Origin of the sequence: Pseudomonas sp. 22085 (assembly GCF_052045815.1) — a bacterium.
In the GTDB taxonomy this organism is placed as follows: Bacteria; Pseudomonadota; Gammaproteobacteria; order Pseudomonadales; family Pseudomonadaceae; genus Aquipseudomonas; species Aquipseudomonas glycinae.
In genome coordinates, this window is the sequence record NZ_JBQEQA010000015.1 from 64,732 (window position 1) to 122,402 (window position 57,671).

50 protein-coding genes (1 of these 50 running past the window's edge) are annotated in these 57,671 nt (G+C 61.6%); 26 read left to right on the forward strand and 24 right to left on the reverse strand.

Annotated elements, in window-relative coordinates; all coding sequences use genetic code 11:
* Positions 1–39 precede the first annotated feature (39 nt).
* The 4 genes from dxs to ACTJK7_RS19250 form a co-directional block, all read right to left on the reverse strand.
* Entirely contained in the window at positions 40–1,938 is a 1,899-nt protein-coding gene (gene dxs, locus ACTJK7_RS19235; RefSeq protein ID WP_064382210.1) for a 1-deoxy-D-xylulose-5-phosphate synthase, read from the reverse strand.
* Positions 1,939–2,029: 91 nt separating this feature from the next.
* Positions 2,030–2,917: a (2E,6E)-farnesyl diphosphate synthase gene (gene ispA / locus ACTJK7_RS19240; RefSeq protein WP_064382209.1), complete on the reverse strand. Its 888-nt coding sequence runs from the start codon at positions 2,915–2,917 to the stop codon at positions 2,030–2,032.
* Positions 2,914–3,156 (reverse strand): exodeoxyribonuclease VII small subunit, encoded by a 243-nt coding sequence (locus ACTJK7_RS19245; protein ID WP_323150525.1) that lies wholly within the window; start codon positions 3,154–3,156, stop codon positions 2,914–2,916. Before ACTJK7_RS19245 ends, ispA begins: the two co-directional genes overlap by 4 nt.
* An 88-nt stretch (positions 3,157–3,244) precedes the next feature.
* Positions 3,245–4,390 (reverse strand): Fic family protein, encoded by a 1,146-nt coding sequence (locus tag ACTJK7_RS19250; RefSeq protein ID WP_108563354.1) that lies wholly within the window; start codon positions 4,388–4,390, stop codon positions 3,245–3,247.
* A 277-nt stretch (positions 4,391–4,667) separates the two neighbouring features.
* Here ACTJK7_RS19250 and ACTJK7_RS19255 point away from each other — a divergent pair, with 277 nt between their 5' ends.
* From ACTJK7_RS19255 to ACTJK7_RS19280, 6 genes are read left to right on the forward strand one after another with little or no spacing between them, the layout of a single operon-like run.
* Complete coding sequence (locus ACTJK7_RS19255) at positions 4,668–5,459, forward strand: YfaP family protein (protein WP_102716662.1); 792 nt, start codon at positions 4,668–4,670, stop codon at positions 5,457–5,459.
* Between the two features lie 35 nt (positions 5,460–5,494).
* On the forward strand, positions 5,495–7,207 hold the full coding sequence (locus tag ACTJK7_RS19260; protein WP_440780316.1) for a DUF2138 domain-containing protein: 1,713 nt from the start codon (positions 5,495–5,497) through the stop codon (positions 7,205–7,207).
* Positions 7,177–7,842 (forward strand): DUF1175 domain-containing protein, encoded by a 666-nt coding sequence (locus ACTJK7_RS19265; protein WP_108563352.1) that lies wholly within the window; start codon positions 7,177–7,179, stop codon positions 7,840–7,842. Before ACTJK7_RS19260 ends, ACTJK7_RS19265 begins: the two co-directional genes overlap by 31 nt.
* On the forward strand, positions 7,839–12,404 hold the full coding sequence (locus ACTJK7_RS19270; RefSeq protein WP_323150527.1) for an alpha-2-macroglobulin family protein: 4,566 nt from the start codon (positions 7,839–7,841) through the stop codon (positions 12,402–12,404). Before ACTJK7_RS19265 ends, ACTJK7_RS19270 begins: the two co-directional genes overlap by 4 nt.
* Position 12,405: 1 nt before the next feature.
* The gene (locus ACTJK7_RS19275) at positions 12,406–14,025 is read left to right on the forward strand and encodes a DUF2300 domain-containing protein (RefSeq protein ID WP_108563350.1); all 1,620 of its coding nucleotides are present in this window, start codon (positions 12,406–12,408) and stop codon (positions 14,023–14,025) included.
* Positions 14,026–14,028: 3 nt separating this feature from the next.
* A complete protein-coding gene (locus tag ACTJK7_RS19280; protein ID WP_108563349.1) occupies positions 14,029–14,841 on the forward strand; it encodes a YfaP family protein in 813 nt (270 codons plus the stop codon).
* A 9-nt stretch (positions 14,842–14,850) separates the two neighbouring features.
* Here the strand turns inward: ACTJK7_RS19280 and ACTJK7_RS19285 are convergent, their stop codons facing one another.
* The 10 genes from ACTJK7_RS19285 to exaC all read right to left on the reverse strand — a co-directional run bounded on the left by ACTJK7_RS19285 (position 14,851) and on the right by exaC (position 25,103).
* Positions 14,851–15,387, reverse strand: coding sequence for a hypothetical protein (locus tag ACTJK7_RS19285; RefSeq protein ID WP_323150528.1), 537 nt, complete (start codon positions 15,385–15,387; stop codon positions 14,851–14,853).
* 346 nt (positions 15,388–15,733) lie between these two features.
* The gene (locus tag ACTJK7_RS19290; RefSeq protein WP_064382198.1) at positions 15,734–16,471 is read right to left on the reverse strand and encodes a S24 family peptidase; all 738 of its coding nucleotides are present in this window, start codon (positions 16,469–16,471) and stop codon (positions 15,734–15,736) included.
* A 214-nt stretch (positions 16,472–16,685) separates the two neighbouring features.
* Positions 16,686–17,213 (reverse strand): inorganic diphosphatase, encoded by a 528-nt coding sequence (gene ppa / locus ACTJK7_RS19295; RefSeq protein WP_007933577.1) that lies wholly within the window; start codon positions 17,211–17,213, stop codon positions 16,686–16,688.
* Between the two features lie 114 nt (positions 17,214–17,327).
* Positions 17,328–18,140, reverse strand: coding sequence for a zinc-dependent peptidase (locus ACTJK7_RS19300; RefSeq protein WP_064382197.1), 813 nt, complete (start codon positions 18,138–18,140; stop codon positions 17,328–17,330).
* A 4-nt stretch (positions 18,141–18,144) separates the two neighbouring features.
* Complete coding sequence (locus tag ACTJK7_RS19305) at positions 18,145–18,795, reverse strand: DedA family protein (RefSeq protein ID WP_064382196.1); 651 nt, start codon at positions 18,793–18,795, stop codon at positions 18,145–18,147.
* Between the two features lie 227 nt (positions 18,796–19,022).
* A complete protein-coding gene (locus tag ACTJK7_RS19310) occupies positions 19,023–19,484 on the reverse strand; it encodes a GNAT family N-acetyltransferase (protein ID WP_042610602.1) in 462 nt (153 codons plus the stop codon).
* Between the two features lie 116 nt (positions 19,485–19,600).
* A complete protein-coding gene (eutC, locus tag ACTJK7_RS19315; protein ID WP_419791430.1) occupies positions 19,601–20,434 on the reverse strand; it encodes an ethanolamine ammonia-lyase subunit EutC in 834 nt (277 codons plus the stop codon).
* Entirely contained in the window at positions 20,431–21,825 is a 1,395-nt protein-coding gene (locus ACTJK7_RS19320) for an ethanolamine ammonia-lyase subunit EutB (RefSeq protein ID WP_108563346.1), read from the reverse strand. Before ACTJK7_RS19320 ends, eutC begins: the two co-directional genes overlap by 4 nt.
* Positions 21,826–21,905: 80 nt before the next feature.
* Complete coding sequence (gene eat, locus ACTJK7_RS19325; RefSeq protein WP_011336115.1) at positions 21,906–23,276, reverse strand: ethanolamine permease; 1,371 nt, start codon at positions 23,274–23,276, stop codon at positions 21,906–21,908.
* Between the two features lie 306 nt (positions 23,277–23,582).
* Positions 23,583–25,103: an acetaldehyde dehydrogenase ExaC gene (exaC, locus tag ACTJK7_RS19330; RefSeq protein ID WP_108563345.1), complete on the reverse strand. Its 1,521-nt coding sequence runs from the start codon at positions 25,101–25,103 to the stop codon at positions 23,583–23,585.
* Between the two features lie 299 nt (positions 25,104–25,402).
* Here exaC and ACTJK7_RS19335 point away from each other — a divergent pair, with 299 nt between their 5' ends.
* The 4 genes from ACTJK7_RS19335 (at position 25,403) to ACTJK7_RS19350 (ending at position 29,795) form a co-directional block, all read left to right on the forward strand.
* On the forward strand, positions 25,403–27,319 hold the full coding sequence (locus ACTJK7_RS19335) for a sigma-54-dependent Fis family transcriptional regulator (protein WP_440780318.1): 1,917 nt from the start codon (positions 25,403–25,405) through the stop codon (positions 27,317–27,319).
* 193 nt (positions 27,320–27,512) lie between these two features.
* Entirely contained in the window at positions 27,513–28,862 is a 1,350-nt protein-coding gene (mpl, locus tag ACTJK7_RS19340) for a UDP-N-acetylmuramate:L-alanyl-gamma-D-glutamyl-meso-diaminopimelate ligase (protein WP_285357839.1), read from the forward strand.
* A complete protein-coding gene (gene ubiX, locus ACTJK7_RS19345) occupies positions 28,859–29,506 on the forward strand; it encodes a flavin prenyltransferase UbiX (protein WP_440780320.1) in 648 nt (215 codons plus the stop codon). The genes mpl and ubiX overlap by 4 nt, the downstream gene beginning before the upstream one ends.
* Positions 29,499–29,795 carry a YceK/YidQ family lipoprotein gene (locus tag ACTJK7_RS19350; RefSeq protein ID WP_011336111.1) on the forward strand — a complete coding sequence of 99 codons (297 nt, stop codon included), beginning with the start codon at positions 29,499–29,501 and terminating at the stop codon, positions 29,793–29,795. Before ubiX ends, ACTJK7_RS19350 begins: the two co-directional genes overlap by 8 nt.
* A 34-nt stretch (positions 29,796–29,829) precedes the next feature.
* Here the strand turns inward: ACTJK7_RS19350 and ACTJK7_RS19355 are convergent, their stop codons facing one another.
* The 3 genes from ACTJK7_RS19355 to ACTJK7_RS19365 all read right to left on the reverse strand — a co-directional run bounded on the left by ACTJK7_RS19355 (position 29,830) and on the right by ACTJK7_RS19365 (position 32,792).
* On the reverse strand, positions 29,830–30,471 hold the full coding sequence (locus tag ACTJK7_RS19355; protein ID WP_011336110.1) for an oxidoreductase: 642 nt from the start codon (positions 30,469–30,471) through the stop codon (positions 29,830–29,832).
* 27 nt (positions 30,472–30,498) lie between these two features.
* A complete protein-coding gene (locus ACTJK7_RS19360) occupies positions 30,499–32,226 on the reverse strand; it encodes a C13 family peptidase (RefSeq protein WP_440780321.1) in 1,728 nt (575 codons plus the stop codon).
* A 110-nt stretch (positions 32,227–32,336) separates the two neighbouring features.
* Entirely contained in the window at positions 32,337–32,792 is a 456-nt protein-coding gene (locus tag ACTJK7_RS19365) for a MaoC family dehydratase (RefSeq protein ID WP_034153755.1), read from the reverse strand.
* 193 nt (positions 32,793–32,985) lie between these two features.
* On the opposite strand from ACTJK7_RS19365, the gene ACTJK7_RS19370 reads away from it, so the two are divergent.
* Genes ACTJK7_RS19370 through ACTJK7_RS19380 form a run of 3 tightly spaced genes read left to right on the forward strand, consistent with a single transcriptional unit; the run spans position 32,986 to position 34,665 of the window.
* Entirely contained in the window at positions 32,986–33,348 is a 363-nt protein-coding gene (locus tag ACTJK7_RS19370) for a CidA/LrgA family protein (RefSeq protein ID WP_323150532.1), read from the forward strand.
* A complete protein-coding gene (locus tag ACTJK7_RS19375; protein WP_007958637.1) occupies positions 33,348–34,064 on the forward strand; it encodes an LrgB family protein in 717 nt (238 codons plus the stop codon). The genes ACTJK7_RS19370 and ACTJK7_RS19375 overlap by 1 nt, the downstream gene beginning before the upstream one ends.
* 10 nt (positions 34,065–34,074) lie before the next feature.
* Positions 34,075–34,665 (forward strand): LON peptidase substrate-binding domain-containing protein, encoded by a 591-nt coding sequence (locus tag ACTJK7_RS19380; RefSeq protein WP_323150533.1) that lies wholly within the window; start codon positions 34,075–34,077, stop codon positions 34,663–34,665.
* Positions 34,666–34,676: 11 nt separating this feature from the next.
* Here ACTJK7_RS19380 and ACTJK7_RS19385 read toward each other — a convergent pair whose 3' ends face one another.
* The 4 genes from ACTJK7_RS19385 to ACTJK7_RS19400 all read right to left on the reverse strand — a co-directional run bounded on the left by ACTJK7_RS19385 (position 34,677) and on the right by ACTJK7_RS19400 (position 42,049).
* Positions 34,677–36,140 (reverse strand): hypothetical protein, encoded by a 1,464-nt coding sequence (locus tag ACTJK7_RS19385; RefSeq protein WP_323150534.1) that lies wholly within the window; start codon positions 36,138–36,140, stop codon positions 34,677–34,679.
* Between the two features lie 247 nt (positions 36,141–36,387).
* Positions 36,388–39,834, reverse strand: a complete 3,447-nt coding sequence (locus ACTJK7_RS19390; protein ID WP_323150535.1) for a calcium-binding protein — start codon at positions 39,832–39,834, stop codon at positions 36,388–36,390.
* 148 nt (positions 39,835–39,982) lie between these two features.
* Positions 39,983–41,299, reverse strand: a complete 1,317-nt coding sequence (locus ACTJK7_RS19395) for a bifunctional DedA family/phosphatase PAP2 family protein (protein WP_108563338.1) — start codon at positions 41,297–41,299, stop codon at positions 39,983–39,985.
* Between the two features lie 54 nt (positions 41,300–41,353).
* The gene (locus ACTJK7_RS19400) at positions 41,354–42,049 is read right to left on the reverse strand and encodes a DNA-3-methyladenine glycosylase (RefSeq protein ID WP_108563337.1); all 696 of its coding nucleotides are present in this window, start codon (positions 42,047–42,049) and stop codon (positions 41,354–41,356) included.
* A 177-nt stretch (positions 42,050–42,226) separates the two neighbouring features.
* On the opposite strand from ACTJK7_RS19400, the gene ACTJK7_RS19405 reads away from it, so the two are divergent.
* The 13 genes from ACTJK7_RS19405 to ACTJK7_RS19465 all read left to right on the forward strand — a co-directional run bounded on the left by ACTJK7_RS19405 (position 42,227) and on the right by ACTJK7_RS19465 (position 54,947).
* Positions 42,227–43,498, forward strand: a complete 1,272-nt coding sequence (locus tag ACTJK7_RS19405; RefSeq protein WP_064382182.1) for a glutamate-5-semialdehyde dehydrogenase — start codon at positions 42,227–42,229, stop codon at positions 43,496–43,498.
* Complete coding sequence (gene nadD, locus ACTJK7_RS19410; protein WP_064382181.1) at positions 43,467–44,189, forward strand: nicotinate-nucleotide adenylyltransferase; 723 nt, start codon at positions 43,467–43,469, stop codon at positions 44,187–44,189. Before ACTJK7_RS19405 ends, nadD begins: the two co-directional genes overlap by 32 nt.
* A gap of 72 nt (positions 44,190–44,261) precedes the next feature.
* Positions 44,262–44,756 carry a ribosome silencing factor gene (gene rsfS / locus ACTJK7_RS19415; protein ID WP_064382180.1) on the forward strand — a complete coding sequence of 165 codons (495 nt, stop codon included), beginning with the start codon at positions 44,262–44,264 and terminating at the stop codon, positions 44,754–44,756.
* 9 nt (positions 44,757–44,765) lie between these two features.
* The gene (gene rlmH, locus ACTJK7_RS19420) at positions 44,766–45,233 is read left to right on the forward strand and encodes a 23S rRNA (pseudouridine(1915)-N(3))-methyltransferase RlmH (RefSeq protein WP_009051038.1); all 468 of its coding nucleotides are present in this window, start codon (positions 44,766–44,768) and stop codon (positions 45,231–45,233) included.
* Positions 45,234–45,242: 9 nt separating this feature from the next.
* Complete coding sequence (gene mrdA, locus ACTJK7_RS19425) at positions 45,243–47,138, forward strand: penicillin-binding protein 2 (protein WP_011336099.1); 1,896 nt, start codon at positions 45,243–45,245, stop codon at positions 47,136–47,138.
* Between the two features lie 31 nt (positions 47,139–47,169).
* Positions 47,170–48,273 carry a rod shape-determining protein RodA gene (gene rodA / locus ACTJK7_RS19430; RefSeq protein ID WP_050761190.1) on the forward strand — a complete coding sequence of 368 codons (1,104 nt, stop codon included), beginning with the start codon at positions 47,170–47,172 and terminating at the stop codon, positions 48,271–48,273.
* Between the two features lie 17 nt (positions 48,274–48,290).
* On the forward strand, positions 48,291–49,301 hold the full coding sequence (mltB, locus tag ACTJK7_RS19435) for a lytic murein transglycosylase B (protein WP_007958658.1): 1,011 nt from the start codon (positions 48,291–48,293) through the stop codon (positions 49,299–49,301).
* A complete protein-coding gene (locus tag ACTJK7_RS19440; RefSeq protein WP_064382179.1) occupies positions 49,301–50,308 on the forward strand; it encodes a septal ring lytic transglycosylase RlpA family protein in 1,008 nt (335 codons plus the stop codon). Before mltB ends, ACTJK7_RS19440 begins: the two co-directional genes overlap by 1 nt.
* A 325-nt stretch (positions 50,309–50,633) precedes the next feature.
* Entirely contained in the window at positions 50,634–51,791 is a 1,158-nt protein-coding gene (locus ACTJK7_RS19445; protein ID WP_011336095.1) for a D-alanyl-D-alanine carboxypeptidase family protein, read from the forward strand.
* 84 nt (positions 51,792–51,875) lie between these two features.
* Positions 51,876–52,151, forward strand: coding sequence for a DUF493 domain-containing protein (locus tag ACTJK7_RS19450; RefSeq protein WP_064382178.1), 276 nt, complete (start codon positions 51,876–51,878; stop codon positions 52,149–52,151).
* Complete coding sequence (gene lipB / locus ACTJK7_RS19455) at positions 52,151–52,798, forward strand: lipoyl(octanoyl) transferase LipB (protein WP_108563334.1); 648 nt, start codon at positions 52,151–52,153, stop codon at positions 52,796–52,798. Before ACTJK7_RS19450 ends, lipB begins: the two co-directional genes overlap by 1 nt.
* 25 nt (positions 52,799–52,823) lie before the next feature.
* A complete protein-coding gene (lipA, locus tag ACTJK7_RS19460) occupies positions 52,824–53,822 on the forward strand; it encodes a lipoyl synthase (RefSeq protein WP_162130488.1) in 999 nt (332 codons plus the stop codon).
* 174 nt (positions 53,823–53,996) lie between these two features.
* A complete protein-coding gene (locus tag ACTJK7_RS19465) occupies positions 53,997–54,947 on the forward strand; it encodes a S66 peptidase family protein (protein ID WP_108563333.1) in 951 nt (316 codons plus the stop codon).
* Positions 54,948–55,063: 116 nt separating this feature from the next.
* Here ACTJK7_RS19465 and ACTJK7_RS19470 read toward each other — a convergent pair whose 3' ends face one another.
* The 3 genes from ACTJK7_RS19470 to holA form a co-directional block, all read right to left on the reverse strand.
* Positions 55,064–56,386 (reverse strand): lytic murein transglycosylase, encoded by a 1,323-nt coding sequence (locus tag ACTJK7_RS19470; RefSeq protein WP_108563332.1) that lies wholly within the window; start codon positions 56,384–56,386, stop codon positions 55,064–55,066.
* 61 nt (positions 56,387–56,447) lie between these two features.
* Positions 56,448–56,612, reverse strand: coding sequence for an alternative ribosome rescue factor ArfA (arfA, locus tag ACTJK7_RS19475; RefSeq protein ID WP_007958672.1), 165 nt, complete (start codon positions 56,610–56,612; stop codon positions 56,448–56,450).
* A 141-nt stretch (positions 56,613–56,753) separates the two neighbouring features.
* On the reverse strand, positions 56,754–57,671 hold the 3' portion of the coding sequence (gene holA, locus ACTJK7_RS19480; RefSeq protein ID WP_085655002.1) for a DNA polymerase III subunit delta. It continues 120 nt past the right edge of the window; only the last 918 of its 1,038 coding nucleotides appear in the window; its start codon lies beyond the right edge, outside the window — the gene reads right to left on this strand; the stop codon is at positions 56,754–56,756.

The following is a 57,671-nucleotide window of genomic DNA, read 5'->3' on the forward strand; positions in this document are numbered from 1 at the left end:
ACCTCATCGCGGGCAAGCCCGCTCCCACAGGGATGGTGATTACTTGTTAAGCAGCTCCAGGCGCTCCCGCACCGCCGCTTCGATCCCCACTTCATCCAGCCCGCACTCGGCCAGCATCTGCGCCGGCTTGGCGTGCTCGACGTAAACGTCCGGCAAGCCCAGGTGCAGCACCGACTTGAGGATGTTCTCGCGGGCGAGGAACTCGCTGACCGCGCCACCGGCACCGCCCATGATCGCGTTCTCTTCGATGGTCACCAGCAGGTCGTGGCTGTTGGCGATCTCGCGCACCAGCGCTTCGTCCATCGGCTTGACGAAACGCATGTCGACTACGGTCGCATCCAGCGTTTCGGCGACTTTCAGGGCTTCAGCCATTTGCACGCCGAACACCAGCAGGGCGACCTTGCTACCCTGACGACGCACCACACCCTTGCCGATCTCGATCGGTTCGAGGTCTTTCTCGATGGTTGCGTTCGGGCCGGTACCGCGCGGGTAACGCACCGCCGCCGGGCCGTTATACAGGTGGCCGGTGGTGAGCATCTTGCGCAGTTCGTTTTCATCGCTCGGGGTCATGATGACCATGCCCGGGATGCAGCGCAGGAACGACAGGTCGAAGCTGCCGGCGTGGGTCGGGCCGTCTTCGCCCACCAGACCGGCGCGGTCGATGGCGAACAGCACGTCGAGGTTCTGCACCGCGACGTCATGCACCAACTGGTCGTAACCGCGTTGCAGGAACGTCGAATAGATCGCCACCACCGGTTTCGCGCCTTCGCAGGCCATGCCGGCGGCGAGGGTCACGGCGTGTTGCTCGGCAATTGCCACGTCGAAGTAGCGCAGCGGGAAGCGTTCGCTGAACGCCACCAGGTCCGAGCCTTCCTTCATCGCCGGGGTAATGCCCACCAGACGCGGGTCGGCAGCGGCCATGTCGCACAGCCACTCACCGAACACGCCGGAATACTTCGGCCCGCCGGCCTTTTTCGGCGCAGCGGCCGGGGCGTCCAGCGGTTCGAGTTTGGTAATGGCGTGGTAACCGATCGGGTCGACTTCCGCCGGGGCGAAGCCTTTGCCCTTCTTGGTGACAATGTGCAGGAACTGCGGGCCTTTCAGATCGCGCATGTTGCGCAGGGTGGCGATCAGGGTCGGCAGGTCGTGGCCATCGATCGGGCCGATGTAGTTCCAGCCCAGTTCTTCGAACAGGGTGCCGGGGACCAGCATGCCTTTGGCGTATTCTTCGGTACGACGGGCGATTTCCCAGGCGCCGGGCAGGCGCGACAGCACTTTCTTGCTGCCTTCACGCATGCTTGCGTAGGTGCGGCTGGAAAGGATCTTCGCCAGATAGTTCGACAGCCCGCCGACATTGCGCGAGATCGACATGTCGTTGTCGTTGAGGATCACCAGCATGTTGGCGTCGACTTCAGGCGCGTGGTTCAGCGCCTCGAACGCCATGCCGGCGGTCAGCGCGCCGTCGCCGATCACCGCAATCGCCTTGCGATCGCTGTTCTGCAGGCGGGCGGCGATGGCCATGCCCAGCGCGGCACTGATCGAGGTGCTGGAGTGGCCGACGCCGAAGGTGTCGTACTCGCTCTCGGAGCGGCGCGGGAAGGCAGCGATGCCGTCCTTCTGGCGCAGGGTTTCCATGCGCTCGCGACGACCGGTGAGGATCTTGTGCGGATAGGCCTGATGACCGACGTCCCACACCAACCGGTCGTCCGGGGTGTCGAAGACGTAATGCAACGCGATGGTCAGCTCGATGACGCCCAGGCCGGCACCGAAGTGCCCACCGGTCTGGCCGACCGTGTAGAGCAATTCCAGGCGCAACTCATCAGCCAGGGTTTCCAGCTCGGCTTCGCCTAACCGGCGCAGGCCGTCCGGCGTGTTAGCGCGGTCGAGCAGGGGCGTGGTCGGGCGCTTGCGGGGAATCTCATGAAACGTCGTGGGCATCAGGCGAATCGTTATAGGTATAAAAGATGCGGCAGTTTACCTGATGCATCGCCCCCTGCCCACGCGTTGGTCTTTTTTGGCTGATTAGCCGTCAGTTACGCCGATCGACGATATACCGGGCCAGATCGCGCAACGGCTCGGCAGCCGCGTCAAACGGTCGCAGCGCATGCAGGGCCTGATCGCGCAGTTCCAGCGCATAGGCCTTGGCGGCGTCGAGGCCGAGCAGGGCCGGGTAAGTTGGCTTGTCACGGGCAATGTCGGCGCCCTGGCGTTTGCCGAGGGTTTCGGTATCGCTTTCGACGTCGAGGATGTCGTCCTGGACCTGGAATGCCAGGCCGATGGCCTGTGCATAAGTCTGCAGGGACTTGAGTTCATCCTTCTCGGCACGGCCGCTGGCCAAGGCGCCGATCTTGACGCTGACTTCGATCAGCGCGCCGGTCTTGTGCCGATGCATCTGTTCCAGCGCTTTCTGGTCGAGCTTGAGGCCGACCGAACCGAGGTCGATGGCCTGACCGCCGACCATGCCCGCCGGGCCCGCCGCGTGCGCCAGCGCCGTGACCTGTTGCAGGCGGATGTCCGCGCTCAGATCGCTCAGACGCGGATCGAGCAGGGCGCTGAACGCCAGACTCTGCAAGCCGTCACCGGCGAGGATTGCGCAGGCTTCGTCGAATTTCTTGTGCGTGGTTGGCTGGCCGCGACGCAGATCGTCGTCGTCCATCGCCGGCAAATCGTCGTGCACCAGCGAATACGCGTGGATCAGCTCAACCGCACACGCCGCGCCGTTGGCCTGTTCGGCCTTGCCGCCAAGGGCTTCGCATGCGGCGTAGGCCAGCAGCGGACGCACGCGTTTGCCGCCGTTCATCACGCTGTAGCGCATGGCTTCATAAAGGCGCGCCAGTTCTGGCAGCGGGGCGTTGAACAGGGTTTCCAGTGCCGCATTGACCCGTGCCTGGCTGGTGGCCGAATACGCTGCAATCATTCTGGCTGATCCGCGTCGAAGGGTTCCTCGGCGAGTTCGCCATCGCGCTCCAGCAACACCTGGACCTTCTGCTCGGCCTGGGCCAGCGCCGCCTGGCAGTCACGGGTCAGGCCGATGCCCTGCTCGAAAGCGGTCAGCGAGTCTTCCAGCGACAAATCACCGTTCTCCAGACGCTCCACCAGCGTTTGCAGGTCGGCGAGGGACTGTTCGAAATCCAGTGCAGCTTTTTTGCGGGCCATGGCGGCTAATTCCGGTTGACGTTAAACCGGCGCGACACTAGCAGATAGGGGGGGTATGGGCAAATGAGCGGGTCGACGGACAAGGGTGTCAGTCGGTCAATTCGCCAGGATATTGAATCTGATACCGAGTGCTGCGTCCGCCGCCCGGAAGACGTTGCAGGCAGCCCTTTTCCAGCAGTTCCGCCAGATGTCGGGTGGCCGTGGCTTTGGAGACCTTGGCCACACTCTGGTATTGCGCTGCGCTGATACCGTGCTCGAAACCGCGCTCACCACCGTCGAGCAGACGATTGAGCACTTTGATCTGCTCCGCCGACAGCCCGGATTCCCGGTGCGCCTGCCAGAAGCGTGATTTTCCCAACACACTTTCAATCCGCGCGATGGCCTGTTGCAGACTGCGCAGCAGGGTTTGCAGGAACCATGCGAGCCAGTCTGTGATGTCCAGCGTGGCTTTCTGGCTCGATTCGAGAATCCGGTAATAGCCCGCGCGGTCGTCGAGAATGCTGGCGGACATCGCATAAAAACGAATCGCCTGCGCTTCGCCTTGAGCCAATGCCAGATCGGTGAGGGTGCGAGTCAGGCGCCCGTTGCCGTCATCGAACGGGTGCAAGGTAACGAACCAGAAATGCGCGATGCCTGCTCGCAGCAAAGGATCGAGGCCTGCCTGATGCTGACTGGCGTCGAACCATTTGAGAAAACTGTCGAGTTGTCGCTCAAGCCCTTGTCGCGGTGGCGCCTCGAAGTGCACGGTCGGGCGGTCGATTCGCCCGGAAACCACCTGCATCGGCTCATCGCCGCGTAAAGCGCCGACATTGATCGCGCGCGCGAAGAATCCGTTTTCCTGTTCTGGAAACAGCCACGAATGCCATTCCAGCAGACGCTCCAGCGTCAGCGGTTCGGCGAAGCGCCGGGTCGCATCAAGCATGAGCTGCGCCAGCCCCTCGCTGCGTTGACTGACTTTGTCGCCATCGGGTAATTCCAACCCCAGGCGCCGTGCCAGCGAAGATCGCACGGATCCGACATTCAACTGCTCACCCTCGATGGCCGAGGAGGTCACGATGTTTTGCAGCAAAGCGTCCAGCTCTGTCTGCGCGCTCAGTGAATGGCTCACCGATCCCGCCATGCCCATCAATTGACCTTGTGCCTGAACACATTGGCGCAACAACGGTGTCAGGCGTTCCGCCTGCCAGTTGAAGTCGGGCCAATCGGGTTGCTGCCAGATCCAGTGAGTTGCCATGAAATGCCGTTCCTGAGTGCGTGAGCCGAATAGAAGTGCTATTCGGCTCATTTCGTGAGCCGAATATGACGCCTATTCGGCTCATCGTCCACTGGTTGCCGTGATTACTACCGCATTTCAAGATGTATCCGATTGTTAAAAAACTGCCGAATCGCTAACCTTCGCGCCTTCTACGACCCGACAGTCACGGGTCTTTCAGACGAAACGCAGTTTTCACCGCTGTGAAGTACCGAGGATCGGGTGCAAGGTTTCGTTCAGGCATGGCAGGAGGCATCACATGCGTTCACTTCTTTTGCTGCTGATCGGGTTGGCCTGCGCGCCCGCGCTGCTGGCGGCGCCGAGTGCGGAGCTGTCGGAGCCGGTGGGCGGCTGGCGCTATCACGGGCTGCTCGATCGCACGGAAAACCCGCAAGTCGCCTATCCCACGCCGCCCATCGATCGCGGCATCCAGCGCAATCGCACGATGATCGAAGGCCAGCTCAAGGCCATCGGGCATCTGCGTCCGCCCCACAGCCTGGCGGTGAATGGCAATCCCCTGAATCTGTACACCGACGACCAGGGCCGTTTCGCCCGGCCGTATGCGTTTGGCGCCGGTTCCAACAGCGTCGAAGTGATCAGCGCCGACGGCCAGTCGCTCAAGCGCGTTCAATTCTACGAAGCCAACAACCTGCGCACGCCGGCGCGGATCCGCGTGGTGCTCGGTTGGGACGACCCTAAAGCCGAACTCGACCTGCACGTCATTACGCCTGACGGCCAGCACGCCTTCTGGGCGCGGCCGGCGATGAGCAACGGCGGCGGCCTCGATCCGGACGGTGTCGACGGCCCCGGCCCGGAAATGTTCACCATGACCGCGCCGCTGCACGGCACCTATCTGGTTTACGTCAACTATTGGGGCAACTTCGGTAACGGCGGCTATAACTTCGAGGAGACCAGCAACCAGAACGAGGTGATCACCTCGCAGATCACGCTGGTGCTCAACGAAAACACCGTCGACGAAAAACGCGAAACGTTCATCGTGCCCCTGCGGGCCATCGGTGATCTGCTGCTGGTCAAGACTTTCAACTATTAAGCATCCCGCCACGGATGAACTCGGGTTCTGGAAAGATGAGCGATAACACTGCTGCACCGGCCGCCGTAACACCTGCCGGCAAACCTTCCCGGCGCTGGCCGTTACTGGCGGTCGGGCTGTGCCTTGTCGCCGGCGTGGCGGGCGGGCTCGGTTGGCTGATGCAGAAGCCGAAAGCGCCGCCGGCGGAATTGGCCAGTGACAAACTTGGCCTGAGCCGCCCGGACGCGCTGCTGGAAACCCGCTCCCTGAGCCAGTTGCCCAAGGACCTGCTGACAGTGCCGTTCCTCAAGGCCACGCTGACCGAGGATTTCGTCTTCTATTACGAAACCCACGCCGACCGCCTCGGGCTGATCGGCAGTCTGCGGCGGATCATCTACGAGCATGACCTGAAGCTGCAGGACAGCCTGATCGAGCAGCTCTTCGATCAACCGGCAGACGTAGCGTTGTGGCGCGGCGCCGATGGTCGGCTGAAAGATTTCCTGCTGGTGATGGATCGCGGCGGCCTGGCCAAGGTGCTGGAGCCGCTGGCGAAAGTCGCCCTGGATGATTCGCAACTGAGCGTGCTCAGCACCCTGAAAGTCGGCGGCGATGAAGTGCCGCTGTATCAGCTGACCTACAACGCCGGCAAATCCCTGCTGTTCGCCTCCCGTGGCGACAAACTGGTGGTGCTGTCCAATCCGGCCAAATTCTACGACCCGGAAAGTGGTGCTTCCGAGGAATACGGCCATGTTTCGCCGCAGGCGCTGGCGGCGTTGCTCAATGGCGAAAAACTGTTCCCCGAAGCGTTCGGGTTGCCGGCCAAGACGCCGGAAACCAAGCAGCGGCTGTCGGTCAATTCCAGCGTCCTGGCCATGGGTTACCAGCGCTTCATCCCGAACTTCGCCGGCCTGCGTTTCGACATGGACGACAAGGGCTGGCACAGCTATCTCGCCATGGATGAGCTGGAGAACCAGCCGGACTTCGATTTCAAACCGGTCTGGCAAGCCATGCCGCTGGGCGCCAGTGCCTGCGTGACGCTGCCGGTCGCTGCCGAGCCGCAAAAACCGCTGCTGGTGAAACTCGGCGCCGAAGAAGCGGTGGCGCAGAAACTCACCGAGCACGTGGCCGGCGCGGCGGGCCTGTGCTGGTACGCTGATTCGCGGCTGTACACGCCCTTGCTGGTGGCCAGTCTGAACGACGAAGACAACGGCAAGCTCGACGCGGATATCGGCACGCTGTTCGATTCGATGGTCGGCGCCTATGAAGGCAAGGTCGACGAGCACGCGTTCCCGGTGGTGGAAAAACAGGAAGGCCAGAGCCATCTCTGGCAACGTCAAGTCAGTTCCAACTTCGGCCCGTACGCGGCCAAGGATGCCGAGAACCCGGACGCGATCACCGGCCGTGCGTTCATGAAAGTCAGCCTGGCGCGCCACGGTTCGACGCTGCTGTTTTCCCTCGACGACAAACTGGTCGACAAGGCCCTCGGCACCCTCGACAAACGCTTCCCGCCGATGGCCGACGTGCTGCCCAAAGACGTGCTGATGCCGATCTACTTCGGCCCGGACTCAATGGCGCAACTGATCCAGCAGGAAACCCTCGACAGCCTGCCGCAGGACATGGAGCCGGTGTTCTACAACGCCGCGCAAACCTACCTGATCCCGAAACTGCGCACCCTCGGCGGCATGGGCAAATACGCCCTGACATTGCCGGAAGGCAGCGAGCCTGACGGGCACTGGCAATGGCTGCCGCTGGAGTGGAAAGCGCTGTGACTGGTTTGATTCGCAGCCTTGGCCTTCTGGCGCTGTTGCTCAGCGCCGGTGCCCGAGCCGCTGAGGCGCCGGCCCTCGATCCGCAGCAGTCCCAGGTCTTTCGCGCCTGGTTCGTGCGCATCGCCCAGGAACAATTGAGCAAAGGCCCGAGCCCGCGTTGGTATCAGCAGGATTGCGCCGGCCTGGTGCGGTTTGCCGCCAACGAAGCGCTGAAAGTCCACGACGACAAATGGCTGCGCAGCAATGGCGTGTCCAACCGCTACCTGCCGCCGGAGCTGGACCTGAGCGCCGATCAGCGCAAGCTCGCCCAGCAATGGCAGCAGGGTGGCGGCAAGGTCGGGCCCTACGTCAACGCGATCAAACTGATTCAGTTCAACAGCCATCTGATCGGCCGCGACGTGTCCCAGGCACGCCCCGGCGATCTGATGTTTTTCGATCAGGGCGACGACCAGCACCTGATGATCTGGATGGGCCGCTACATCGCCTATCACACCGGCACGACCACCCCAACCGACAACGGCATGCGTTCGGCAAGCCTGCAGCAACTCATGACATGGAAGGACACCCGATGGATACCCGACGCAGCCAACCCCAACTTCATCGGCGTCTATCGACTGAACTTTCTCTCCCAATGACCGGTGCCCGCATGCTGCGTTTACTGCCTTTTCTGTTGCTGTCAGTCCTGCCGTTTTCGGCTGTGAATGCTGAAGATACCGTGGAGCCGAGCGGCTATACGCCGGTCTCCGGTGAGAGCTTTTTCCTGCTGGCCGACAGCAGTTTCGCCGCCGACGAACAGGCAGTGGTGCGCCTCGAAGCGCCGGGTCGCGACTACCGTCGATTCCGCATGGAACCCTACGGCGGCGCCGACATCCGCGTGTACAAGATCGACAAGCCGCTGGACTTCCTCAAGCGCCAGAAAAACCTGCACCGTGTGGTCAGTGACGGCCAGTTCAAGGGCGAAGGCCTGTCTAACACTCTCGCGTACCTGTGGGACAACTGGTACCGCAAGTCCCGTCGGGTGATGCAGCGTGCGTTCTCCTACGAGTCGCGTCAGCAAGTCACCGAGGAAGTGCCGGAGCTGAAGATGGGCAATGCCATCGCCGCGCCTACGCCTTATGACGCGCAACCGCAATTCGCCCTGATTCCGGGCCTGCCGGTGGTCAGCCAGTTCCGTTATCCGCTGTGGCAGGCCAAACCGATCCAGCCGCCGACCGGCGTCAATCTGGCCGGGTCTTCCAGCGAGTTCGTCAGCGTCGCGCCGGGCAACGTCTACATCCCGTTGGGCAATCTGAAACCGGGTCTTTATCTGGTCGAAGCGCTGATCGGCAAGTACCGCGCGACCACCATGGTTTTCGTTTCCAACACCGTGGCGGTGAGCAAGATTGCCGGTGATGAATTGCTGGTGTGGGCCGCGCGCAAACACGAAGGCAACTCGGTGCCGAAGGTCAATGTGCTGTGGACCGACGGCCTCGGCGTGATGAGCAGCGGCGCCACCGACACCGATGGTCTGCTGCGCCTGAAACACGTCAGTCCCGAGCGTTCGTTCGTGATCGGCGAGGACGAAGAAGGCGGCGTATTCGTCTCGGAAAACTTCTATTACGACAGCGAAATCTACGACACCAAACTTTACGCGTTCACCGACCGGCCGTTGTATCGCCCGGGCGATTGGGTGTCGCTGAAAATCGTCGGCCGCGAATTCAAGAATGCGCGGGACTCGGTATTGCCGGGGGCGGCGGACGTCAATGTCAGCGTGCTCGATGCCACCGGTACCGAGTTGCAGCGCCTCGATCTGAAACTCGATTCCAAGGCCGGCACCCAGGGCCGTTTCCAGTTGCCGGACAACGCCGTGGCCGGTGGTTACGAGCTGCGTTTCAACTACAAGGATCAGGCCTACAGCAGCGCGTTCCGTGTAGCCGAGTACATCAAACCGCATTTCGAAATCTCGCTGAACCTGGCCAAGCAGGATTACCGCACCGGCGAACCGGTGAAAGGCAGCCTGGTGCTGCTCTATCCGGACGGCAAACCGGTGGCCAACGCCAAACTGACCCTGAGCCTGCGCGCTCAGCAACTGTCGATGGTCGACAACGAGCTGCAATACCTCGGTCAATTCCCGGTGGAGCTGACCAGCACCGAACTGACCACCGACAGCAAGGGCAATGCAACCCTTGACCTGCCGGCCGCCGACAAGCCGAGCCGCTACATGCTCACCGTGTTCGCCAGCGATGGCGCGGCGTACCGGGTCAAGACCACCAAAGAAATCCTCATCGACCGCGGCGCTGCCAGCTTCCGCCTGACTGCGCCGCAGCGTTTCAGCGCGGTCGGTGACAAGGTCGCGTTCAGCTTCGCCAACGAGGGCGGTAGCCAACAGGCTCAGGCCGTTGTGCCAAGCAGCTACAGCTGGGTGCGCCTGGAAGACCAGACCACCGGCGAAGGCAAACTGGCAGCGAAAGACAAAGGCTTCAGCGTGGCGTTTGATCGCCCGGGCACCTACAACCTGTCGCTGAAAGATCAGCACGGCCGAGTGCTTGGCGCGACCGGTCATTCGGTCACCGGCGATGGCGTCAAGGCTGTGCCGGGCACCGTGGAAATCGTCCTCGACAAACCCGAGTACAAGGCTGGCGACGAAGCGCTGGCGCTGATCACCTTCCCCGAACCAGTCAGTGATGCACTGCTGTCGCTGGAGCGCGACAAGGTCGAAGCCACCGCGCTGCTGGCCAAGGGCGGCGACTGGCTGAAACTGGAAAAACTCAGCGACACCCAATACCGCGCACGCATCCCGGTGAAGGACAACTTCGCGCCGAACCTGACGTTCTCGGTGCTCTACACCAAGGGCGGTCAGTACAGCTTCCAGAATGCCGGGATCAAGGTTGTTGCGCCGCAGATCGACGTGGCGATCAAGACCGACAAAGACACCTATCAGCCGGGCGATACCGTGACGGTCGATCTGACCACGCAGTTCACCGGCAAGGCAGTGCCGGCGCACCTGACGGTCAGCGTGGTTGATGAAATGGTCTATGCGTTGCAACCGGAAGTCGCACCGACCATCGACCAGTTCTTCTACCACCCGCGCCGCAACAACGTGCGCACCAGCGCCAGCCTGTCGTTCATCAGCTACGACGTGGCGTTGCCGGGCAGCCCCGGCGCACCGGGCAAAGCCAACCGCAGCGAGCGTGGGGTGAAAGTGCTGGAGCGGCCGCGTCGCGAAGATGTCGACACCGCTGCATGGCAACCGGAGCTGTTGACCGACGCCGACGGCAAGACTCGCTTCACCTTCAAGATGCCGGACTCGCTGACCCGCTGGCGCATCACTGCGCGGGCGATTGCCGACGACGGTCAGGTCGGGCAGAAGAAGCAATTCGTCCGTTCGGAAAAACCGCTGTACCTGAAGTGGAGCGGGCCGAGCAAATTCCGCAAGGGCGATCAGCCGCAACTCGGTGTGTTCGCCTTTAGCCAGGCCGAGAAACCGGTCAGGGCTGAACTGGTAACGCATTACGCCGGCGCCGAACAGCGTCTGCCGGTGACCCTCAGCAACGGCATCAACTACCTGCCGCTGCCGGCCTTCGCATTGGCCACCGGCGAATGGACCGCCGAACTGGTGCAGGACGGCAAAACCGCCGATGCCCTCGCGGTACGCCTGACCGCCACCGGCGAAGGCTGGCAAGTGACGCAGACCCAGAGTCTCGACGTGGCCAGCGGCGACACGCCGTTGAGCCTGCCGGCAGACGCCACCGACATTCGCCTGCGTCTGGATGACAGCCCGCAAGCGCTGTTCCGTTCGGCCCTCGACGATCTGCTCAGCTATCCGTACGGCGGCGTCGAACAGACCGCCAGCCGTTTGCTGCCGCTGAGCATCGCTTATCCGTCGCTGGCGTCGAGCCCGCAGATCCGCGACCGCTTGCGCCTGATCATGCAGAACAGCCGTCTGCGCCTGGTGCAAATGGCCGGGCCGTCGGCGAGCTTCACCTGGTGGGGCTTCGACGGCGAGCCGGATGCGTTCCTCACCGCTTACGCCTATTACGCCGACTGGAACGCCAGTCAGGTGCTGGATCTGAACTTGCCGCCGGAGCACTGGCAGCGGGTGCTGGAGGTCTACGCCAAGCAAGTGCCAAACACGCCGTTGCTGCAACGGGCGCTGATTCTGTCGTTTGCCAAGCAGATGCATCTGCCGGTCAACACGCTGCTCAGCGGTTTGATGGAGGATCTGGCCAAGGCCGGAGAAGGCAATGCCGAAACCCTGATGGACGACGGCGAAGACAGCCTGGTGATGGGCGATCCGGATTCGGCGCTGGGTCTGGCGGCGGCGCGGGTCTTGACCGCATCGCTGGCGACCCAGTCGAAAGTCGCTTTGCCGGAAGCGTTCAATCGTCAGTTGGGCGCAGCGCAACAGCGCTTGTCCGTCAGCTCGCAGCCGTTTGCCGAAGCGCTGAACCTGTCGCTGCAACCGTTCGATCAGGCTCGTGCGAACGCGCTGCTGCAACGCCTGTTGCCGCAGCAATCGACCCTCGAACGTGCGCTGGCGCTGACCTGGCTGCAACGCAGCATCGCCCAGGCATCGCCGACCATCGCGCTGGCACCGGGCGAAGGCTGGAAGAAAAACTACGGCGCGACCGGCGAGATGTATTGGACGTGGCAGGGTGCTGCGCCGGTGCCGAGCGTGTTGTCGGTGTCGGGCACTCAGGAGCGTCCGTTGCGTGCCGCGCTGAGCTTCCAGACTCAGCAACCGACGGTCGATCCGATGGCGGTGACCATCACTCGTCGCCTGTCGCGTCTGGTACCGGGTGACGAAGCCTTCACCTTCAAACTGGAGCCGGTCGGCACTAAACCGCTGTCCAGCGACAGCCTGTACCTGGACGAAGTGATCCTCACCAGCAAGGCACCGAAACCGTTGCGCTACGGCATGCTCGAAGTGCCGTTGCCGCCGGGCGCCGATGTCGAGCGCACCACGTGGGGCATCAAGTTGCAGGGCAAGGACGGCACCGAACCGACCGCGCTGGAAAAAGCACGGTTCGAACCGGGCCAACTGGCCTACGCGGTGCCGGTGGATGCGTTGAGCGGTGAATTGCGTCTGCGCCATCTGGTGCGCTTCTCGCAGAAGGGCCAGTTCAACCTGCCGCCGGTGCGTTTCACTCAGGTCTACGCGCCGCAGCATCAGGCCCGGGAAGCGAAAGCGGCCCTCGGTCAGGTCACGGTCAATTGACATGACCCGGCCGCTGGTCTGGCTGCTGATGTGTGTGATTCCTGCGCTGGCGACGGCGCAGGATGAGCCGTTGCGCGTGGTCTACAAGGGCGACCTGCTGTCGCTGAATACCTCGCAATTGACGGCGCGCGAGCCAATGCCTTCGTCGCTGGATACGCCGCTGGGCAGTCTGTGGAAGGTGTTCGTTTATGCGTGGCTGGTGGATACCGGTGCGCGGGAGCCTGCATATGAATGTCGCGGGCAGTCGAAGGAAGAAGTCTATTGCTGCACCGCTGGCGGCAAGATCGAGCGTGATCAGGCGCTGGTGAAATCCTGCGGGCTGTATTTCGAGCCTGCGCGGCTGGGCATCACCGCTGGCGATTGGAGAACCTATTGGCAGGCGCGACAGGCGCCGTCGTGGTTGCTGGACCTGCCATCGGTGCAGCCGGCTACTCGGGTGTCCGTGGCTGACTTGCTGAAGGTTTTGTCTTGGTTGCCGGCTCAGGATCAGATGCGCCGGGTGCTGCTCGACGTGGTGCTGAACGCGGCGGACGGCAATGTGGTTGGTGAACTCGGCGGGCGTTTGCGGGTGAAAACCTGGAGCTGGCTTGGCGATCAGGACCCGCAATCACGCCAAGGCGGATTCGCCGGCTGGACGGCGGACGGCTCGCCGATCTGGGCGGGTGGCCGGGGCACCAGTCAGATGGTTTTGCGGCGTTACGGTTCGGCGTTGGCGACGGTGTTGCCCACGTCATGGCCGGCGGAAGCAGGGCGTTGTGTCGAAGTCGGACTGTTCTCGCGATATCCGGTTTCGCGGGTTTTGGCCGGTAATCGAGCGGTGACCTCAGGCCCGTTGCAGGGTGATTACCGCGTCGAATTCGCCAACGGCAATGCGCTGGATATCCACAGCGACGGCGAACTGTTTCTGCTCAACGACAAGCTTGTGGCACGACTGGATCGCGAAGAATACGTCGCCCGTGTGCTGGAGCGTGAAGCCAAACCCGAACCCGCCGAAGCCGCCAAAGCCTTGGCCGTGGCAATCCGCACGTATCTGCTGCAGAACGCCACACGTAACGGCGAATGTTTGAGCATCGACGACAGCAGTACACGCCAACGTGTCGCCCCGCGTCCTGCTTCCGTCGAATCCCGTAACATCGCCGCATGGACGGCGGATCTGGTGTTGGCCGGCAGCACCGTCACCTATCACTCCGATCAACCCGGCCCGGACAAACTGGCCTGGCAACAAGCCGTCGAGCAAGCCAATGCCGGCCAGCGTTACGACGCGATTCTGCTGCACGCCTATCCGCGCGCCAGCCTCAGCCGCTGGGACAACCCGGTGGCGTCCTGCGAAGCACTGCCCGCCGCGCAGGACTGGCTGCAAAAACAGCGGCGTGGCTGGCGTCCCAGGCTGGAAAGCGAAACCGGCTACAACGAAGTCAGCACGTTCGCCGTCTGCAAACTCGCCTTCGGCCGCCCCTTCGTCGACCGCGAACGCCAGCGCATCTATGTGCGCGGCGTGTTGTCCTTGCAGGACCGCCTCGACCTGACTCACGAATACCTGCACCTGGCCTTTGAAGCACACCCCAACGGCCAGGATGAAACCTATATCGAAGGGCTCGCCCGTCACCTTTTGCTGGAATAGACCATGACACTCCGTTATCCACAGGTCTTGCTGTTGCTCTGCGTAGTTGCCGCTGTTTCGTCGGTGAACGCCGCTGACGGCGTCAAACTCGACACCCCGGTCGGCGGCTGGCGCAGCGGCGCGCCCGAAGGCGAGGGCGAAAGCTTTCGCCAGACCGTCAACTACCCGGCCTCCTCGGTGAACACCCCGATCGGCCAGGCCAACACCGCCCGAATCAGCGGCGAAATCAAAGCCACACCGAAAAACAAAGAGCCCGGACGCCTGATCGTCAATGGCGTCAGCATGCCGCTGAAAATCGACGACAGCGGCCGCTTCGACCGCCCGTTCTCGTTTCCCAACGGCAGCAACAGCGTCGAGGTCCGCAGCCCGGATGGTCAGCAACGGCACCGCACGCAGTTCCTCAACACCAGTGGCGGCGCTACTCCAGCCAAGTTGCGGGTGTTGCTGGCGTGGGACAGCGATGGCACTGACCTCGACCTGCACTTGGTCACGCCTGATGGCGCGCACATCTGGTATGGCGACCGCGTTGCCCCCAATGGCGCTGCTCTGGATGTCGACGTGACCACCGGTTACGGCCCGGAAATCTTCGCCATGCCGGCGCCGATCAAGGGGCAGTATCTGGTGTATGTGAACTACTTTGGTGGTGGCTATCGCGGGGATGATGAGGGAGGGGAAGAGGCGGTGCAGCCGTTGACCACCGCGCAGGTGACGGTGATTACGGAGGAGGGGACGCCTAGCGAGAAGATGGAGACTTTCATCGTGCCGATGCGGGCGGTGGGGGAATTGACGTTGGTGAAGTCGTTCAGTTATCCGTGAATCATCTGTTCATTTAGGAAAAACACCGCACAGGGCATTGCCTTCGTAACCGTGAACGATTGGCCCCAGCACCATGAGTGGGCCGCAGGCGTAGAGCGGGGAGGGGACGGTTTGTTGCGTGTTGAGCAGAACGACTTCCTTGCCGAATTCGTCGCTGCCAAAAGATTGCTCGTCGTACGAATTGCACACCGGCAGTTTCAACGGCACCGGGATCACCAGCGCCCAGATAGTGATCCCGCACCATTCGCGGGTGGGAGTTGATCTTGCTGTTCGGGTGATCTGCGGGGTGAATGAGCGGTAACTTTGCGCTCTGTAGGCGTCGGTTTTCAGTGTGACTTTTTCCGGGAGGGAGATGCCTACTCCCACGCAAGCTGTCAGGCTGAGGCATATGGTCGAAACCAGTCCGACGGATTTCAGGCGTGAATTCAGGGTAGATGGGAACAATCTTGAACGTCCTTGCAGTGTATTAAGCATCGAAGTTGCCAAGCGCTTTTTCACTGAACAATTGTGCAAGTACCTGCCGCACAATTTGGTGTTGATCAGCAATTGGCTGAACGCCTCTCGAAAATCACTTTTCCAACAGGCATTAAAAAGCCGGCTTGTGGCCGGCTTCTCGGGGACTGGCTTGGTTTATTTTTGGTAAACCGCGCCAGCCTTCAAAACGTACATCCGGATCTTGCGTCCGGCTGTGGGACTTGGTCAGACAGTGGTCTGCCGCGTCAGGCGTCATCTGGGCCGCTTGGCGGGTCGATGCGCGAATGTGGGGCGCAGGATACTGAGTTTTGTTGGGGATTCCCAGTGCGAAGTGCGGGATAGAGCGTTCTATCCGGCAAAAAAACGTATTTGTACCGACTATCCGGGCCTCATCACTAGCAGTCTGACTCCCGCAAGATCAGAGAAACGGCACCACCGGCCGCCGCTTGCCCAGCGTCGACCACCAGAACACCCACCCCAGCACATGAATCCTCTGCTCTTCGATCTGCGAGGCCCGGAAGATCTCGTCCGGGTATTCGGCGCTGTTGTGGCTGCGCAGGCGCAAGGCGTTGCCGGGCATGCGGTGCAGGTATTTGATGCGCAGCATGCCGTCGTGTTCGATGGCGTAGATTTCGCCGTCCACCACTTGGGTCAGGCCTCGGTCGATGGCGAGGGTGGAGCCGTCTTCGATTTTCTCGGCCATGCTGTTGCCGATCATGTGTGTGCAGATGGCGTCGGTGGGGCGGATTTCCAGGGCTTCGAGGTGGCTGCGGGGCAGGCGGATGGTTTGTTCCGGGTCCTTGATGACGTGGGTCTTGCCGGAGCCGGGGGCGGTCGGTGTTTCCTTGTAGAGGGGCAGTTCGATGTCGCTGGATTCGATCACCGTATAGACACCCTGGATCGCTTGGGCATCCAGCGTGGTACCGGCTGCATGCAGGTGCGGGGCCTCCTTCGGGCCTTCGCCGGTCTTCAGCCATTGGCTGTTGACGGACAGCAGGCGAGCGACCTCTTCCATGCGATACGCCGGTACGCCCCGGGTGTACCAGTTATGAACGTTTTGGGCTTCCGTGCCCCAGAACTTTGCGAAACCCGTCGTCGAGATGTTCGCAGCTTCCAGGAGTGCCTTGAATCTTGGACCGCTAGTGTTCTTTCTCATAAACACGAGTCTACGGCCGGGCTAGAGCGGTTTGAATAAACCTTGCGTTCAAAAACAGGGCGAATTTTGCGACGGGATGTAAGACGGACTTGTGGGAAATTACACACACTAAAACTTTTCTGTAGGCCGCCATAAACAAGCTGTTTAAGAGCTTGGCGAGCAGGCACAAAAAACCCCGGATCAACCGGGGTTTTCTTCAAGCGTGTCGCGAGGCTTAGCCTTTGTAGGCAGCAACCGACTTGGTGATCGCGGCGCGGGCGGCGTCTGCGCCGTCCCAGCCTTCGATTTTCACCCATTTGCCTTTTTCGAGATCCTTGTAGTTCGCGAAGAAGTGCTCGATCTGCTGGATCAGCAGGGCCGGCAGGTCGGTGTATTCCTTCACGTCCACATACAGCTGGGACAGCTTGTCGTGTGGAACGGCGATGACTTTGGCATCGCCGCCGCCGTCGTCGGTCATGTTCAGGATGCCGACCGGACGCGCGCGGATCACCGAGCCTGGCGCCACCGGGTAAGGGGTTACGACCAGCACGTCGAGGGGGTCACCGTCGTCAGCCAGGGTGTTCGGGATGTAACCGTAGTTGGCCGGGTAGAACATCGGGGTGGCCATGAAACGGTCAACGAACAGGCAATCGCTGTCTTTGTCGATTTCGTATTTGATCGGCGCGTGGTTGGCCGGGATCTCGATCGCGACGTAGATGTCGTTCGGCAGGTCTTTGCCAGCCGGAATCTTGCTGTAGCTCATTGGGCGTTGCCCCCGTTAGTTGACCAAAAACACTTGGCCGGATTGACCAAAAAGTGGCGGCGATTATAGGCATATTCTGCCGTGGACGCCACGTACCGGAAGTCGTGCAGACCTTTACTCGTGAGCCTGATAGACCGGGTCGGTGGCCTGAAGTTGCTTCAGGCGCGCCAACGGATCCTGGCGGTAGAAAAGCTGCAACTGCGCATACACCTGTGGATAAGCCTCGTGCAGCAGATCCGGAGCGCTGAAGAAGTACTCACTGGTGACGGCGAAGAATTCGGCCGGGTTCTCGGCGGCATACGGGTCGATGGCGGTTTCGGCATCGGGATGGCGGTCGAGCTGGCGATTGAGGTCGTCGTACGCCGCCTGCATCACCTCGGCCCAGTCGCTGACCCGCATGTCGGCGTGCAGCGGTGGCAGGCCATTGGCGTCGCCGTTGAGCATGTCGAGTTTGTGCGCCAGTTCGTGGATCACCAGGTTGTATCCTTCCCAGCCACCACTGGCCATCACGCCCGGCCAGGCGAGGATGATCGGCCCTTGTTGCCAGGCTTCGCCACTGTGTTCGCCGTCCCACTCATGCTCGACGCCACTGGCATCGCGATGGCGTTGGGGACTGAGGAAGTCGTCGGGGTAGAGGACAATTTCGTGGAAACCCTGATACCAGTTCAGATCGCCCAGATGCAAAAGCGGCAATTGGGCCTGGGCAGCGAGCAGCAGGCGTTGTTCCTGGTGCAGTTCGACGCCGGGCAGTGCGGTCAGGTGTTTGTCTTCGAGGAACAGCACGCTGGCTTCGCGCAGCCACTGGTCTTCTTCGGCACTGAGGCCATCGAGAAAACTCAGGTGATGGCGCACCCGCTGCCACATATCGTCGGCAATCGGGTGCTTCGCCAGAATGCGCCGGCGGCGCCAGGCGCTCAGCGACCACATCGGCTTAGTGCGATTGGGCTTTGGCGCCGCCGAAACGGCTGCGAACCACGCCGATGATCATCGGAATCAGCGACAGCAGAATAATGCCAACCACCAGCAGCGACAGGTTTTTCTTGATGAACGGCACGTTGCCGAAGAAGTAGCCCAGCGTCACCAGACCGCCGACCCACAGAACCGTACCGAACACGCTGAACCCGAAGAAGCGCGGGTAAGGCATCTTCGCGACACCGGCGACGAACGGGGCAAAGGTCCGGATGATCGGCAGGAAGCGCGCCAGGGTTACAGTCTTGCCACCGTGCTTGTCGTAAAAGTCGTGGGTCTGTTGCAGATAGTCGCGGCGGAAGATCTTCGAATTCGGATTGCTGAACAGTTTTTCACCGGCCGTTCGTCCGATCACGTAGTTGGTGCTGTCGCCGAGGATCGCCGCGAGCATCAGCAGGCCCGCCAGCAATACCGGATCCATACCGCCGCCCGCAGCCACTGCGCCGGCGATGAACAGCAGGGAATCACCCGGCAGGAATGGCATCACGACCAGACCGGTCTCGCAGAAGATCACCAGAAACAGGATGGCGTAGATCCATGGCCCGTAATTATTCACCAGCAGGTCGAGGTAAACGTCGAGATGCAGGATAAGGTCGAGCGGGTTGAAATCCATGGAGGCACCTGTGGTGACGGCCTGACTCGGCAGGCCTGTGCGGATGACTTCGTGTAAGCCTACAAGCGGGTGTAGTTTTTCTTACAAGCCGGAAAGATCGGGATTATACGGGCTGAGGGGTGAAAAGCGCGTTGGTTTTGTAGCGGGGGATGTCGGTGTGAATAAATGTCGGGTTGGCATTCATTTCGGGAAGGGAGACGGCTCCCTCCCCGCAGGGCATCCCGCGATCAGAGCTCGTCGCTGATCGGCAGCACGTAGTTCTTGAACTCGGTGTCTTCCTTGAATCCGATGGATTCGTAGGTTTTCTGCGCCACTTCGTTGTCGGCACTGGTGGAGACACGCATGCGCACGGCCTGGGTTTCCTTGGCCATTTTCTTGGCGGTGCGGATCAGGTTGTCGGCCACGAGCTGACGGCGGGCGTCTTCGGCGACGTAGATGTCGTTGAGGATCCACACGCGCTTGAGCGACAGGGAGGAAAAACTCGGGTAGAGCTGGCAGAAGCCCATGAGCTTCCTGTCGTCGTCATCGGCCAGGGCCAGGTAGATCACCGATTCCTTGCGTCGCAGGCGCTTTTCGAGAAAGGCCCGGGACGAGTCCGGATAGGGCAGGGAGCCATAAAACTCGCGGTACTTAACGAACAACGGGGTCAGCAAATCCAGGTGTTCGAGGGTCGCTTGGATAATCCGCATGGTAGGTCTCGTCCTTCAAGTGGCTGTCTTCACGTGCTCTGACGGCGATGGGAAACCCGGGCGGCCGTGCATCGATCCTGCCTGAAACCGGCGCAGAAAGGCAATGCGGAAACGGTTCAGGCTGGGGGCGGATCGAGTAGGAAATTACTCTTCATGTCTGCACCGGCTTCCGATTCCAGCGTCTGAACCTGCGCCTCGTCCTTCAGATTGACGCCCGACAGCTGGCGCCGACAGGCTTCGCGCATCAGATACAGCAAGCGATGCGCCGCCATGCCGTAGCTGAGTCCTTCCAGCCGCACATTGGAGATGCAGTTGCGGTAGGCATCGGTGAGGCCGACCTTTGGATTGTAGGTGAAATATAAACCCAGGCTGTCCGGCGAGCTGAGACCTGGACGCTCTCCAATCAGCATCACGACCATTTTCGCGCCCAGCAATTGGCCGATTTCATCGCCAATCGCCACGCGGCCCTGTTCCACCAGCACTACCGGCGCTGTCGACCATTCATCGGCGCTCATCTGTTCTTCCAGACGGGTCAGGAACGGCAGGGTATGTCGATGCACCGCCAGCGCCGACAGACCATCCGCCACCACAATCACCAGATCCACACCGCCCGGATGCGCCTCGGCGTATTCGCGCAGGGCTTGCGCCGATTGATCGCTCAACTTGCGCCCCAGATCCGGGCGTTGCAGGTAGCTGTTGCGATCCACCGCCGCGCTGTGCAGCAGCAGACTTTCACGCTGGCGTTCATTCAGTTGAGCGCTCAGCGCGGCGTGATCGAACGGCAAATGCACCGCATCCCGCGCCTGGGCGTGGGCGTACTGGAAATCCAGTTGTGCACTCGTCGGCAGGCTGGTGCCAGTGCGCCCTAGGGCAATGCGCGCCGGGGTCAGACGACGCAGCTCCAGCCACGGGTTTTGCGGATCGAGGGGCGGTTTTTCCATCTGACTCATCCCAGTTGCGCCAAGGCCTGACGAAAGGCCGGCGGCAGGTTGTTGCCGAAGCGGACCTTGCCGTCCGCCTGGGTGAAGATACCCATGTTCGCCAGCCACTGTTCGAACTCCGGCGCCGGTTTCAGGCCCAGGGTCTGACGCGCATAGAGCGCGTCGTGGAACGAGGTGGTCTGGTAGTTGAGCATGATGTCGTCGGAGCCGGGGATGCCCATGATGAAGTTGATCCCGGCCACGCCGAGCAGGGTCAGCAGGGTGTCCATGTCATCCTGGTCGGCTTCGGCGTGGTTGGTGTAGCAGATGTCGCAGCCCATCGGCACGCCGAGCAGCTTGCCGCAGAAATGATCTTCGAGGCCGGCGCGGATGATCTGTTTGCCGTTGTAGAGGTATTCCGGGCCGATGAATCCCACGACGGTGTTCACCAGAAACGGCTTGAAATGCCGCGCCACGGCGTAGGCCCGGGTCTCGCAGGTCTGTTGATCGACGCCGTGGTGGGCGTTGGCTGACAGTGCACTGCCCTGGCCGGTCTCGAAATACATCAGGTTCTGCCCGAGGGTGCCACGATTGAGGCTCAGGCCTGCTTCATAACCTTCCTGCAAGATGTTCAGGTTGATACCGAAACTGGCGTTGGCCGCTTCGGTGCCGGCGATCGACTGGAACACCAGATCCAGCGGCACCCCACGGTTGATCGCTTCTATAGAGGTGGTGACGTGTGTCAACACGCAGGCCTGGGTCGGAATGTCGTAGCGCTGGATGATCGCGTCGAGCATTTCCAGCATCGCGCAGATCGAGGCGATGCTGTCGGTGGCCGGGTTGATGCCGATCATCGCGTCGCCGTTGCCGTACAGCAGGCCGTCGAGAATGCTCGCGGCGATGCCGGACGGTTCGTCGGTCGGGTGATTGGGTTGCAGCCTTGTGGATAACCGTCCACGCAGGCCCAAGGTGCCGCGAAATTTGGTGACGACGCGGATCTTCTGCGCCACCAGCACCAGATCCTGCACGCGCATGATTTTCGATACTGCGGCAACCATTTCCGGCGTCAGGCCGGGGGCGAGCTCGCGCAGGCTCTGCTCATCGGCCGCTTCGCTCAGAAGCCAGTCGCGAAAGCCGCCAACCGTGAGATGGCTGACGACCGCAAAGGCCTGTTTGTCATGGCTGTCGATGATCAGTCGGGTGACTTCATCGGATTCGTAGGGAATCAGCGCTTCCTGCAAGAAATGCGTGAGCGGGATGTCGGCCAGCGCCATTTGCGCGGCGACTCGCTCCCCATCGTTAAGGGCGGCGACGCCCGCCAGGAAGTCTCCGGAGCGCGCCGGGCTGGCCTTGGCCATCACGTCCTTGAGGCTGTCGAAGCGGTAGGTCTGGGCGCCGACGGTATGGGCAAATGCGGCCATTGGGCGCGTTCCTCCTGAATGAATGCTTTTAGTGCGGGCACCGGGCACGAGGCCCGATGCCGGTGCACCTCAGTAAGCGTTTAGATACCTTCGAGCATAGCGTCTGCCGGTGCCTCGGAGCGTTGCTTGGCGGTCAGCTGGAAATACAGGTAACCGGCGGCCATGAAGCCGAGGAACACACAGCCGATCAGCGTGTTGAACCAGGCCATCGCCACCAGGCACACCACGGCCAGGAACAGCGCGATGGCCGGCACCACCGGATAGCCCGGTGCGCGGAAGGTGCGCTCCAGGTTCGGCTCGGTTTTGCGCAGTTTGAACAGGCTGAGCATGCTGATGATGTACATCACGATGGCGCCGAACACCGACATGGTGATCATCGCCGCCGTCAGGGTCATGCCTTGCAGATTGACCAGACCGTCGCTGTAGATCGCCGCGATGCCGACCACGCCGCCGGCCAGGATCGCCCGGTGCGGGGTCTGGAAGCGCGAGAGTTTGGCCAGGCCTTTGGGCAGATAACCGGCCCGGGCCAAAGCGAAGAATTGCCGCGAGTAGCCGAGGATGATCCCGTGGAAACTTGCCACCAGACCGAACAGGCCGATCCACACCAGCATGTGCATCCACGTCGAATTGTTGCCGACCACCGCTTTCATCGCCTGCGGCAGCGGGTCGTTGATGTTCGACAGTTGGCGCCAGTCGCCGACGCCGCCGGCCATAACCATCACGCCGATGGCCAGGAACACCAGGGTCAGGATGCCGCTGACGTAGGCCCGTGGAATCGTGCGTTTCGGATCCTTGGCTTCCTCGGCCGCCATGGCCGCGCCTTCGATGGCGAGGAAGAACCAGATCGCGAAGGGAATCGCCGCGAAAATGCCCGGAATCGAGCCCATCGTGAACTCATTGGCGCCGGACCAGCCGTTGAGCACGAAGTTGCTGAAGCTGAAGCCCGGTGCGACCACGCCCATGAACACCAGCAGTTCGGCGACCGCCAGCACGGTAACTACGAGCTCGAAGGTCGCAGCGATGCTGACGCCGAGGATGTTCAGGGTCATGAACACGAAATACGCGCCGACCGCCGCGAGTTTTGGATCGAGCCCCGGATATTGCACATTCAGATAGGCGCCGATGGCCATGGCAATGGCGGGCGGGGCGAACACGAATTCGATCAGGGTGGCGATGCCGGCGATCAATCCGCCTTTCTCGCCGAATGCCCGACGGCTGTAGGCAAACGGCCCGCCTGCGTGGGGAATCGCGGTGGTCAGTTCGGTGAAACTGAAGATGAAACAGGTGTACATGGTGGCGACCATCAGGGCCGTGACCAGGAAACCCAGGGTTCCCGCGGTGCCCCAGCCGTAACTCCAGCCGAAGTATTCGCCGGAGATCACCAGGCCGACGGCAATGCCCCAGAGGTGCAGGGTGCCGAGTGTGGGTTTGAGCTGTGTGGTGGAAGTCATAAGTCCTCTCTGTCTTTTTTATTGTTCGATCTGTTGGACTTTCGGGTGCAGCGGTTGAGTAGGTGGATGCTGTTCACGCAGCGGCAGTGTTCCTGCAAATCCTGAATGACGGGTACGCAAGGCCCGTGCCAGAGCGGCCAGGCTTTGGGTGTTGTGTCATCAAGGGCGCCATCGCTGGCAAGCCAGCTCCCACAGTGATCTCTGCCGATCTCAATAATGGGTGCATCACAGAAACCTGTGGGAGCTGGCTTGCCAGCGATAGCTATCTGGAGGGCGACACAGAAATATCTGTATCGCCCTCAGGTTTTAGAAGAAGCCCAGCGGATTGATGTCGTAGCTCACCAGCAGGTTTTTGGTCTGTTGGTAGTGGTCGAGCATCATCTTGTGGGTTTCACGGCCGACACCGGATTTCTTGTACCCGCCGAACGCGGCGTGCGCCGGGTACAGGTGGTAGCAGTTGGTCCACACACGACCGGCCTTGATGGCGCGGCCCATGCGATAGGCGCGGTTGATGTCGCGGGTCCAGAGGCCGGCGCCGAGGCCGAACTCGGTGTCGTTGGCAATCGCCAGGGCTTCGGCTTCGTCCTTGAACGTGGTGATGCTCACCACCGGGCCGAAGATTTCTTCCTGGAACACACGCATTTTGTTGGTGCCCTTGAGCAGGGTCGGCTGGATGTAGTAACCGGAAGCCAGGTTGCCTTCGAGTTTTTCCACCTTGCCGCCGGTCAGCAGTTCGGCACCTTCGCCCTTGGCGATTTCCAGGTACGAAAGGATCTTGTCGAATTGCTGCTCGGACGCCTGGGCGCCGACCATGGTGTCGGTGTCGAGCGGGTCGCCACGTTTGATCTGGCTGACTTTCTTCATCACCGCTTCCATGAACTGCGGATAGATCGATTCCTGAACCAGTGCACGGGACGGGCAGGTGCAGACTTCGCCCTGATTGAAGAACGCCAGCACCAGGCCTTCGGCGGCTTTTTCGATGAAGCTTGGCTCGGCCTGCATGATGTCTTCGAAGAAGATGTTCGGCGACTTGCCGCCCAGTTCCACGGTGGACGGAATGATGTTTTCGGCGGCGCATTTCATGATGTGCGAGCCGACCGGGGTCGAGCCGGTGAAGGCGATCTTGGCGATGCGCTTGCTGGTGGCCAGGGCTTCGCCGGCTTCTTTGCCGAACCCTTGCACCACGTTGAGCACGCCCGGCGGCAGCAGGTCGCCGACCAGTTCCAGCAGCACGCTGATGCCCAGCGGGGTTTGCTCGGCAGGCTTGAGCACCACGCAGTTGCCGGCCGCCAGGGCCGGGGCGAGTTTCCACGCGGCCATCAGGATCGGGAAGTTCCACGGGATGATCTGGCCGACCACGCCCAGCGGTTCATGGATGTGATAAGCGACGGTGTTGCCATCGATCTCGGCGGCGCTGCCTTCCTGGGCGCGCAGGCACCCGGCGAAATAGCGGAAGTGGTCGGCAGCCAGCGGGATGTCGGCGTTGAGGGTTTCGCGGATGGCTTTGCCGTTGTCCCAGGTTTCGGTGATCGCCAGGGTTTCGAGGTTCTGTTCGATGCGGTCGGCGATTTTCAGCAGGATCAGCGAACGGGCCTGGGCAGAAGTGGAACCCCAGGCATCGGCAGCAGCGTGGGCGGCGTCCAGGGCCTTTTCGATGTCTTCGGCAGTGGAGCGCGGGAATTCGGCAATCGGTTGGCCATTTACTGGCGAGGTGTTGGTGAAGTACTGACCTTTGACAGGCGCGACGAACTCGCCGCCGATGTAGTTACCGTACTTGCTTTTGAACGAGACTTTGGCGCCTTCAGTACCGGGGTGAGCGTAACGCATGATGTTCTCCTTGGCTGTTGTATTTATCAGAGAGACGCGCATGAGCGCTTGCTATAAGCGTAGAGCAAAGGTCGGGCCACTGCCGTGCAGGGCAGGCAAATCAAGGCCTTGCGCGATTTGTGTCGGACAAGTGGCAAGCGTCCGTGACGGTATTGGTACAGCTCGGGTGACAGTTTGTACCGCTTATGGCACAGCCCATGACCGGACGGTCTTGCCAGCATTGCAAAGACCGGTTGGCTGGAGGATGCTGGTCACCACTTCACGCATGGGCCGATGAGCCTCGGGGAGAATAATAAGAAATGCACGACAACCATTTGAGTCGCCATGCCCAACAGGTTCTCACCGTCACCCAGGGCAAGTCGCACCTGCATGGCCCCGGTGCCGACCCGTCGATTGCCCGCTCGTGGCTGCGTTGTCTTGAGGACTATCACCTCGACCCGGCCCTGACCATGGCGCCGACCGTGCTCGAACACGGGCGCGTCCTCGAAAGCCGCGAACGGCTGCAACAGGTGTTGCAGATCGCCGGCAATGAAATGAGCAGCCTGCATCAACAACTCTCCGGCGCCGGCCATGCGGTGCTGCTGACTGACGCGCGTGGGGTGATCCTCAACTGCGTGACCGCCCCGGCCGAACGCAAGATTTTCGAACGCGCCGGCCTGTGGTTGGGCTCCGACTGGAGCGAGGCCTGCGAGGGCACCAACGGTATCGGCACCTGCCTTGTCGAGCGTCAGGCCCTGACCATTCATCAGGATGAACACTTCCGTGGCCGTCACACCGGCCTGACCTGCTCGGCGAGCCCGGTGTTCGACCCGCACGGCGAGCTGCTGGCGGTGCTCGATGTTTCCTCGGCTCGGCATGACGTCTCGCGCCAGAGCCAGTTCCACACCATGGCGCTGGTCAATCTGTCGGCGAAGATGATCGAGAGCTGCTACTTCCTGCGCTGTTTCGATAACCAATGGCTGCTGCGTTTTCATCTTCAGGCCGAGTCTGTCGGGCTGTTCAGCGAAGGGTTGCTGGCGTTTGACGGGGAAGGGCGGATCAGCGCGGTCAATCAGAGTGCCTTGAACCTGCTCGGCCATATTCGCGGTGGTTTGCTGGGCAAACCGGTGGAGGCGTTTTTCGATTGTTCGCTGGATGAGTTGCTCGGGCGTGCCAGTGCCAATGCCAGCGCCAGTTGGCCGCTGCGCACCCGTGACGGGCGGCATCTGTTTGCGGTGCTGCGCGGTGAGACCCGCCGGCCGCTGCCGGTCGCGCCGGCTCCCGCGCCTGTGGAAGCGCCGCGTCTTGCCGGGATTTGCCTGGGGGATGCGGCGTTGCAGGCGGATTTCCGCAAGTCGCTGCGGGTGTTCGAGCGTGACGTTCCGCTGCTGATCAATGGTGAAACCGGCTCCGGCAAGGAAGCGTTCGCCAAGGCTGTGCATAACGCCAGTCAACGTGCCGGCAAAGCCTTCGTTGCCCTCAACTGCGCGGCGATTCCCGAAAGCCTGATCGAAAGCGAATTGTTTGGCTATCGCGGCGGCAGCTTCACCGGCGCGCGCAAGGACGGTATGCGCGGCAAGTTGCAGCAGGCCGATGGCGGCACGCTGTTCCTCGATGAAATCGGTGACATGCCGCTGGCTCTGCAGACCCGACTGCTGCGAGTGCTGGAAGACCGGCAAGTGGTGCCGATCGGCGGCGAGCCGGAAGCGGTCAACGTGCGGATCATCAGCGCCACCCACCGCAATTTGCTGGAGCGGGTCGGTGATGGCAGCTTTCGGGAAGACCTTTACTACCGGCTCAACGGGCTGGAAGTGGCGCTGCCACCATTGCGCGAGCGCAGTGACAAATCGCAGCTGCTCGATTTTCTGCTGGCCGAAGAGGCGGGCGGGGAAACGATTCTGATCGAAGAACCGGCGCGCCAGGCGTTGCTGCGGTTCAACTGGCCGGGCAATGTGCGGCAGTTGCGCAATGTGCTGCGCACGCTGGCGGCGTTGTGCGATGAAGGGCGGATCGGGCTGGATGATCTGCCCGCGATGTTTCGGCAGGTTCAGCCACTGTTGGTAAAAGCCGATGAAGCGTCATCCGCACAACCGCTGGAAGATGCCGAGCGACTGGCGTTGCTCAATGCGCTGGAACATACGCGTTGGCATATGACCCATACGGCGCAGCAACTGGGCGTCAGTCGCAATACGCTTTATAGAAAGTTGCGCAAGCACGGGATCGCCCGAACCGCCTGAATACTCCTGCCGATCGTTCCCATGCTCTGCGTGGGAACGTCTCCCCGGACGCTCCGCGTCCGCTTTTGGACGCAGAGCGTCCTGTGCTGCATTCCCACGCAGAGCGTGGGAACGATCATGTCGGGTGATCAGCTAAAGAGTGCGATTTCCCCCTCCCTGCGCTAACCTGCGGCCATGTTTTACGAGGTCGACTATGCACATTCATATTCTGGGTATCTGCGGGACTTTCATGGGCTCGATGGCGGTTCTGGCCAAAGAGCTGGGCCATCACGTGACGGGCTCCGATGCCAACGTCTATCCGCCGATGAGCACCCAGCTCGAAGCTCAGGGCATTCAGTTGACCCAGGGCTACGACCCGGCGCAGCTTGATCCGGCACCGGATCTGGTGGTGATCGGCAACGCCATGTCCCGCGGCAATCCGGCAGTGGAATATGTGCTGAACAAAGGCCTGCCGTACGTTTCCGGCCCGCAATGGCTGGCCGACCATGTGCTGCAAGGTCGCTGGGTGCTGGCGGTTGCCGGTACGCACGGCAAGACCACCACCAGCAGCATGCTCGCCTGGGTACTGGAACACGCCGGCATGAGCCCGGGCTTCCTGATCGGCGGCGTGCCGCAGAACTTCTCGGTGTCGGCACGTCTGGGTAGTACGCCGTTCTTCGTGATCGAGGCTGACGAATACGACAGCGCGTTCTTCGACAAGCGATCGAAGTTTGTCCACTACCGTCCGCGCACGGCGATCCTCAACAACCTTGAGTTCGATCACGCTGACATCTTCCCCGATCTGCCAGCCATCGAGCGGCAGTTCCACCACTTGGTGCGCACCATCCCGAGCGAAGGCCTGGTGATTCACCCGACCACCGAACCGGCCTTGCAGCGTGTGATCGAGATGGGCTGCTGGACCCCGGTGCAAACCACCGGTGCCGGCGGTCAGTGGCAGGTCAAGTTGCTGAAGGACGACGGCTCGGCGTTTGAAGTGATGTTCGAAGGCGTGTCCCAAGGCGTGGTCGAGTGGGAGTTGACCGGTCAGCACAACGTTGCCAACGCCTTGGCCACTCTGGCCGCGGCGCGTCATGTCGGCGTTGTACCGTCGATGGGCATCGCCGGGTTGAGCGCGTTCAAGAGCGTGAAACGCCGGATGGAGAAAGTCGCGGAAGTTCGGGGAATCACCATCTACGATGACTTCGCCCACCACCCGACCGCGATTGCCACCACTCTTGATGGCCTGCGCAAACGTATCGGCGATGCGCCGCTGATCGCGATCATCGAGCCGCGCTCCAACTCGATGAAGCTCGGCGCCCACCGTGACGGTCTGCCGGACAGCGTGGTCGATGCCGATCAAGTGATCTGGTACGCCCCGGCCAACCTCGGCTGGGATCTGGCAGGCACCGCCGCGTTGTGCACCGTGCCGTCGATCGTCAGTGATTCGCTGGAAGGCATCATTGAGCGCGTGAAGAGCCAGGCTCAGCCCGGCACTCACGTGGTGATCATGAGCAACGGCGGCTTCGGCGGCCTGCACGGCAAACTCGCCGAGGCGCTGAAATGAACACTCGTTTGCAGAGCAACGGCCCCGAACGCATCACACTGGCGATGACCGGCGCGTCCGGCGCCCAGTACGGCTTGCGCCTGCTGGATTGCCTGGTGCGCGAGGATCGCGAGGTGCACTTCCTGATCTCCAAGGCTGCGCAATTGGTGATGGCCACCGAGACCGACGTGGCGTTGCCGGCCAAGCCGCAAATGATGCAGGCGTTCCTCACCGAATACACCGGCGCGGCTGCCGGGCAGATCCGCGTGTACGGCAAGGAAGACTGGATGTCACCGGTGGCCTCGGGTTCCGGCGCCCCGGCCGCCATGGTGGTGGTGCCATGCTCGACCGGCACCTTGTCGGCCATTGCCACCGGCGCCTGCAACAACCTGATCGAACGGGCGGCGGACGTGACGTTGAAGGAACGTCGCCAGTTGATTCTGGTGCCGCGCGAAGCGCCGTATTCGAGCATTCATCTGGAACACATGCTCAAGTTGTCGAACATGGGCGTGACCATCCTGCCGGCCTCACCGGGTTTCTATCACCAACCACAGACGATTGATGACCTGATCGATTTCGTGGTGGCGCGGATTCTCAATCTGCTGGGCATTCCCCAGGACATGCTGCCGCGCTGGGGCGAACACCATCTGAGCAGCGATGAATAAGCTGCTGGCTGCTGTGTTGCTGATGGCGCTGGCCCTGCAACTGACCGGCTGCGCCACCGCGCGCACGCTGGATGCCGCCAAGCCCGGCGCGCCGGTGGTGTATTCCGGCACACGGCTGGATCTGTATGCGATGAATGGCGGGTGTTGTGCGATGGACCGGTTTGGCGCCGAGGCACCGAGCTATCCCGGTGTGGATCTGCCGGCCAGCGCGTTGCTCGATACGCTGCTGTTGCCGTTGTCGTTGCTGACAGTGATCGGCGTAGGCTTTCAGGCGACAGGCGGGCTCTAAAAAGATCGCAGCCGATGGCTGCGATTTTTTGTTTTTACTTGCCGAGCTTTCTCAATTCATCTGACTCGACGATCCGCACTCCGTCCTGTTCCTCAAGCGCCAACCGCCACATGGCGCGGGCCAGTTGGCAGGCTTCGATACCGCGGTATTTGCCGGGAATCAATTTGGAGAATGGCGCGGCAAGCTGTTCGCCCAGACGGGGCTCGCTGCGTTCGCCAAGCAACAGCGATGGCCGGCAGATGGTCAGTTGCGGCCAGTCCTGCGCGCGCAACGCGTATTCCATCTCGCCTTTGACCCGGTTGTAGAAAATCGAGGACCGACGATCGGCCCCCAGGGCGCTGATCACGATCAGGTGCCTTGCGCCCATTTCCCGGGCGCGCTTGGCGAACGCCACCACCATGTCCAGATCCACGGCGCGAAACGCCTCTTCAGAGCCAGCCTGTTTGATGGTGGTGCCGAGGCAGCAATACGCGATGTCGACCCGGCCGGCCAGTTGTGGAAGGAACGTCTGTGGATCGCCGACCGGGTTTTCCAGATGCGGATGTTCCGCCAGCGGCCGGCGTGAGGGGGCAAGGACGCGGCTGATCGTCGGCTCGTTGAGCAGACGGTCGAGCAGATGTTCACCGGTTAATCCGGTGGCTCCGGCAAGCAAGACATGCTGAGGCGTCAAGTACATAGTGTCTCTCCCTTGATACTGTTCAGCTTAGTTGCTCTTTGTCGCTCCGTCGTTCAACGCAGCACTTTGCAAGGCTTTTCTCGCTTGCTGTTTACGCAGCAGTTGCCAGTGCGCCAGCACGGTTTTCGGCGCCCAGATCTGCGGTTCAGAGGCTTCGAAGTTGTCCGCCAGTTCGCGCTCGGCGACCGTAGCCTTGGCCAGTTTGAAGGCTTGCTCCAGGTCGTCGGTCTGGTTCAGCGCCTGGGCAAACAGGGCATCGCCGAAGTAGGTGAAGTTGGCTTCTTCGGAGCAGCCGAACGACACGCGGTCGGCGCGTGAGGCGGTCATGATCAGCGTGCGTTCGTCCTTCAGCGCCGGAATGAAACCACCGGAATAGCACGAGGAGATGACAATGATCTTGTCGCGATTCTTCAGGGGCGCGAGCACGGCGGCGAGTTCGTCGGCGGGCAGGTCGGCCAGTTCCATGCGCGGCTGATCGAGCACCAGTTCGTGCTCGGCGGTGCCGTGGCTGGTCAGGTAGATGAACACCAGGTCTTCCGGGCCGCTGCGTTCGGCCAGGGTTTGAGCGGCGCGCCGCAGATTTTCACGGGTGGCCATCGGCCGGTCGCCGAGGTGGTCGCGGTGGTTGACCAGACGAATCTGGCCAAACGCGCCAAAGCGGCTGGTGAGCATGTTCGCCACGTAGTCGGATTCGCGCAGGAACACGCTCTGCTTGCCGTCGCCGCCGAGGGTCAGGGTGTAGAGCTCCACCGCCGGGGTCGAGGCCGGCACATTGGCCAGCGCCTCGTCGAGCAGACGACCCTGGGCCAGCAGGCCGAGTTCGAGGGTGTCCGGCAGTAATTTGCCGTCGGCATCGCGTACCCGCTGGCCGTTGATCCAGGTGCCGCTGAGCACGCTGCCATCGGTGAGCACCAGGGTGCCGCGTCCGGAATAGCTGTCGCTGTCGAATCCGCCGACGTAGAAACTGCCATCGGACAGGTTCAGGCGACCCTGACCGCTGAAGCGCCAGTCGTTGAAGTAGCCGATGTAGTGGCTGCCGTCGGCGCCGATCAGTTCGCCCTTGCCGGTCAGCGCGCCTTCCTTGAACTGCCCGAGCCACACATCGCCGTCGGCGTTTTCGTAGCGGCCCTTGCCGTGCAGTTGATTGTTCTTGAAGCCGCCGACGTAGATGTCGCCGTCGGCACTGTTGAAGGTGCCGTTGCCTTCGAGCTGGCCATTGACGAAGTGGCCGGTGAACTGATTGCCGCTGGCATCGCCGCGCTGGCCTTCGCCGTTGGGTTTGCCGTGGGCGAACTGGCCCTGGTAAGAGCTGCCGTCATCCAGCTCGAGGCGACCGAGACCGGAATACTGGTCGGCCTTGAACTCGCCGCGATAGGTCATCGCGTTTTCTTTGAGGGTGCCTTCGCCTTCGCGCCGGCCCTGCTTGAAACCGCCGGTGTAGCTGCCGGCGTTGGTGGTCAGCGTGCCCTGGCCGTCGAACAGCCCTTGCTGGAAGTTGCCGCGATAGACCTCGCCATTGCTGCCATGCCATTCGCCCTGGCCATGCCATTGCCCCTTGTCGAACGACCCGGCGTACCAGCTGCCGTTGGGGTAGTCGACCCGGCCCTGACCTTGCAGCAAGCCATTGACCAGTTCTCCGCGATAGCGGCCGCCGTCGGGCAGGCGCGCATCCGGCGGCAACAGCGATTCGCCGTCGCCACACGCGGCCAGCAACAGTGTCAAGGCAAGGGGAGCAAGAGGGGCGAATGAGCGCATAGCGGGATCCGGGCAATTAGGCGACCGAGTATGCCGCAGCTATGTGACCTTATACAGCCGGCAGGGAGGAGCGGATGCGAAACAGCGTGAGCCGTTTCGCATCCAGGCGCTTAAACGAAGCAGAGCGACAGCGGTTCGGCGATGTAGGCCGGTTTGTCCGAGCCTTCGATCTCCAGGGTGGCGGTGGCCTTGAGCAGCCATTGGCCAGGTTTTTTCTCGGTCACTTCACCGAGGTCGACCTTGAGCCGGACCTTGGAATTGACCTTGACCGGCTGGATGAAACGCACGCTGTCCAGGCCGTAGTTGACCACCATCTTCACGCCTTGCGGCAGGACCAGGATGTCTTCCATCAGTTTTGGGATCAGTGACAACGACAGGAAACCGTGTGCAATGGTGCTGCCAAATGGCGTTTGCGCGGCTTTGACCGGGTCGACATGGATGAACTGATAATCCCCGGTGGCTTCGGCGAACAGGTTGATGCGCTCCTGGTCGATGGTGAGCCATTCGGAACGTCCGAGTTCCTTGCCGACATAATCTTTGAGCTCTGCAACTGGAACATAGGGCATTGAGACTCTCCTTGGGTTCATCGGTTTTATAGTTTTTCAGGTGGGGGATTTGACCGCCCTGCGAACCACTGTAGATCATCATGGCGATTTGCTCAGGTCAACCGACCATGCTTTTGGCGAATGCCGATCCATAGCGCAGGCGTGCTTATAATGCCGACGACTTGCGGGTTGGAAAGTAAGACGGAGATGTCGGATGTTGCTACGTGGCCTGACGTGGCTGGTGCTGTTTCAATTGCTCGGCACGGCCCTCAATCATTTGCTGTTGCCGGTGCTGCCGGGGCCGATCATCGGCCTTTTGCTGTTGCTGGTATTCCTGATCGTGCGCGGTGAAGTCGGCGAGCCGTTGAACCTCGCGGCCGGCAGCCTGCTGCGTTACCTGCCGTTGCTGCTGGTGCCGCCAGCGGTGGGGGTGATGGTGTATGCCACGGCGATTGCCGCGGATTTCTGGGCCATCGTCGGGGCGTTGATGGTGTCGCTGATTCTGTCGATGGCCTTCGCCGGGGTGCTGATGCAACGGCTGGTCAAGCGTCACGCGCCGCCTTCGGAGGATTCCTGATGCTGTTTGACTGGCAAGGCGCCTGGGCCTCGGTGATTCACCACCCCCTGTTCGGTATCGGCATCACGTTGGGTGCCTATCAACTGGTGCTGGCGGCGTTCGAGAAAACCCGCTGGATCTTCCTGCAACCGGTGCTGGTCTCGATGCTGCTGGTGATCGGCGTGCTGGTCGGCTGCGGCCTGACCTACGCCGAGTACCGCAAGAGCACCGAGATCCTCAGCATTCTGCTGGGCCCGGCGACCGTTGCGCTGGCGGTGCCGCTGTATCTGAACCTGCGGCGCATCCGCCAATTGTTCTGGCCGATTTTTACTACGCTGGTGATAGGCGGCGTGGTCGCCACGGGCATGGGGGTGGCGCTGGGCTGGTGGTTCGGTGCCGATCACATGATCCTGATGACCATGGCGCCCAAGTCGGTGACCTCGCCGATCGCCATGCTGGTGGCCGAGCAGATCGGCGGTGTCGCGGCACTGGCGGCGGTGTTTGTGTTGATCACCGGGGTGATCGGTGCGATCTTCGGCCCGGCGCTGCTGACTCGCCTGGGCGTACACAGCCCCGAGGCGCGCGGCATGGCGCTGGGCATGACAGCGCACGCGGTCGGTACGTCGGTGGCGTTGCAGGAAAGCGATGAATGCGGCGCCTTCGCGGCGCTGGCGATGAGTCTGATGGGCGTGGCCACGGCGGTGTTCCTGCCGTTGGCGGTGTCGATGGTGGTGTAAGGAAATGTCTATGAGTCTGCCGCTTTTTCCGCTGAACACGGTGCTGTTTCCCGGCTGCAATCTGGATTTGCAGATCTTCGAGGCGCGCTATCTGGACATGATCGGCCGCTGCATGAAACAGGGCGGTGGGTTCGGTGTGGTGTGCATCCTTGAAGGCAGTGAAGTCGGCGTCGCGCCGGAAGGTTTCGCCATGGTCGGCTGCGAAGCGCGCATCACCGATTTCCAGCAGCAGGACAACGGACTGCTGGGCATCCGGGTGCAGGGCGGGCGGCGCTTCATCGTGCAGCGCACCGACGTGCAGCGCGATCAATTGATCGTGGCCGAGGTCGAGTGGCTCGACGAAGAGCCCGAGCAACCGTTGCAGGATGAAGACGCCGATCTGGTGGCGCTGCTCAAGGCACTGGCCGAACACCCGATGGTCGAGGCGCTGAACATGGGCGCAGATGCGGCGGGGCAGCAGTCATTGGCCAATCAGCTGGCTTATCTGCTGCCGTTTGCCGAGGAAGACAAGATCGACCTGCTGCAACTCGATGATCCGCAGCAGCGGCTGGATGCGATCCAGGCGCTACTCGATGAGTTGCAGGGCGAGCTGTTTGCCTAGAGCCAAAAACGCTATTCGGGCCAGATGATGTCGTTGGCGAACCACTCCTTGTCCTTGCCCAGTGTCAGTACCGGCTTGCCGGCGTTGGCGACCTTGTCGATCAGGGCATCGTATTCGTATCGGTTGTCGACGCCTTGATGGGTCCGCGCTTCGATGTCATTGCGCTGTCGATAGCCTGCCTCATAAGCGATGTCATCGACTTTCGCCGCGCGAGTGAGGGTGGAGTCGAGCAGCCAGAGACGTTCCGACTCGATGCCCCGTTTCGACGTTGAAATCAGCGCTTCAAGTTCATCCTCCGGGAACCACGCACCCTTGTTCCTCGCGGCGTTGTTGAGCAGGTGATTCTCCTCTCTCGGCACGACCTCCATTTTTCGCGTGTCGATGATGTAGGCGAATATGATCGTCTGATTGTGCCGGACGGTTTCGTAATTGCGTTCGGAGTCGAGTTCCACATCCGAAGCCTCGGACCAGTCATTGTCGGATTCCCCTGATTCATTGTCGGAGTCACCGGGCTTGCGTCCGGGGTATTTGTTTTTCTGGTTGTTGTAGAGCAGATACTCTGGATCGGGGGAGCCCGTGCCTCTGCCTGCATATCGCTCAACCCGCTTCAGACTGACGGTTGCGCTGATCGGTTTCTCGGTGGTTGCTCCACGAGGATGCTTGAGTCGCGGCAACATCCGGTCATCGTTGTAGAACTCAAAGGGCGTCCGTTCATCGGCCCGGAACAGGGCCGGGATGTCTGTGCGGTACAGGACGTCGCTGCCGTTGCGCAGGTAGCCCAGCCTTGCAAGGAATCCGTCGAGGAATTCACCACTGACGCTCTCGCTGAAATCGCCGTAGTCGCCCAAATGACTGAGCAACAACCTGCCGTTTCTCAGTGGCCGAAGCAGGGGTTCTATTTCCTGATGCAGTGCTTCATAGCGGGCTGGGTCGTCTGCGTTCAGTGAGCGGCGCTTGTGCTCTGCGAGCCATTGCGGAAGCGCTGATGGATGGGCGGCCAGGTCGTCGCGCAGCCGGACGTGCTGGAGAGGCGATAGATTGTACGAGCGCAATTCCATGAGCCGTTCCGCTTGAGTCATCTGCGGGTACAACCGTGCGAAGTGTGTATCCAGCAGTTCGGACGTCGTGGCTTTCAATCGGGCGGGCATCAATGTGATTCGCGGCTGCCTTGCCGGCACCGCCGCTTCAGCGTCATGAATATCCGGATGCGGGCGCTTGAGCGGATGGACGGTATCGATCTGTCGAGCAGGGCTCCAGGTTGATTCGTCGATGTTTCTGTAAAGTGCAGGTCCCGGTGCCAGCTTCCTGTACAGATCCATCGCCCGATAGGTGCCCAGGTTCGGATCGAACTCCACATATACGGTGCCGTGGTTTTTCACATCGACGAACTTGCGTCCGACGACATAGCGCAAGCCTTCTTCATTGGCCGGTTGCATGTTGCGCAGCAGGCCGGGGCTCAACAGATAGTCGCTCAACAGGGTTGCCGATGCCCGGGGCACCTCAGGCAGGTCCGAGACTTTGACGCCTGGCGGAACGGGTGTCGCTGCGGATGGCAGTTGATGCCCCAGGGTTCGATTGCCCGATATGACCGGACCGGAAAGTGAATCAGGTGATTGTGGGGCCTGACCCGTTGGCCGCAGCCGGGGAGGTTGCAGTGACGGGTCGGCAGATGTGTTGATCCTGGACACTGCCGGCAGTGGGGGTGATTTGGGGCGCATGGTGTCATTCCTTGACGATGGACAGGTGTTCGATCGATATCACCCGGGACGGGTCGCTGGCGAGCCTCCAGCTGTCGGTGGCGACGTTGTAGAAAATCCGGTCGGAGTCGCCATCGCGCAGACGCAGATTCAGGACCTGCACATCATTGCTTTCAAGTTCGTCGCGACGCTGATGGTCAATGACGTCCTGAACCAGGGCATCAATTGTCGGGTAGGCCCGGGCATCCGCAGCGCAGAGACCAATCACCTCGAACAGGGCATTGATCCGGTAACGGTTCCCGGACGAGATCGCCACCTCGACGGTTTCCAGTGGCAGTCCTGGATCGTTGCTGTCCGGCAGGTGAAGGTGAACACTGCCGATTTTGATCAGGTCGTTGTTGATGCTCAGGTCGCGAAGGGTGACCTTCTCCTGCAAAAGGTGGGTATGAATCAGCCAGGTGGAGGATCCGGAAAGTCTGGCGTCAGCGTCGGCGGTGGACAGACGGATGGAGAGATTGCTCGCGAGAAAAAGCTCATAGCTTGCCGATCTTCCTTCCAGCCAATAGGTTGCGTTGTGCTCGGTGGCCAGAAAGTCGACCCGTTGCGGCGTGTTCTTCAGGGAGCGCTTGCTGACAGAGGGACTGACGAACAGGTATCGGCCGGCCCGCTCGCGCAGTGAGGCACGGCTTTCGATGACCCGGTACCCCGGATTTTTTGCATCCTCCAGATAGTCGTTCCGGGGAAAGTCCAGGTGGTAGGAAACACCATCACGCATCACCAGGGTCAAGGGATGATTCATTGCCCACCCGGCGGCCATGTTACCGGCGCCCATGTCAGTCTTCCGATCCTGACTTCCTGTCACGTTTGCATGCAACGAGAGCCGGGCCCCTCCAGCGAAGGTGAGGGTGAAATGGACATTGTCGTAATCGAGGAACGTGAACGCCTCCATCTCCGTGATGCTCACCACGTAAGTGGCACGGACGCTGACAATTTCCTCGCTGTCGAAATCGACATACACGGTGCTGTGCGACGGAAGGCTGTCTTTCGGGGCGATCAGGGCGGCGCGACGGGTCTGGCGGGAGACGAAATAGTGGGACTGTGCCCGAGCTGCCAGAACGTGCGGATGATCGTTGATCTGCACCGGAGATGCCTTGGGTATGCCCGATGTGAGGAGGGTGACACTGATGGGCAGATCGCCGTGCTGCGGAATCTCGCCAGGCCAGTCCGGTTGCAAATGGAAACCGTCCTGGGTGATGAACGCCCATTTGTCGTGGTGCAGGATGCGTTTGCCATCGAGGGGCCGGTAAGCGTTCTCCAGTATCAGTTCGCGCCTGGGCGAGCGCGGATCATCGTCTCGAAGCGACTCGATCACCAGCGCGTTATCCCGGATGAACCAGCGCTGGATGGCTTCCATCGATACCCCCAGATAGACCTTGCTCGGCTCCAGGCCGTCCTCGGTGATGGAGACCTTGAGGCTCATCGGATCGAGATAATAGGTATCACTGCCGCGACCGCCGTCGACGGTGACATGCAGGCCACGTACAGATATCTGATCATTTCCGGCGCCGGCATCGACGTGATCGTTGCCATTGGCCGCAATGCTGTCCGCCTGATCGGAGCCGATGACCCGATTGGTTGCGCCGGCAAGTGTTTCGACCTTTTCGATGGACTCGAGCGTCGAATGCAGCACCGGCTCTGACATCGGGTTCACGGGTCGCAGCGACAGCTTGCCGTTTTTCAGGTCTATGTCATAACCGAGGTGGCGGGGTGGGGCGAGGACATGATCCAGGTGCCTGTGCGTACCTTGAAGCCACAACAGATCGATTCCGTCTCCACCCGACAGCTCGCTGGCCCTGATCGGATCGTATGAGAGTGCTTCTGATGCCGACTGAAATACAAAGGAGTCGTTTCTGTTGCCACCACTGAGGGTTTTCCGGCCTGTGGTGTAGCTGAAGAAATTCGGCTTTTCCTGAATGCCCTGCACCGTGTCATGGCCACCGCCCAGATTCCAGAAAACCCCTTTGGCAGGGTCACTTGCGGTGATGGAGACGACGTAGTCCGAATCTGGTAAGCCCTCACGCGCGTCATATGAGTCGTCCGTATCTTTGATGACAGGGAGGTTTTCGAGGGTGCAGGGCGTTTCACCCTTGTCTTTGTCCCATTGATAGCGATAGAGGCGGGTGGGTTGCAGCGTCACTTCAAATCGACCGTTGACAATCACATCGACGGTTTCCCTGAATTCACTGTTCAGCCAATTCAGGCTGCGAGTTTTCAGGGCTTTGGCATAGTCCGCGGTGGTCCTGGCGATCAGCAATCGATCCATGAGCGCCTTGTCCTGATCCTGTCCGGTGAACGCAAACCAGCCGGCGCGCCAGCGCTCGTTCACCGTCAGCTCGATGTAATCGTCAATGTCGTCGACGGCTCGCACGGCACCATAGATCTTGGCCCCGACGATCATTATTGCGGCAGCGGCAATCCCCACCGGGCCCGCTGCCTGGAAACCCGCCAATGCCGCGCAGCCAAGTGCCAGGGACAATGCGCCGCTGAACACGCTCAGCCCGCCCGTCACATACAGATCCTGTGCTTCCTTGCCCTGAGTCTTGGCGGCATCGTTGAAGGATTTGATCGCGACGTAGATATCGAACGGCAGTGTCAGCACGCTGGCGATCAACCCGGCCCCGCGACAGAGCCACTTGCCCATGGACGTCCTGCCGAATTGTTCGAAGGCCATTGACCCCTGACGGAGCATTTGCTCCCCGCTCTTGCTCAGCGCGTACTCGACGCCCAGTGAGGTGATTTCCGCGGCGCCTCCGCCAACGTTTATCAGCGCTTCATGCGTATCGCCTTTCTTCAGGGCATCGATAGCCCCGATGTAAGCGCTGTAGAGTCCATACGCCTGCATTCCGACGCCCATGCTGGTCATTCCGCGACTTTTGGCTTTGTCGACCCAGTCCGGCAAGTGCTCGGGCAGCGGATCCCGACGAATGTCGAGACGTTGGGTGGCGTTCAGCAAATGATTGATCTTGTTCATGGCGTCAGCGAACTCGCCTGTGGGCATTTCGCGCATGAGCGGTGCCGCATGGGGGGAGCGCTGGGTGACGATTTCGTACAGCAGGGGCGGGATCTGGTGGTTTTCCGGCGAGGGCACGGAGCGCATCCGTTGTTCCATCTGAACGGTATCGAATTCCAGCGCATCGATGAATGCCTGGTCAGGTTCGGCAAAGTAGGTGGTGGTCGGCGACAGGGGTTGCCCGTTGACCCGTCCACCCAATGCTTGAAGTGTCTGGCGACTGACGCTGTATTCACCGATGCGCAACGGACCGAACAGGGCGTCCAGGTCCGCGAGCCCCGGCTTTTTTCCCGAGTGCGAGGGGCTGTTCCGGATGGCCTGATCCGATTGGCCGGTCGGGTCGGATATTTTGATTGGCGCTGACGGTCGGTCAGCCCGAAGTGGGTGGATCGGTTGATTCATCAAAGTCATCGCTCTTTTCACAAGTCCGTTTGTGGTGCAGCTGCCGGAATGTGGCATGGGGCACGGACTTGTTCATGAGCTTTTACTTTGCCAAATGTTTGCCGGCGTTCACCGCCCAGGCGTGCGCCGCTCAGCGTGGAGCGCAGGCTCAGTAGGCATATCGCAACAAGGTGTGTGGCAGGTGCCGCAAGACGAAGAAACCAAACAGGGCGACCAGCGCCGGCAATATCAGCCACCAGACTTTCTGCGGCATCGCACCCAGAGGTGCCTGGCGTTGACTGAACCACAGACCCGCCGCGCACACGCAGGCAGCGAGCATGGCGCCGGCCAGGACATCGGTTGGCCAGTGCGCGCCCAGATACACCCTTGACAGGGAAATGGCCAGCGCCGGTATACAACCGAGCAACAGCCAGGTCAGGCGCAGGCGCGACGGCTGCCCGCGTCCGGCCAGCACGGCGAGCGCCAGGAACAGCGCGAACGATCCGGACGCATGGCCGCTGGGCATGCTGTAGCTGGTGAGCGGATCGGTGAGTACTTCGGGGCGTACCCGGGCGAAAAACAGTTTGGTTCCGGTATTGGCCAGGGCCGTGACGAGCAGGGTGCCGCCCACGAAAATCGCATGGCGCCACTGACGGCACAGCAACAACAGCGCGGTCAGCAGGGCGCTGAACAACAGCATGTTGCGAAATTCACCGATCAGGGTAAAAACCACTGCCACCTCATCCAGCGCCGGGCGGCGGTGTTCCTGTACCAGGGTCATGACGCCCTGATCGAGGGCGGTCAGATATGGGTAACCGATGAACAAGCCGATCAGGATCAACAGGCTCATGCTGCCGATCCAGATCGCGGCCCGGCGATGGCGGCGCAGGCTGCTGTTGGCGCTCAGGCCGACCATCACCGCGATGCTGCCGGCAACGATCCCGGCCTGCAGCCAGAAACCTTCCGGCAGTGGCAGGCGAATCGCCGCCCCGGTGGCCCAGCCCGGCAGCAGGTAGGCGAGACTCCAGCCGGCGGCTGCCAGCAGACTTACGGCGGCGAAGCGCGGGAAGGGCATGTCGCACATCCCGGCGACCATCGGCAACATTGGCCGCAACGGGCCAATGAAACGCCCGACCAGCAGGCTGGCGATGCCGTAGCGCTGGAAATAGGTTTCGGCGCCGGCCATCCATTCCGGATGATGGCGCAACCCCGGCAAGCGCCGGATATTCTGGTGGAAGTGGCGACCGAGGAAATACGAAACCACATCGCCGAGAATCCCGCCGAGAAAGCCCAGCAACAGGGTTTCGCTCAACGACAGTGCACCGCTGCCGGCCAGCACTGCTACGGCAAACAGCAATACTGTGCCGGGCACGATCAACCCGGCAATCGCCAGACATTCCACGCAGGCCACGATGAACACGGCGGCGGCCAGCCACTGCGGATTGGCGGCCAGCCACCCGGTCACGCTATCGAGCCATGGGCCCATACAAACCACTCCATTTCATTGATGTCCCTGAACGGCGAGCCGCAGGGTGTGCATTCACAGCAGAAAATAATCGCGACCTTCGACCTGACCCCGGCGCAGCGGGTTCCGCGTGCACCACTGGGCATAGGCGGCATCGACGAAGCGATACATCAAGTGTTCGTCACGGCCATGGGGAATGCCCAGGCGGGTGGTCTGGATCACGTGGGTTGGCACAGGGCCGGTGTCTTCCACCAGCAGAATTTCGTGGTCGAAGCGCTTGGCATCCCACACCGGCACTTTCAGTCCCAGCGCCTTGCACAATAAGGTCTGTCCGGCGCAGAGCTTCTGCGTGGGACGCGGGCGACCCTGAGCATCGGGATTGTTCAACAGCATCTGCGCCAGGCTGGCCGGGCCGCTGATCTCGTCGACCCACGGATAGGCCGATTTGATCAACACCGCATTACCGGGGCCTTGGGCGCTGAAGTTCAGCGAATCGCCACCACGGGCGTAGTACATATAGATGTGGCCGCCATCCAGAAACAAAGCCTTACGCTTTTCTGTGTAGCCGAGGGACGCGTGACTGCCTTTTTCCTCGCAGTAATAGGCCTCGGTTTCGATGATTCGGGCGCTGAGCCACAAATCGCCGACGCGGTGGCGAATGACTTTGCCGAGCAGATCGCGGGCCAGTGTCTGGGCGTCACGGTCAAAAAAAGCGTCCGCAAGGCCGACAGGCTGGCGCGTGGAGGTGGCGCGAACGGTCAGGTTGGACATGGCAAACAGGGTTTATCCAGGCGGAGGAGGTCGTGATGATAACAATTCAAGGCTTAATCCCGGCTGAACGTCGGCAAATCGTGGTCCATTTCGACCATCCGCCCGTCACCGCTGTTAGTCCCGGGACGCGACAGCTATAATCTGCCGCTTTCCTCTTTGCCAAGACCCCAGCAGACCATGACTGAGTCCGTTCTTGACTACATGACCCGATTGGGTCGCGCCGCCCGCGAAGCCTCCCGCGTCATCGGCCGTGCCAGCACCGCGCAGAAAAACCGCGCCCTGCTGGCTGCCGCCAATGCCCTGGACGCCGCCCGCGCCGAGCTTGCGGCAGCCAATGAACAGGATCTGGCCGCCGGTCGCGCCAACGGTCTGGAGCCGGCGCTGCTGGAACGTCTGGAACTGACCCCGGCGCGCATCGACGGCATGATCGTCGGCCTGCGTCAGGTCGCAGCGCTGCCGGATCCGGTCGGTGCTATCCGTGATATGAGCTTCCGTCCGTCGGGCATTCAGGTCGGCAAGATGCGCGTGCCGCTGGGCGTGATCGGGATCATCTACGAATCCCGTCCCAACGTGACCATTGACGCTGCGAGCCTGTGCCTGAAGTCTGGCAACGCGACCATCCTGCGCGGCGGTTCCGAAGCGATTCATTCCAACCGCGCGATTGCCGCCTGCATCCAGCGCGGGCTGGCCGAAGCCGAACTGCCGGCCGCCGTGGTGCAAGTGGTGGAAACCACCGACCGCGCCGCCGTTGGCGCGCTGATCACCATGCCCGAGTACGTCGATGTGATCGTGCCGCGCGGTGGCCGTGGCCTGATCGAACGCATCAGTCGTGACGCCCGTGTACCGGTAATCAAGCATCTGGACGGCATCTGCCACGTCTATGTCAGTGAACACGCCGACCTGCCGAAAGCCCAGCGCATTGCCTTCAACGCCAAGACCTATCGCTATGGCATCTGCGGTGCGATGGAAACGTTGCTGGTCGATCAACGTGTGGCGAAGGATTTCCTGCCGTCGATGGCCAGACAGTTCCGCGACAAAGGCGTCGAGCTGCGTGGCTGCGAACGCACCCGGGCGATCATCGAAGCCGTAGCGGCGACCGAAGAAGACTGGAGCACCGAATATCTGGCGCCGATCCTGTCGATCCGCGTGGTGGATGGCCTGGATCAGGCCATCGAGCACATCAACCGTTTCGGCTCCCATCACACCGACTCGATCGTCAGCGAAAACCTCGCCGACACCCGCCAGTTCGTGGCTCAGGTCGACTCGGCATCGGTGATGATCAACACCCCGACCTGCTTCGCCGACGGATTCGAATACGGATTGGGTGCCGAGATCGGCATTTCTACTGATAAGCTGCACGCCCGTGGCCCGGTGGGCCTCGAAGGACTGACCTGCGAGAAGTACATCGTGGTCGGTGATGGCCAGTTACGCGGCCAGGCGACGGTCTGACTTGTCCGACCTCGACCTGAAAGCGCCGAAACCCGGCGAGCAATCCCGTCCCCGGCGCATTGGTGTGCTGGGCGGGACGTTCGATCCGGTGCATGTCGGCCATCTACGTGGTGCGCTGGAAGTTGCCGAAGCGCTGGGGCTCGATGAGCTGCGCATGATGCCCAGCGCCCGGCCGCCGCACCGCGATACGCCGCAAGTGTCGGCGCAGGATCGGCTGGCAATGGTTGAATGTGCGGTGGCCGGTGTGCCTCCGCTGGTGGTGGACGCCCGCGAATTGCAGCGGGACAAGCCGTCCTGGACCATCGATACCCTGGAGTCGCTGCGGGCAGAAATGGCCGCCGAGACCCAGGTTTTTCTGCTTCTGGGTTGGGACGCATTTTGCGGCCTGCCCACTTGGCATCGCTGGGAAGAGTTGCTCCAGCATTGCCACATCCTGGTGCTACAGCGCCCGGACGCCGACAGCGAACCGCCGGATGCCTTGCGCAACCTGCTGGCAGCGCGTTCGGTGAGCGACCCGCTGGCCCTGAAGGGGCCGAGCGGACAGATTGCATTCGTCTGGCAGACACCGCTCGCGGTTTCCGCCACCCAGATCCGTCAACTGCTGGCCAGCGGTAAGTCGGTACGTTTCCTGGTGCCCGACGCGGTCCTGGCCTACATCGATGCGCACGGTCTGTACCGTGCGTCGAACTGAACAAGGCGTGCTTCACTGATACGAATCCACGTGTCGCCAAGCCGCCGAAAATATGAGCAAAACGAGTTTTATATGACTGACAAAGACCAAACCAAAGTAAAGCGCAAAGGCACATTCAAGAGCGCCCCGCTGCCAGAACCGGTCAACACCAACGAACCGCTGAAGGGCGACGAACTGGTCAAGGTGGCCGTTGCAGCCCTGGAAGACGTCAAGGCCCAGGACATCCAGATCATTGATGTGCGCGACAAGCAGAGCATCACCGACTACATGATCATCGCCACCGGTACCTCCAACCGCCAGATCAACGCGATGCTGGACAAGGTTCGCGAAGAAGTGAAAAAGCAGGGCGCCAGGCCGCTGGGCGAAGAAGGCAAGGGCGACAGCGACTGGGTGCTGCTGGACCTGGACCTGGTGATCGTGCACATGATGACTGCCTCGGCACGTCAGTTCTACGACCTGGAACGCCTGTGGGCCGGTGCCGAGCAGAGCCGTGCGGCGGACGCCAAGCACCACAGCCCGGAAAACACCCACGAGCATTTCACCAAGCTCAACAAAGACCAGCTGTAAGGGATTGCTGTGCGACTGCGACTGATCGCCGTCGGTTCACGCATGCCCAAGTGGGTGGAAGAAGGCTGGCATGAGTATGCCAAGCGTCTTCCGTCCGAGCTGGCGCTGGAACTGGTGGAAATTCCGCTCAATACCCGTGGCAAGAACGCCGACGTGGCCCGCTTCATCCGTCAGGAAGGCGAAGCCATGCTGGCCAAGGTCGGGCAGAACGAGCGGATCGTCACCCTCGAGGTCCATGGCAAGCCGTGGAGCACCGAGCAACTGGCGGTCGAACTCGATCGCTGGCGCCTGGACTCGCGCACGGTCAACTTCATGGTCGGTGGCCCGGAAGGGCTGGCGCCGGAAGTCTGTGCCCGCGCGGATCAGCGCTGGTCGCTGTCGCCGCTGACGTTGCCGCACCCGCTGGTGCGCATCCTCATCGGCGAGCAGTTGTATCGTGCCTGGACCGTGCTGTCCGGCCACCCTTACCACAAGTAATCCGCCCTCATGTCTCAGCCGATCCGCATCAAGGACCACGAAAAAGACGCCCGTCTGGTGCGTGGTCGCGTCGTGTTCGGTGCAATTGCGGTGGTGGCGCTGATCTGCGTGCTGATTGCGCGGCTGTATTACCTGCAGGTGATTCAGTACGAATATCACTCGACTCTGTCGGAAAACAATCGGGTGCATGTCCAGCCGATCCCGCCGACCCGTGGCCTGATTTTCGACCGCAACGGTGTGGTGGTGGCGGACAACCGTCCGAGCTTCAGCCTGAGCATGACCCGCGAGCGCTCCGGCGACTGGCAGCAGGTGCTCGACGTGATCGTCGAAGTGCTGGAACTGACGCCGGAAGACCGGGTGATCTTCGAGAAACGCATGCGCCAGGGCCGCCGGCCGTTCGAGCCGGTGCCGATCCTGTTCGAACTGACCGAAGAGCAGATCGCCCGGATCGCGGTGAACCAGTTCCGTCTGCCGGGCGTCGAGGTGGTCGCGCAGTTGGTGCGTCATTACCCGCAGGGCGCACATTTCGCGCACTCGGTGGGCTATATGGGGCGGATCAACGAGAAAGAGCTGAAGACCCTCGATCCGGTCAACTACAGCGGCACCCACCACATCGGCAAGACCGGCATCGAGCGCTTCTATGAAGCCGAGCTGCACGGTCAGGTGGGTTACGAAGAGGTCGAGACCAACGCCCGTGGCCGCGTCCTGCGCGTGCTCAAGCGTACCGATCCGGTGCCAGGCAAGGACATTGTCCTGAGCCTCGACATCAAGTTGCAGGAAGCTGCCGAGGCTGCGCTGGGCGGTCGGCGTGGCGCGGTGGTGGCGCTCGATCCGAAAACCGGCGAAGTGCTGGCGATGGTCAGCCAGCCGAGCTTCGACCCGAACCTGTTCGTCACCGGCATCAGCTTCAAGGCCTACGCCGAGCTGCGCGATTCGATCGACCGGCCGCTGTTCAACCGCGTGCTGCGCGGTCTGTACCCGCCGGGTTCGACGATCAAGCCGGCGGTGGCGATTGCCGGTCTCGATGCGGGCGTGGTGACGGCGTCGAGCCGGGTGTTCGACCCCGGTTACTACATGCTGCCCAACTACGATCACAAGTACCGCAACTGGAACCGCACCGGGGACGGCTTCGTCGACCTCGACACGGCGATCATGCGGTCCAACGACACCTACTTCTATGACCTGGCACACAAGCTGGGCATCGACCGGTTGTCGGCCTACATGAACAAGTTCGGCATCGGCCAGAAGGTCTCGCTGGACATGTTCGAAGAATCCCCCGGCCTGATGCCGTCCCGCGAGTGGAAACGCGCGACCCGGCGTCAGGCGTGGTTCCCCGGCGAAACCCTGATTCTCGGGATCGGCCAGGGCTACATGCAATCGACCCCGCTGCAACTGGCCCAGGCCACGGCGCTGGTGGCCAACAAGGGCGTGTGGAACCGCCCGCATCTGGCCAAGACCATCGAAGGCGAGAAGCCCAAGGATGAAAACCCGATGCCGGACATCATCCTGCGCGACCCGTCCGACTGGAACAAGGTCAACCACGGCATGCAGCAGGTAATGCACGGTGCCCGCGGCACCGCGCGCAAGGCTTCGATCGGCGCGCAATACCGGATCGCCGGCAAGTCGGGTACGGCGCAGGTTGTGGCGATCAAACAGGGCGAGAAATACGACCGTTCCAAGGTTCAGGAGCGCCACCGCGACCACGCCCTGTTTGTCGGTTTCGCGCCGGCGGATGACCCGAAGATCGTGGTGTCGGTGATGGTCGAGAACGGTGAGTCCGGTTCCGGCGTCGCGGCACCGGTGGTGCGGCAGGTCATGGATGCCTGGCTGCTGGATCAGGACGGACGGTTGAAGGCCGAATACGCCAGCCCTATCAGTGCGGAGGCTACGGCCCGTGATGAATAATTTCGATCGCATGCTCTCCAGCGAGGATGTGATGCGTCGCCGGGCGACGCTGTTGCAACGTCTGCATATCGACGGCCCGTTGCTGGTGCTGTTGTTGATTCTCGCGGCCGGCAGCCTGTTCGTGCTGTATTCGGCCAGCGGCAAGAGCTGGGACTTGCTGGCCAAACAGGCCACATCGTTTGGCATCGGTCTGGTGTCGATGATCGTCATCGCCCAGTTCGAACCAAGGTTCATGGCGCGCTGGGTGCCGCTTGGCTACGTGATCGGCGTGGTGTTGCTGATGGTGGTGGACATCATGGGCCACAACGCAATGGGTGCGACCCGCTGGATCAACATCCCCGGGGTGATTCGCTTCCAGCCCTCGGAATTCATGAAGATCCTGATGCCGGCGACCATCGCCTGGTACCTGTCCAAACGTACGCTGCCGCCGCAGCTCAAACACGTCGGTATCAGTCTGCTGCTGATCGGTGTGCCGTTCGCCCTGATCGTGCGTCAGCCGGATCTCGGCACTTCGCTGCTGATTCTGGCCGGTGGCGCCTTCGTGCTTTTCATGGGTGGATTGCGCTGGCGCTGGATTCTCAGCGTGCTGGCGGCGGCGATTCCGGTGTCGGTTGCGATGTGGTTCTTCATCATGCACGACTACCAGAAACAGCGGATCCTGACGTTCCTCGACCCGGAAAGCGATCCGTTGGGCACCGGCTGGAACATCATCCAGTCGAAAGCCGCCATCGGTTCCGGTGGCGTGTTCGGCAAGGGCTGGCTGCTGGGCACCCAGTCGCACCTGGACTTCCTGCCGGAAAGCCACACCGACTTCATCATTGCCGTACTCGGCGAAGAGTTCGGCCTGGTGGGCATTTGCGCATTGCTGCTGATCTATCTGTTGCTGATCGGTCGTGGCCTGGTGATTACCGCCCAGGCGCAAACGCTGTTCGGCAAACTGTTGGCTGGCGCACTGACCATGACGTTTTTTGTTTATGTTTTCGTCAACATCGGTATGGTCAGTGGCCTGTTGCCGGTGGTGGGGGTGCCGTTGCCGTTCATTAGCTACGGCGGAACTTCGCTGGTGACGCTGCTGTCAGCGTTTGGGGTTTTGATGTCGATCCATACCCATCGCAAGTGGATCGCACAGGTTTGAATAAGGTGAAGAGTTCAATGCAAGTAATGCGTGACTGGGCGACACGATACGCACCGTGGCTCGGCCTGGTAGGCATCCTTGGCAGCGCGCAGGAAGCGTTGGCCGGCGATTACGAAGGCTCGCCCCAGGTGGCCGAATTCGTCGGTGAAATGACCCGCGATTACGGTTTCGCCGGCGAACAGCTGATGGCCGTGTTCCGCGAGGCCCAGCGCAAACAGGCGATTCTCGACGCCATTTCCAAACCCGCCGAACGGGTCAAGCAGTGGAAAGAATACCGGCCGATGTTCATCACCGACGCACGCATCGCCCGCGGTGTGGACTTCTGGCGCCAGCACGAGGCGACTCTGGCCCGCGCCGAGCAGGAATACGGCGTTCCGGCCCAGGTGATCGTGTCGATCATCGGCGTTGAGACCTTTTTCGGACGTAATACCGGCAATTACCGGGTGATCGATGCCTTGTCCACGCTGGGTTTCGACTATCCTCCCCGTGCCGAATTTTTCCGCAAGGAGCTGCGTGAGTTCCTGCTGCTGGCGCGCGAGGAGCAGGTCGACCCGCTGACCCTCAAGGGGTCCTATGCCGGCGCGATGGGCCTGCCGCAGTTCATGCCGAGCAGCTTTCGCGCCTACGCGGTGGATTTCGACGGTGACGGCCACATCAATATCTGGAACAACCCGGATGATGCGATCGGCAGCGTCGCCAGCTATTTCAAGCGTCACGGCTGGGTCGCCGGCGAGCCGGTGGTCAGTCGTGCGGATGTGCGCGGTGAGCAGGTGGATGAAGGCCTGACCACCGGCATCGAGCCGACGAAAACCGTCGGGGAGTTGCGAGCGCTGGGCTGGTCGAGTCATGATGCGCTGCGCGATGACATGCCGGTCACCGCATTCCGCCTGGAAGGCGACAATGGTCCGGAATACTGGATGGGCCTGAAGAATTTCTACGCGATCACGCGTTATAACCGCAGCGTGATGTACGCCATGGCCGTACATCAACTGTCTGAACAGCTGGTACAAGCACGGGGCGTCAAGTAATGCGGGCATTGCCTATCAATAAACCCCTGAAGCTGGTGGCTTTCGCTGCGTTGGCGGTGCTGGTCGCCAGTTGTTCGACCAGCCGTTCGCCAAGTCAGAAGCCGACCACCGCCGTACGTTCGCAGCCGGGCCTGGACATCAACCGGGCCCACAAGGATGGCGCGCCGTGGTGGGACGTCGATGTGTCGCGCATCCCCGATGCAACGCCGACCCTGCACACCGGCCCGTACAAGGCCAACCCCTACACGGTGCTGGGCAAGACCTATTTCCCGCTGCAGGAGTCCAAGACCTACGTGGCCTCCGGCACCGCGTCCTGGTACGGCACCAAGTTTCATGGTCAGAACACCGCCAACGGCGAGGTCTACGACCTTTATGGCATGAGTGCCGCCCACAAGACATTACCGCTGCCGAGTTACGTTCGGGTGACCAACCTGGACAACAACAGGAGCGTGATCCTGCGGGTCAACGACCGCGGGCCGTTCTACTCGGACCGGATCATTGACCTTTCCTACGCCGCCGCCAAAAAGCTCGGTTATGCCGAAATCGGCACCGCGCGGGTCAAGGTCGAAGGCATCGACCCGCAGCAATGGTGGGCCGCCAAGGGCCGTCCGGCGCCATTGATGCTCAACGAGCCGCAAGTCGCGCAGAATAGCGCCCCGGTGATCACGGCCTCGGCCGGCACCGTCGAGCAATGGACTCCGCCGCCGCAGCAACACGCCGCGGCCGTCGTGCCAGTCCAGCTCGATGCAAAAAAAAACGCTTCTGCACCAGCATCTGGCCAGTATCTGCAGGTGGGCGCGTTCGCCAACCCGGACGCTGCAGAACTCCTGAGGTCGAAGCTCAGCGGGATGGTGAGCGCTCCGGTGTTCATCAGCTCGATCGTGCGCAATCAGCAGACCCTGCACCGGGTTCGCCTGGGACCGATCGGTTCGCCGGGTGAAATTGCCCAGGTACAGAACAGCGTGCGCCTGGCCAACCTGGGTTCGCCAAGTGTGGTCACCGAGTAAACGTAGGACTTGATTGACGGTTCACCAGCGATTGGGGGGTGAACCAGGTTGTTGGCTCGTCGAAGAACAAAAGCCCGGCAAGGGTGACTGGAGTGAGCAACTGAACACGCGATGCTCGTAGGGTTTGCTCGAAAGCTCGCCGAGCGGCGATCAGGCAAGGCAAAAACAGGTGAGGAAGCGGAGTGTAGGGGACCTACATGAGCATTCCGAATCTGTTTTTAACGCAGCATGATCGTCGCGCAGGCAGGTTTCGGGCAAAGCCTGAAAGACATCTGATTAAATTTTGTCCGCCAGGACAGTTTCCATTAGCGATTTCGAGAGACGGATGAACATCACCACCTTTGCCAAACGCCTGTGTCTGCTAGTCCCGCTGCTCCTCTCGCCAGCCGCCTTCGCGGCCGAGATGATGCCGTCGCCACCACAACTGGCCGCCAAATCCTACGTGCTCATGGATGCCAACAGCGGCAACGTGCTGGTGGAGAACAACGGTGATCAGCGTCTGCCGCCGGCCAGCCTGACCAAACTGATGACCGCGTACATCGCCACGCTGGAAATCCGTCGCGGCCAGATCGGTGAAAACGACCCGGTGACCGTCAGCGAAAACGCCTGGCGCACCGGCGGTTCGCGGATGTTCATCAAGGTCGGCTCGCAGGTCACTGTCAGCGACCTGCTTCACGGCATCATCATCCAGTCCGGCAACGACGCCAGCGTCGCGGTGGCTGAACACATCGCCGGCAGCGAAGACGCCTTCGCCGACCTGATGAACAAGACCGTCGCCGATCTGGGCATGACCAATACCCACTTCATGAACCCGACCGGTCTGCCGAACCCCGAGCACTACTCGTCGGCTCACGACATGGCGATCCTGGCGCGCGCGATCATCCACGAAGATCCGGCTCACTACGCGATCTACTCGCAGAAAGAGTTCTTCTGGAACGGCATCAAACAGCCTAACCGCAACCTGCTGCTGTGGCGCGACAAGACCGTCGACGGTCTGAAAACCGGCCACACCGACGAGGCCGGCTACTGCATGGTGTCTTCGGCCGTACGTGACGGCATGCGCCTGATCGCCGTGGTGTTCGGCACCAACAGCGAAGTGGCTCGCGCCGCCGAAACCCAGAAGCTGCTGACCTACGGTTTCCGCTTCTTCGAAACCCAGACCTTCTACCAGAAGGGCACCGAACTGGCTCAGGCTCCGGTCTGGAAAGGTACCACCAGCCAGGTCAAGGCTGGTCTGGCACAGGACCTGACCATGACCCTGCCGAAAGGCCAGCTGAAGAAGCTCGCTGCCAGCATGACCATGAACCCGCAACTGACCGCGCCAATCGCCAAGGGCGACGTGATCGGTAAAGTCGAAGTGAAACTGGACGACAAGGTGGTGCACAGCGCCGACCTGATCGCCCTGGACGCTGTCGAGGAGGGTGGTATCTTCCGCCGCATGTGGGATAGCATCCGTCTATTCTTCTACGGCTTGTTCAACTGATTCGAGTTGACCTGCATGGCCCCGTTCCGATCCGGAGCGGGGCCTTGTTCGTTACCGGGCTTACGCTTACGAGGCCGTTACGCCATGACCGACACCGAAGTAAAGGCGCCAAAGATCGAATTTCCCCAGGTTGATTATCCGGTTAAGGTGATCAGCGATACGGGCGTCGGCAACAAAGACAAGATCATCGACATCGTCAAGAAACACGCCAGTATCAACGATGAGCGTGTCGACGAGCGTCAAAGCAGCAACGGCAAGTACACCACCATCCAGTTGCACATCGTCGCGACCGACCAGGATCAGCTGTACAACATCAACAGCGAACTGCGGGCCACCGGTTTCGTGCACATGGTGCTGTGATGCCGGGCACGCTGGGCTTTCGCGAGCTTGGCCAGATGGCTTACGAGCCGGTCTGGCAGGCCATGCAACGTTTTACCAACGAGCGTGGCACCGCGGCCCCGGACGAAATCTGGCTGGTTGAACATCCGCCGGTGTTCACCCAGGGCCAGGCCGGCAAGGCCGAGCACCTGTTGCTGCCGGGAGACATTCCGGTGGTGCAGGTCGACCGCGGCGGTCAGGTGACCTACCATGGCCCAGGGCAGTTGGTAGCCTATCTGCTGCTGGATGTGCGTCGACTCGGTTTCGGCGTGCGTGATCTGGTCAGTCGCATGGAGCGCTGCCTGATCGAACTGTTGGCCAGCTACGGCGTCACTGCCGTGGCCAAGCCGGATGCTCCCGGCGTCTACGTCGACGGAGCGAAGATCGCTTCTCTGGGTTTGCGGATTCGCCACGGTTGTTCCTTTCATGGCCTGGCCCTGAACGTGGACATGAACCTGGAGCCGTTTCGACGGATTAATCCCTGCGGCTATGCCGGGCTGGCGATGACCCAGCTGAGCGAGCACGCAGGATCGATTGAATTTGCCGAGGTAAGTGCCCGGCTGCGCGCGCAGCTCGTCAAACACCTCGACTATGCTGAGCAGACGACCCTGACGGGCGGAATCGACTGATATGACTACTGATGCAGTGCAAACCATGATCCCGACGCTCGACGTGACCGAGCGCCCGGCCCCGCGTCCCAAGGTTGAAGCCGGCGTCAAGCTGCGCGGCGCCGAGAAGGTTGCACGCATCCCGGTGAAGATCATTCCGACCACCGAACTGCCGAAGAAACCCGACTGGATCCGCGTGCGCATCCCGGTTTCGCCGGAAGTCGATCGCATCAAGAGCCTGCTGCGCAAGCACAAGCTGCACAGCGTCTGCGAAGAGGCCTCCTGCCCGAACCTGGGCGAGTGCTTCTCCGGCGGCACCGCGACCTTCATGATCATGGGTGACATCTGCACCCGTCGCTGCCCTTTCTGCGACGTTGGCCATGGTCGTCCGAAGCCACTGGACGTCAACGAGCCGGAAAGCCTGGCCATCGCCATCGCCGACCTGAAACTCAAGTACGTGGTGATCACCTCGGTTGACCGCGACGACCTGCGTGACGGCGGTGCCCAGCACTTTGCCGACTGCATCCGTGAAATCCGCAAACTGTCGCCGAACGTGCAGCTCGAGACTCTGGTCCCGGACTACCGTGGCCGCATGGACATCGCCCTGGAAATCACCGCAGCCGAGCCGCCGGACGTGTTCAACCACAACCTGGAAACCGTACCGCGCCTGTACAAGGCTGCGCGTCCGGGTTCGGACTACCAGTGGTCGCTGACCCTGCTGCAACGCTTCAAGCAGATGATGCCGCACATCCCGACCAAGTCCGGCCTGATGCTGGGTCTGGGCGAGACCGACGACGAAGTCATCGAAGTCATGAAGCGCATGCGCGAACACGACATCGACATGCTGACCCTGGGCCAGTACCTGCAACCGTCCCGCAGCCACTTGCCGGTGCAGCGTTTCGTGCACCCGGACACCTTCGCCTGGTTCGCCGAGGAAGGTTACAAGATGGGCTTCAAGAACGTCGCGTCGGGCCCGTTGGTGCGTTCTTCGTACCACGCCGACGAGCAGGCGAAACTGGTCAAGGCCGAGCTGCTCGGTTCCTGATTCAGCGCTGAATGAAAAAATGCCCGCCGGGGTTTAGCGCCCGGCGGGCATTTTTTTGTCTGGCCTACACTCGTTGCTGACTTTTCCCGCAACCTGCGGCGTGGCGGAGCCCCTTCTGTTTGTCGCCGTTCCTGACTACTGTGTGAGCATGACTTTACACAGGGAGATCCATGGATGACCGTTCGACCAACCCACACCCTTTTCCCGCACAAGCCTGTGCCCGCGCTGCCGTCGGAAGGGCTGATAGGCGTCATTGCGCCTGCCGGCCCCGGCACGCTGGACACTGAAAAGGCCGTTCAGTGGATGCGCGCCCGGGGCTACGGTTTGCGGGTGTTCCCTGGCGTCTACGAGAAGGATGGCTATCTGGCCGGCAGCGACGAGGTGCGGCTCAACGATCTGCACGCGGCGTTCGCTGACGAAGAGGTCGATGCGATCATTTGCCTGCGCGGTGGCTACGGTACGCCAAGGTTGCTGGACCGGATCGACTACGACCTGCTGAGCCGCCATGCCAAGCCCTTCGTCGGTTACAGCGACATCACCGCACTGCATCTGGCCATCAGTCGTTATGCCGGTTTCGTGACCTTTCACGGGCCGCTGCTGAATGCCGATCTGCTGGGGGACAAGGAACCGCCGACGGTGACCTCGTTCTTCGCCATGCTGCGCGGTCAGTTGAAGGCCGGCAGCGTACTGAGTCATCCGGCGGCCTATCCATTGACCACCGTGGAGCCCGGCATTGCCCACGGGCGTTTGCAGGGAGGCAATCTGGCGATGATCGCCGCGACCTTGGGCACGCCTTATGAAATTGACGTCGAAGGGGTGATTCTGCTCATCGAGGACATCAACGAGCCGCTGTATCGAATCGACCGTTTGCTGACCCAGATGCGACTGGCGGGCAAGTTGGCCCGATTGCGCGGCGTGTTGGTCGGGGATATTGCGGGGGTGGATGTCGATGCGCTGAATCGCCTGCTCAAGCAGACCTTCGAGCCGCTGCGGATTCCGGTGCTGTCAGGATGGCGTAGCGGGCACTGTGATCCGAACCTGACGCTGCCGTTGGGGGCGCTGGTTCGACTGGATGCGGGGAAGAAGGAATTGATGCTGGAGCAGGATGTGGTGATCAAGGCATAGAAACTGATCGCCTGATAGTCAGTCATCGCGGGCAAGCCCGCTCCCACGGTTTTCAGGTTGTACGCAGAACTGCGATCACCTCTAAACCTGTGGGAGTGGGCTTGCCCGCGACGCTTTTACTGGTTACGCAGGCTTTCAAGCAGCTTGTGCGTCGGATAACCATCTGCCGGCCAGCCGAACGACTGCTGCGCACTGCGGATCGCCTTGCGCGTATTGGCACCGATGATCCCGTCTGCCGCACCGGCGTCATAGTTGCGCGCGGTGAGCAGGTTCTGTAGTTCGATCCGCTCGGTGCGGCTCAGCGGCAGGTCATCCTTTGGCCAGGTGCCATTGATCAGGCCGGCGCCGTTGAAGCGCTCGGACAACAGGCTGACGGCCAGTGCGTAGGACGACGAGTTGTTGTACTTGAGGATCGCCCGGAAGTTGTCGAGGATCAGGAACGCCGGTCCGCGATAGCCGGCCGGCAGCAGCAGGGCAGCGGAAAGTTGCTCGGAATCGGCTGGAACCTGGCCACCGTTCGGCAGGATGACGCCCAGTTGCCGCCATTCAGCAACGCTTTTACGAATCGCGCCGTCGGCCAGAGTGTAGTTGAAACCGCTTGGCAGCTGGACTTCGAAGCCCCACGGCTGGCCACGCTGCCAGCCGGAGCTTTGCAGGTAATGCGCGGTGGAGGCCAATGCGTCAGCCGGGCTGCCCCAGATGTCGCGGCGACCGTCACCGTCGAAGTCCACGGCGTGGGTGTTGTAGGTAGTCGGGATGAACTGGGTCTGGCCCATGGCGCCGGCCCAGGAACCGAGCATTTTCTCCGGCGTGATGTCGCCCTGTTGCAGAATCTGCAGTGCCGCGATCAGCTGGGCATGGGCAAAGCCCGGGCGGCGGCCTTCATAGGCCAGGGTGGCCAGAGAGTTGATCACCGATTTGTTGCCCTGGAACTGGCCGAAATTGCTTTCCATCCCCCACACCGACACCAGCGCCTGGCGATCGACGCCATAACGCTGTTCGATGCTTTGCAGGATATCGGCGTACTGGCTGATCAGGGCCTGGCCTTTGCGCACGCGCAACGGCGAAAGGGCACCGTCCAGGTACTCCCAGACCGGCCGGGCGAACTCCGGCTGGCTGCGGTCGGCGCGAATCACGCTGGCATCGAAGCTGACATTGGCGAAGGCGCGGTCGAACAGGTCGGCACGGATGCCGGCGGCCAGAGCGTCCTTGCGGAAACCAGCCTGCCATTCGGCAAAGGTCTGGGTCGGTTGCAGGTCGAGGTCGTCGCCGGACGGCACTACCGGCGGGATGACCGCTGGGGCTGTGGTAACGGGAACGGTCTTGAGCGGTTGAGCGTCGGCGGCGGTGGGTTTTTCCGCGCAGGCGACGAGCAGTATGAAGCTGGAGGCAGCGATCAGTTGGCGAATGGGCCAACGACGGGAAAGACTGAGGGGCATGCACAGGTCCAGGGAATACAAATCAGGTGCAGACCTTAACATGAGGAAGGGGTGCTGCGCTTCAAGCGGCCAGAAAGTAAGAAGCCTCCCAGCTGTCAGACTGGAAGGCTTCGCGGCGGTAGCTGCCTTTACCCTTGGTGGGTCGTTCCTGGCGGCTGCGGAACAGGGGTTGGGCGACGATGGATTTGGCCTTGTTGTGGCCATGTTTCGATGGCTTTTTGCTCATGAGGATTCTCTCGGTTGAGTGAGGTTTTGCGCGGCAGATAATCTGCCGATCTCAAGCCGCTGTCTATAGGACCGAGGGCGGGATGTTCTGTAGGAAATGGACTCGGTAAAAAAACGGGATCGCAGAGCGCGATCCCGAGTTTCATTCGGCAGGCAACGTCAGGCGCTGACCGGCCATCAGCAGCGCCAACCGGCTCAGGCTCATCCACGGCGAGCCCGCCGCCTGGCCCTTGATTTGCGCATCGATGCGCTGGGCTTCGAGCAGCAACTGCGCCCAGCGTTGCGCCGAGTAGCGTTGCAGGGCCTTGCTCATCAGCGGTTTACGCTTGTCCCAGACCGGCGGCCTGGCCTGACTGAAGCACTTGTCCAGCGGCGTGCCCTGGCTGTATTGCAACGAGATGTTGGCCAGCAGGCGCAACTCCCGGGCCAGGGCCCAGAGGATCACTGGCGGCTCGACTCCTTCACCGCGCAGCCCTTCGAGCATGCGCAGAGCGTGGGCCGGTTCGCCATTGAGCACCGCGTCGGTCAGGCCGAACACGTCGAAACGCGCACTGTCGGCCACAGCCGCCTGCACGGTTTCAACGGTGATCTGCCCGCCCTCGGCCATCAGCTTGAGCTTTTCGATCTCTTGCGCGGCGGCCAGCAGGTTGCCTTCGACCCGCGCGGCAATCAGTTCGACCGCGTCCTGACTGGCCGACAAGCCGGCCTGGGACAGGCGTTGGCGAATCCAGCTCGGCAACTGGTTGGCATCCACCGGCCAGATCTGGATGAACTGGGTCTGCTGACCCTCGACCAGCGCCTTGCCCCACTTGGTCTTCTGCGCGCTACCGTCGAGCTTCGGCAGACTGATCAGAAGCACCGTGTCTTCAGCCGGGCGCGAGCAGTATTCGATCAGTGCGGCAGCGCCCTTGTCACCGGGTTTGCCGGAAGGCAGGCGCAGTTCCAGCAGGCGCTTTTCGGCGAACAGCGACATGCTGGCGCCAGCCTGCAGCAATGTGCCCCAATCGAAATTGGCGTCGGCGGCGAAGACCTGGCGTTCGTCGAACCCTTGCTGACGGGC

Coding starts and splice junctions, on each gene's coding strand:
- ACTJK7_RS19290 (WP_064382198.1), bottom strand. CDS start 16,471: ATGAGAAAGAACACTAGCGGTCCAAGATTCAAGGCACTCCTGGAAGCT.
- ACTJK7_RS19245 (WP_323150525.1), bottom strand. CDS start 3,156: ATGGCCCGCAAAAAAGCTGCACTGGATTTCGAACAGTCCCTCGCCGAC.
- lipA (WP_162130488.1), top strand. CDS start 52,824: ATGATCCCGACGCTCGACGTGACCGAGCGCCCGGCCCCGCGTCCCAAG.
- lipB (WP_108563334.1), top strand. CDS start 52,151: ATGCCGGGCACGCTGGGCTTTCGCGAGCTTGGCCAGATGGCTTACGAG.
- exaC (WP_108563345.1), bottom strand. CDS start 25,103: ATGCGTTACGCTCACCCCGGTACTGAAGGCGCCAAAGTCTCGTTCAAA.
- rsfS (WP_064382180.1), top strand. CDS start 44,262: ATGACTGACAAAGACCAAACCAAAGTAAAGCGCAAAGGCACATTCAAG.
- ACTJK7_RS19470 (WP_108563332.1), bottom strand. CDS start 56,386: ATGCCCCTCAGTCTTTCCCGTCGTTGGCCCATTCGCCAACTGATCGCT.
- ACTJK7_RS19320 (WP_108563346.1), bottom strand. CDS start 21,825: ATGGCCGCATTTGCCCATACCGTCGGCGCCCAGACCTACCGCTTCGAC.
- nadD (WP_064382181.1), top strand. CDS start 43,467: ATGGCCAGTTACGCGGCCAGGCGACGGTCTGACTTGTCCGACCTCGAC.
- arfA (WP_007958672.1), bottom strand. CDS start 56,612: ATGAGCAAAAAGCCATCGAAACATGGCCACAACAAGGCCAAATCCATC.
- ubiX (WP_440780320.1), top strand. CDS start 28,859: ATGAACACTCGTTTGCAGAGCAACGGCCCCGAACGCATCACACTGGCG.
- ACTJK7_RS19335 (WP_440780318.1), top strand. CDS start 25,403: ATGCACGACAACCATTTGAGTCGCCATGCCCAACAGGTTCTCACCGTC.
- ACTJK7_RS19265 (WP_108563352.1), top strand. CDS start 7,177: ATGGCTGCCGCTGGAGTGGAAAGCGCTGTGACTGGTTTGATTCGCAGC.
- ACTJK7_RS19360 (WP_440780321.1), bottom strand. CDS start 32,226: ATGCGCTCATTCGCCCCTCTTGCTCCCCTTGCCTTGACACTGTTGCTG.
- ACTJK7_RS19280 (WP_108563349.1), top strand. CDS start 14,029: ATGACACTCCGTTATCCACAGGTCTTGCTGTTGCTCTGCGTAGTTGCC.
- ACTJK7_RS19390 (WP_323150535.1), bottom strand. CDS start 39,834: ATGAATCAACCGATCCACCCACTTCGGGCTGACCGACCGTCAGCGCCA.
- eat (WP_011336115.1), bottom strand. CDS start 23,276: ATGACTTCCACCACACAGCTCAAACCCACACTCGGCACCCTGCACCTC.
- ACTJK7_RS19465 (WP_108563333.1), top strand. CDS start 53,997: ATGACCGTTCGACCAACCCACACCCTTTTCCCGCACAAGCCTGTGCCC.
- ACTJK7_RS19260 (WP_440780316.1), top strand. CDS start 5,495: ATGAGCGATAACACTGCTGCACCGGCCGCCGTAACACCTGCCGGCAAA.
- mltB (WP_007958658.1), top strand. CDS start 48,291: ATGCAAGTAATGCGTGACTGGGCGACACGATACGCACCGTGGCTCGGC.
- ACTJK7_RS19405 (WP_064382182.1), top strand. CDS start 42,227: ATGACTGAGTCCGTTCTTGACTACATGACCCGATTGGGTCGCGCCGCC.
- ACTJK7_RS19445 (WP_011336095.1), top strand. CDS start 50,634: ATGAACATCACCACCTTTGCCAAACGCCTGTGTCTGCTAGTCCCGCTG.
- dxs (WP_064382210.1), bottom strand. CDS start 1,938: ATGCCCACGACGTTTCATGAGATTCCCCGCAAGCGCCCGACCACGCCC.
- ACTJK7_RS19355 (WP_011336110.1), bottom strand. CDS start 30,471: ATGTACTTGACGCCTCAGCATGTCTTGCTTGCCGGAGCCACCGGATTA.
- ACTJK7_RS19400 (WP_108563337.1), bottom strand. CDS start 42,049: ATGTCCAACCTGACCGTTCGCGCCACCTCCACGCGCCAGCCTGTCGGC.
- ispA (WP_064382209.1), bottom strand. CDS start 2,917: ATGATTGCAGCGTATTCGGCCACCAGCCAGGCACGGGTCAATGCGGCA.
- ppa (WP_007933577.1), bottom strand. CDS start 17,213: ATGAGCTACAGCAAGATTCCGGCTGGCAAAGACCTGCCGAACGACATC.
- ACTJK7_RS19305 (WP_064382196.1), bottom strand. CDS start 18,795: ATGGATTTCAACCCGCTCGACCTTATCCTGCATCTCGACGTTTACCTC.
- mrdA (WP_011336099.1), top strand. CDS start 45,243: ATGTCTCAGCCGATCCGCATCAAGGACCACGAAAAAGACGCCCGTCTG.
- ACTJK7_RS19375 (WP_007958637.1), top strand. CDS start 33,348: ATGCTGTTTGACTGGCAAGGCGCCTGGGCCTCGGTGATTCACCACCCC.
- ACTJK7_RS19440 (WP_064382179.1), top strand. CDS start 49,301: ATGCGGGCATTGCCTATCAATAAACCCCTGAAGCTGGTGGCTTTCGCT.
- ACTJK7_RS19450 (WP_064382178.1), top strand. CDS start 51,876: ATGACCGACACCGAAGTAAAGGCGCCAAAGATCGAATTTCCCCAGGTT.
- eutC (WP_419791430.1), bottom strand. CDS start 20,434: ATGAGTCAGATGGAAAAACCGCCCCTCGATCCGCAAAACCCGTGGCTG.
- rodA (WP_050761190.1), top strand. CDS start 47,170: ATGCGTCGCCGGGCGACGCTGTTGCAACGTCTGCATATCGACGGCCCG.
- ACTJK7_RS19365 (WP_034153755.1), bottom strand. CDS start 32,792: ATGCCCTATGTTCCAGTTGCAGAGCTCAAAGATTATGTCGGCAAGGAA.
- ACTJK7_RS19275 (WP_108563350.1), top strand. CDS start 12,406: ATGACCCGGCCGCTGGTCTGGCTGCTGATGTGTGTGATTCCTGCGCTG.
- ACTJK7_RS19270 (WP_323150527.1), top strand. CDS start 7,839: ATGACCGGTGCCCGCATGCTGCGTTTACTGCCTTTTCTGTTGCTGTCA.
- ACTJK7_RS19395 (WP_108563338.1), bottom strand. CDS start 41,299: ATGGGCCCATGGCTCGATAGCGTGACCGGGTGGCTGGCCGCCAATCCG.
- ACTJK7_RS19350 (WP_011336111.1), top strand. CDS start 29,499: ATGAATAAGCTGCTGGCTGCTGTGTTGCTGATGGCGCTGGCCCTGCAA.
- ACTJK7_RS19300 (WP_064382197.1), bottom strand. CDS start 18,140: ATGTGGTCGCTGAGCGCCTGGCGCCGCCGGCGCATTCTGGCGAAGCAC.
- ACTJK7_RS19310 (WP_042610602.1), bottom strand. CDS start 19,484: ATGCGGATTATCCAAGCGACCCTCGAACACCTGGATTTGCTGACCCCG.
- ACTJK7_RS19250 (WP_108563354.1), bottom strand. CDS start 4,390: ATGGCAACTCACTGGATCTGGCAGCAACCCGATTGGCCCGACTTCAAC.
- ACTJK7_RS19255 (WP_102716662.1), top strand. CDS start 4,668: ATGCGTTCACTTCTTTTGCTGCTGATCGGGTTGGCCTGCGCGCCCGCG.
- ACTJK7_RS19380 (WP_323150533.1), top strand. CDS start 34,075: ATGAGTCTGCCGCTTTTTCCGCTGAACACGGTGCTGTTTCCCGGCTGC.
- mpl (WP_285357839.1), top strand. CDS start 27,513: ATGCACATTCATATTCTGGGTATCTGCGGGACTTTCATGGGCTCGATG.
- ACTJK7_RS19370 (WP_323150532.1), top strand. CDS start 32,986: ATGTTGCTACGTGGCCTGACGTGGCTGGTGCTGTTTCAATTGCTCGGC.